This is a genomic window from Devosia sp. (genome assembly GCF_039927955.1).
GTDB lineage: Bacteria > Pseudomonadota > Alphaproteobacteria > Rhizobiales > Devosiaceae > Devosia.
This window is the reverse complement of sequence record NZ_JBDSUA010000024.1, coordinates 57,672-115,342: the sequence shown is the minus strand read 5'-3', so window position 1 is coordinate 115,342 and position 57,671 is coordinate 57,672. Positions and strand designations below refer to the sequence as shown.

The following is a 57,671-nucleotide window of genomic DNA, read 5'->3' as shown; positions in this document are numbered from 1 at the left end:
CCAAAAATCCAGGGAGCACCGGGTTGCCGGAGGTTGCCGAGAACAGGCCATCGCCTGTGGAAACCGCGTCAGCGTAGCTGAACCGCAGCCACTGCTTGAGCTCGGCAAGATAGGCTTGGTCGTTCATCTGGGCAGTGTTGCCTTGGATCACCAATGCCCCAACCGCATCCATTGCCGAACGCTCGGTGAGTGTGATCACCGCAACACTGTCAGAAGCGGCAGCCAGCTCGATCATCCGCAGGTCGGCCGGTGGAACAGCCCGCGCTTCGTAAAGGGACCGCGTCACCTGGCGTCGCGGAATGGCCTGAGCCAGAGTAGAATTGGCGGTGACTGACGGCGTCAGCGAGATGATCACTCGGCCATCGCCTGCGGGATCAAAGCGTGCACCCGCCGAAAAACCCAGAAGCGGCGCTGCTTGCACGATGTTTTCCACTGCCGCGCCGATACTGGCGAACAGATGGTGATCGTCCGGATCGACATTGGGTGTGCGTCTGAAAAAATCCGGTTCGACGATGATTGCGTCGTTGCCAAGAATAAATCGCCACGCCTGGGTGTTGTGGCTGTTGGCAGCCAGGACGCCATAGCGCACAAGTTCTGAGGCGTGATCAGTGCCCGTGGGACTTTGCTCGATCGACTTGCGGATGGCGGTTACGTCATTATGCCAGGCCCGGTTTGCGCTGTTGGTCAAGGCGAGATAGCCACCGGTGCCCACTACTGCCAAGGTGCTGGCGGCGCCGATCAAGACAGTTCTGCGGTTCATGATTTACCTGGGCATGAGGGGAGCCGGACCGCAACGCGGCGGCCCGGCGCGTTACGATCAGACGATGGCGATGTGATTTTCCACGGCTGTCGCGCCAGGCGCAGCCCAGGCAGTCAGTTCAGCTTCTTCGCGATCATGCCAGGAATGGACGGTTCCGCTCAGGCTGATCTTGCCGCCGTCAGCGCGCACCGTGATAGTCTTGGGATCGTACCAGGAGCGATGCAGGGCGTGAGTGATATCATGACCGATGGTTTCGACATCCACACGCGGCTTGATGGTGACGAGATCGGACACGCCCACAACACCGGAAAGCTCGCGCACATCGCGCACCGCAGCTTCCTTCTGGAAGTGCCAATCCACCTCGCCCGATAGGGTGACCCAGCCTTTTTCGACCTTGACCTTGATCATATCGCTGGGAATCGACACCGACCACGAAAAGCGCTCCAGCGCGGCAGCAGCAATGGCTTCATCGCCGACCTTCAAGTGACCTGGCAATTTCACTTCGAGCTTTTCGACGATCGCCTTAACGCCCCTGACGCGGCCGGCAGCGGCTTCAGCGGCGTACTTGCCCGCGTAGTTATCGACATGGCCCGTCAGCGTGACAATGCCACTGTTGGCTTCAACGCCGATATGGGCAGCAATGACGCTGGGTTCCCAATTCAGTTCAGCCAGGACAGACTTCTTCAGTTCGCTATCGTTCAACATGAAATTCCCCAGTACGTCACCGCTGCACAGGATGTGCTGCAGATCAGGCCGGCAGGAACAGAAAGTAAGGGCAATTGGGCTGCGCCCCGACTATGTCCCGCGGTCCGCGCAATCTGCCCGGTCATGCCCTCTGGCAACAGCATCGGAAATCACCCACCTCGGCGCCGCAGCCATGCAAGCCTTAGGTACATTCCGAATCTGACCGGGCCGACGGGCAAACGACTAGGCTGTCGGGCCGGCCGAATTGGGCGAGCGATGCGCTTCAGTGGAGCTGATTACGATGAGCAAAGTGACCATTCTTGCCCACAATGGCCGGCCCGGACCGGAGGAGGCACTGATGGGTGGTGGCGAGAACTGGCACACACGATCCGGTGCGGAGGCTTTGCTAGCACTGCATAGTGTCACCGACGGATTGTCCACGTCGGAAGCGGCCCGCAGACTTGAAATCGAGGGCGAAAACAAGATCGCTGGCGGCAACGGTCCAAACCCATTTGGCATTTTTTTGGCGCAGTTCACCTCGTTGATGATCTGGGTATTGATCGCGGCGGGAGCCTTATCGGGCATCATGGGGCAATTGACCGATGCCCTGGCCATCATGGCTGTCGTGCTGCTGCACGCGCTGGTGGGATTTTATCAGGAGTACTCGGCAGAAAATTCGATTGCCGCATTGAAAAAACTGACTTCGCCGCAAGCCAAGGTAAAGCGCGGCGGCGTGGTTTTGGCGATCCCGGCCAGTGCGGTTGTAAGCGGCGACATTTTGGTTCTGGAGGCAGGTGACCTGGTTGCGGCAGACGCCAGATTGCTGTCTGCGAGTTCCATTACCTGCAGTGAAGCAGCGCTGACCGGTGAATCCGGGGTCGTTGAGAAGCACGCAGCAAAGCTTGAGCGGTCCGGCATCCCCTTGGCTGAGCGCAGCAATATGATCTTCATGGGCACCGCAATTGCGTCGGGGTCAGGTCGTGCCGTGGTCGTTGGCACGGCCATGAACACGCAGTTGGGGCGCATCGCCGCGCTGATTCAAAGGGCAGATGCGCGGGCAGCAACGCCTCTGCAGAAAAAGCTCGATGCGGTGGGGCGGATGCTGGTGTGGGCGACCCTGGGAATTGTCGTCACACTGTTCCTGCTTGGCCTATGGCGCGGCACCCCCTTGCTGGAACTGGTGCTGACTTCGGTCAGCCTGGCAGTTGCAGCGGTTCCCGAGGGGTTGCCTGCAGTGGTCACGGTAGCGCTTTCCATTGGCGTTACGCGCATGGCCCGTCGTGGCGCGCTGGTACGCAGGCTCTCCGCCGTCGAAACCCTGGGCTCGACAAACGTAATTTGCACCGACAAGACTGGAACGCTAACCGTCGGCGAGATGACGGTTAAAGCGCTCTATGTTGCCGGGCAGGCGTATGAGGTGACTGGGGAAGGCTACGGCTCGGACGGGAGGGTGCTGCTGGCCGGCTCGGACCCCGCACGCGGTCAACGGGCAGCATTGTTGATGCTGGGAACAGCACTGGTCGGCTGCAACAATGCCCACATTGCAAGCCATTCCGGCTTATCGACGCTTGTCGGCGATCCGACCGAGGGGGCGTTGCTGGCGGCGGGGATTAAGGCCGGAGCGGATCGAGCCAACATTGACGTCACCATGCCGCAATTGCGCGAGCTGCCGTTTGACTCCGATCGAAAGCGTAGCGCCGTTGTTCGCAAGGTATCAGACGATTTGTGCCGCGTGCTGATCAACGGCGCACCGGGTCCATTGTTGGCACTCTCTACCCACATTTTCGGACGGAACGGTGTGCAAGCGCTCTCCGACGAGGATCGGGTTGCGATCAGGTCCGAAATCTCAGGTATGGCTAAACAAGGCCTGCGAGTTCTGGGCTCGGCCTATCGTGACGTCACGCTTATCTTGGCCGAGACGGGCAATGTTGCAGCCTTGGAACGTGAACTGGTATTTGTCGGCCTTGCCGGCATGTATGATCCACCTAGGACTGAAGCCAAGCTGTCCATAGCCAAATGTCGTGACGCCGGTATTCGCGTCATCATGATTACCGGGGATCATCCCGAAACGGCCAGCGCTATCGCATCCGAGGTCGGGATCGTCTCGGCAACGGCGCCGATGACTGGTGAAAATCTGGATGGAATGTCCGACGAAAAACTGGCCGTGATCGCGCCGGAAATTGCCGTTTATGCGCGCGTTACGGCGGAGCACAAATTCCGTATCGTTCGTGCTTTGCAAGTGGGCGGGAAAAATGTCGTGGCGATGACCGGCGACGGCGTCAACGACGCCCCCGCCATCAAGGGCGCCGATATTGGCATTGCCATGGGCAAGTCCGGTACCGAGGTGACGCGGCAGGCCGCTGACGTCATTCTGGTGGACGACAATTTCCAGACCATAGTCGCCGCAGTCGAACAGGGACGTGGCATCTACGACAACATCCGCAAGACCTTGCAGTATCTTCTAGCGGGGAACGCCGGCGAACTGATGCTGATGGGGGTCTGCGTTTTTGCAGGGCTACCGGCGCCACTGCTGCCCATTCATCTGCTTTGGATAAACCTGGTCACCGACGGTCTGCCGGCACTGTGCCTAGCGGGCGATCCGATCGACAAGGATGTCATGAAGCGCGGTCCGCGGCCAAACTCTGAAAACATCATGGATGCCAGTTTCCTGATCGGCATGATGATCACCGGGATGCTGACCGGGGGGGTGGCCCTGGCGGTCTATGTCGTAACTCTGCAATCTCACCCCGTGGCGGTCGCCAGGACTTATGCCTTTACTGTTCTGGTTTTTGCCGAACTGTTGCGGGCGTTTGGCGCCCGCAGTACCATCAGGCCCGTCTGGCAGATCGCATTATTCACCAATCGAAACCTGGTGTTCGTGGTTGCCCTGTCGGTTGGCTTGCAAGTTTGGAGCCAACACAACGATATTCTGGGCACATTCCTGAAATCGACTTCAGTGCCAGCGGCAGACTGCCTGGGATTGCTGCTCGCCGGCTGCGTTCCCCTTGCCGCTATCGAACTCATCAAGGTGGTGAGGGGTTGGCCTCGGAGAGGCAAGCCACTCGTATCCTAGCTGCGCCGGCGCATTGTGCCTGTCAGAGTGGTGGCCGCCGCAATCGTGTTGGAGATCGTGCCGTACTTGCGAACATTGGTATGCAGCAGAGCCAACCGATGATCATTCTCTTCCGTTTCGACGATGATCTCGCAGACGACGTCGATCAGTTTGGGCGGGCTGTCTTGCCTGTTCGCAGAAATCGTGATTTCCACGCCGTGAAGCGCGAAAGCGAGCATCGGCGCGGCCCACTCCATGCTCTTGAGCATGTACGCCGCTAGGGCCGCCAGCAGCAGTTCTGCAGGATTGAAAGAGTCGTCGCGCCCGGCGGGATCGGTATCGAGAGCAATCTCGGCCTGCTTGGCCCGGGCAAGGCCGCCATGGCGTCCCGGCGGCTGGCAGTGACTTGGTAGTGCAGCATGACAGCAAATCCCGGTTGATCGCGGATGGAGTTTGTCGGCTACTGGCGATACGCAGCGACTTCGAGCATCGTGCCAGTCACTCGGCGGCGAGTGTGCCAGGACTGCGCCTCCTCCAGCAGATGCGGTGTGTGTCCGCCGCGAGCGGTGGCGCGCTCGAAACAGTCCGCCATCTGGGCGCGATAGCTTGGGTGGACGCAGTTGGCGATGATGACGGCGGCGCGTTCCCGCGGGCCGATTCGCGCAGATCGGCCAATCCGACCTCGGTCACCAGTACATCGACATCGTGCTCGGTGTGATCGACATGGGAGACCATGGGCACGACCGACGAGATGGCGCACCCTTGGCAAGGGACTTGGTGACGAAGATCGAGATATAGGCGCTGCGCGCGGCAAGGCGAATGCGATCTTTTGGCAATTTGCCTGCCTCTGCGATGCCGATGGGAAAGCGCCACAGCTGTCAAAGCATGGTCACCTTGACCGAGATCAACTCGCCTCCAGCATGCTCAGGTTATCCTTGGCGGCAGGCCGAGCATCTGCGCTTTGATCGGTGTTCCTAGCCTCGGAATCTACCCAGAGCGAAGTTCGGCACCGCCCCGCCGGCAACCTCTGAGTAATTTCCGACGCTCCCGGGCTGCAGGCTTGCTCGGTAGGTTTCATCAAACACCTGGCGAAGCCAGATGCGCTGGTCTGCCCCGATATCACGCAAGGAGCTCTTCATGCTTACCGATATTTTTGTGCCATTGCTGACCTATCCCGACGTCGCGTCCGACGATGCCATCGGTTCAGCACTGCGGTTCACCAATGGTTTTGCGGCCGGTGTGGAATTTTGCGCCTTTGAGATCGACATACCGAAAATATCGTACTCGTTTGGCGCCGACATGATCGACTTCAGCGGGATGATCGCCGATGCCGAGCAGCAAAGTCACAAGCATGCCACCAGGCTCCTCGAACTGGCAGCCACCGCAAAGAGCGCCGTTGCGATGACAACGTCACGAGTACGGCTTCATGAGGTAAACGTGGGTCATGCGGCATCGACCATGGCGCAGTTGCGCGACCTGTCGATCGTGCAACTGCCGCACAACTCGGAATCCCAGCGCGATCTGGCAGAAAGCTTGATCTTTGGGTCAGGGCGGCCGGTCGTAGTGCTGCCGAAACCCGGCGAGCGTTCCTGGACGAATGATCACATCGCCATAGCTTGGGATGGCAGCAAAGCGGCGAGCAGCGCGGTGCATGATGCCATGGGCCTTCTGTTAAAAGCCCGCACCGTCAAAATGCTCACCGCCTTTGACGACAAGGCCATCGGCGAAAAGTCAGTCGCGGGATTGCATGACTACCTATCGCGCCACGGGATCGAAGCCGAACATCGTGACTTGAACTCAGCTGGGATTTCAATCGGCACCTGCCTGCAAGATGGTGCGATCGATAACGGTGCCGGATTGCTGGTGATGGGCGCCTTTGGTCATAGCCGTGTTCGAGAATTCATCCTTGGCGGTGCCACCCGTGCTGTCCTGCTAGACGTTCGGCTACCGGTTTTCTTCTCGCACTGATCCGTCCAACCCAATCATCAATGGAGATATGAAGTGGCCCCATCAATAAAGCCTGGCTACGCCTCGACGCAGATTGGCCTGCATTGGCTGATTGCCGCCCTGGTAGTGTTCCAACTGGTGTTCGGCGAAAGCATTGTAGCAGCGACCGAAGCTGCGGAGGAGGGCGGCACCCTCTCGGCCGCCGACGCGGTTCTGGCAAGCGCTCACTACTGGGTAGGGATTTCCATTTTGATGCTGGTGGCTGTCCGGCTTGCCATGCGCCTGCGTTTGGGAGCCCCGGCGCTTTTGGAGCCTAACCCGATCCTGGCCCTTTTGGCCAAGCTCACCCATTGGGCCTTCTATGCGCTGTTGGTCATAGTACCGGTCACTGGGTTGTTGACCGTCTACGTCAATCCCGAAATTGGGGAGATCCACCAATTGGCCAAGCCGGTGTTTATTGCGCTGATAGGCCTGCATGCGGCTGCGGCGCTCTTTCATCAATTCGTACTGCGTGACGGCACGTTGATGCGCATGCTGGTGCCCACAAAAAGGTAGCTTTGGGTGGCAACAGTGGGAGCGAGTGTCATGGCCAACTGCAACTGGCGTGGCGGCCGGTCACCTGCTGAGGTGGTGTCGCATGACACGTCTCGTCACCCAGTTCCTAGTATCTACTGAGTAGGGCAGGTCCGTCGCAGTCGCAAGCATATGAGCGACTGGCGCTTGTTGTTGAGAGCGAAGGGCGACGCCTGCGCTATGCCGCGGACCACTGCGCCCGCATCGGCATGCGCCGAACGAACGCCCTAAAGGCTGACTCCGAAAATCCGACCTACAACTGCAGTAGTTGCCATGGCGGCGGCGCCCCAAAACAATACACGCGCGGTGGGGAGCAATTTTGGAGCACCGCCAGCCTGGGCGCCAAGGGCGCCGAGCCCAGCCAGGCAAATCAAAGTTGTAATGACCACGACCGGGATGGTTTTGTCAGAGGGGGCAAGAACGGCGGCGATCAGTGGCAGAGCCGCCGCGACAGTAAACGTCAGGCCTGAGGCAAATGCAGCTTGTAGCGGATTGGCCGTGTGAACTTCGGACAAACCCAGTTCGTCCCGCACGTGTGAGCCCAAGGCATCGTGTTCGGTCATCTCTCTGGCGACCAGTGCCGCTGTGGCGGGCGATAGTCCGCGAGCCTGGTAAATTGAGGCAAGCTCGGCTTCCTCTTCCGCCGGGGTGTCTATCAGCGCCTGCTTTTCGCGCGAGATGTCTGCGCGTTCGATATCGGATTGCGAGCTAACGGAGACATACTCCCCGGCCGCCATGGACATAGCCCCTGCGGCAAGGCCCGCAATGCCAGCCACCAAAATGGCTCCGGGACCGGGGTTGGCCGCTGCGACACCAACGATCAGAGACGACACCGAAACGATGCCATCATTGGCACCCAGCACGGCAGCCCGCAGCCAGCCGGCGCGGTTGATAAAGTGGACTTCTTCGTGGGCCGATTGATAGGGAGGGTTCATCTTGTTTCCAGTTAATGCGGGAACGGATTTGAGGCATTTCCACACCTCTATTTCGGCCACCTGACGCTAACCTTAAGCCGGCAGGACATAGTCACGGCACGCGCCGACACAGCAGCTCCGGTGATGAATGTGCCACACAGCCGCAACCGCGCCATTACGTCAGACCACTGCGATGTTGTTTTCAACCGCTGTGGCGCCGGGGGCCGCCCAGGCGGTCAATTCGGCCTCGTGACGGTCGATCCACGAATGGGTGGTGCCGCTGAGCTTGATGGTGCCGCCGACCGCAGAAACGGTGATGGTCCTGGGTTCGAACCAGGCGCGGTGAAGGGCGTGAGTAATGTCATTGCTCACATCGCCAACGTTGACCCCTGGCTTGATGGTCATGTTGTCATTGACTCCCAATACCCCCGACAGGTCACGCACCTCACGGGTGGCCGCTTCCTTCTGAAAATACCAGTCGACCTGGCCAGTGAGCGTCACCCAGCCTTTTTCAACCTTGACCTTGATGGCGTCGTCGGGAACCGAAACAGCCCAAGCGAAGCGATCGAGCGCCGCGGCGGCTATCTCGTCGTCGTGCTTCTTGACGAAGCCTGGCAGGCGCACCTCGAGCTCTTCAACAATCGCTTTGACGCCTCTAACCCGCCCTGCAGCCATTTCTGCATGCTTCTTGGCCGCATAGTTTTCCACGTGTCCGGAAAGGGTAACGACCCCCGAATTTGCCGTTACCCCGATATGGGCCGACGTGACACTGGGTTCCCAGTCCAGTTCCGCCAAAACTGCCTGCTTTAGATCATTATCGTTGGACATCAATTTCTCCATAAGAGGGCCGTCAGCTGGCCGCCCAATGCGCCCTACCGCTAGTCCGCTCAGGCAGCTTTTGGTGTCTCGGTCTTCTGTTGCCGCACCCTAGTCCCTACAGATCTGCCCGAAAGCATCGGAAATTACCCAAGGGTGGCTTGGAGTCTGCTCGATTCTGCAATCTCGGCGGCCTGAGTAAATCCCGATCCTGCTCCATCGACACGCGGCCGCGTAAGGTGTCGGCGTATGCACGTTCCAAGGTATTCGTACCCATCGTTGAGCGACTACTTTAGGGATGAATCCGACATGCTGGCGCCGAGCCCCGAAATCAACGACCTGCTCGAGACTGATATGGTCCCCAACTGGTGGACCCGGTACCGCACCTTTCTGATTTGGAGCGCCGCTTGTGTCGCGCTGATCGCCGGCGTCGTGGTGTGGTGGTCGTGGTCCAGCAACAGGGCGGCCGCCATCTCGTACCAGACCACAGCGGCCAAAACCGGTGACTTGACGATCTCCGTTGCCGCCATGGGAACCATGGAGCCAATCAGGCAGGTTGAAGTTGGCAGCGAGATTGCGGGGACCATCGAGGCGGTCAGCGCCAACTACAATGACGTAGTAACAAGCGGCCAGATCCTTGCCCAGATCAGCACCGACCAACTTACGGACCAGACCAATCGCACGCGCTCGCTGCTCGACGCTGCAAAGGCCACGGTTATCGACAAACAGGCCGGCTTGGCGCAGGCCGACCGGGACCTTTCGCGTGTCGCACCGCTGGCTCTGCACGATCTAATGTCCAAACAGGACCTGGAAGCAGCCCAGACTGCGCAACTAAGAGCGCAGGCCGCACTGGCGAGCGCCGCCGCTCAGGTCGAAGTTGCCCAGGCGGACCTTGCGTCAAACTTGACGCAGCTTGGCAAGGCAGTGATCCGATCGCCCATTGACGGGATCATCCTCGATCGCAATCTCGAGATCGGTCAGACTGTCCCAGTTGCCCAGCAATCCGTGCTCTTTACGATCGCTGACGACCTCCGTCGCATCCATCTGCTCGTGGATGTCGATGAGGCCGATATTGGGTCCGTGAAGCAGGGGCAGCAGGCAAGTTTCACAGTCGAAGCCTATCCAGACCGGTCCTTCAACGCCAAGGTCGAGCAGGTACGATTTGCGCCGATCGCCGTCAGCGGCGTCGTCAGCTATAAATCGGTCCTGTCGGTCGACAATGCGGAGCTTTTACTGCGTCCGGGAATGACCGCGTCGGCGGAGATCGTGACTAAGCAGATCAGTAACGCGCTTCTTATCCCTAATGCTGCGCTGCGCTATGCGCCCTCCCAAGCAGCTGCCAAAACTGGCGGAGGCATGTTTGGCGGGGCGACGACGCCGAAGTCTCTTGCCACGACTGGCGCTGTGGACATGGCCTCAGACCACAAGCAGATCTGGCTACTCGAGGGCACAGTCGCAACGCCGGTCACCATTACGATTGGCATGACCGACGGCACCTGGACGCAGGTTCTGGCCGGCGACCTTGCAGCGGCCGATCTTGTGATAATCGACTCTGCGGCGGCGAACTGAATGGCCGCGGAACTGATTGTCAGATTGCAGGGACTGACCAAGGTCTTCGGCGAGGGAGCGGGCCGGGTCGAGGCGCTGCGCGGCGTCTCGCTCGATATTGATGCCGGCGATTTTGTCGCCATCATGGGGCCCAGTGGATCGGGAAAATCCACCTGCATGAACATCGTCGGGTGCCTCGATGCACCGACCGGCGGGCACTACCTATTTCGTGACGTTGACGTAGGAGCCTTGTCGCAGGACCAGAGCGCTCTACTACGGCGGCACTATTTGGGCTTTATCTTCCAGGGCTATAATTTGTTGCCCCGAACCTCGGCCGTCGAAAACGTAGAACTGCCGCTGATCTATCGTCAGGTGGGCGCCAAGGACCGGCGCGACCTGGCGATGAAGGCGCTTTTTGATGTTGGCCTCAAGGGCTGGGAGCACCACAAGCCCAATGAACTGTCCGGTGGGCAACAGCAGCGCGTGGCAACGGCCCGTGCCATCGTCACCGAGCCGGCGCTGCTTTTGGCCGATGAGCCGACAGGCAATCTCGATACCGCTCGCAGTCACGAAATCATGGAACTTTTAACCGGCCTGAACCGTACCAAGGGCATCACCATCGTCATGGTGACCCATGAGCCAGACATGGCCCGCTATGCCCGCCGGATTGTGCAGTTCAAGGATGGGCTGATCGAAGCCAACGACATCGTTGAAAAGGCCGCTTGATGTTTTGGGAAACCGTCCTGCTGGCCCTGCGAGCCATTCGCCGCAACGCCCTGCGATCCGGATTGACCGCCCTTGGTATCATTATTGGGGTGGCCGCAGTGATTGCTTTGGTGACTATCGGCAACGGGACGACCGCCAGCGTCGTGGCGGGGGTATCTGAGCTGGGCGGAAATGTTTTGACTGTTCGGCCCGGCGAAGCGGCAACAGGGCCGGGCGGCACCCAGTCCAGCGCCAAGCCTTTTACCGTCGCTGACGCCACGGCGATCGCCGATCAGATATCCGGCGCCAGGGATGTGGCCCCGATTGCCTCCAGCCGTATCACCGTGATTGCGGGCAGTGACAATTGGACCTCGACGCTAACCGGCTCGGACAACGCCTATTTTGACGCGGGGCAGTGGGAACTTGCGGCCGGTCGGCTGTTCACTGACAGCGAACTACGCAGCGGGAGCACGGTCTGCATCATCGGGGAAACTGTCCGCGAAAATCTGCTCGGCAACCAGAATCCGCTTGGACAGAAGCTGCGGCTGCAGCGCATGCCCTGTGAAGTGGTCGGCCTGCTGGCGGCCAAGGGCAATAGTGGGTTCGGCACGGACCAGGACGATATTATCATGACGCCGCTGCGCACCTTTCAGCGGCGCATCGCTGGAAACACCGATGTGGCCTCGATCACCGTCACGGCGCGAGCAGACAGCACGACGGCCAAGGTTAAGCGGGATGTCGAAATCCTGTTGCGCGAGCGTCGCCGGATCAAGATCGGTGACGCCAATGATTTTAACGTCTTTGACATGACCCAAGTCACCGCAGTCTTGTCTACCATCACGACAGTTCTGACCGGATTGCTCGCCGCCGTGGCGGGCATCAGCCTGCTCGTCGGTGGCATCGGGATCATGAATATCATGTTGGTTTCAGTCACCGAACGGACTCGCGAGATCGGTATTCGGCTGGCCATCGGTGCGTTGCGCGGCCAGGTCCTGCAGCAATTTCTGATGGAGGCCGTTGTGCTGTCACTATTGGGTGGACTGGTCGGCATCGTGCTTGGCCTGGCGCTGGCGTTCTTGGGCGTCAGCCTACTGAAGGTCCCCTTTGCTTTCGACCCCGTCATTGTTGCCCTGGCCTTCGGCTTTTCGGGCGTTATCGGGGTGATATTCGGCTATTTCCCTGCCCGGCGTGCCGCAAGTCTCAATCCGATCGAGGCCCTGCGGCACGAGTAGCGTTAGCTGTGTTGCCCTGAGTAATTTCCGAGGGTGATGACTTGGGTTCAAGTCATCTAGCGTGAGCAGGGACGGGGCGGCAATCGCCCGCGGACCAGTTCGTTACCAGGGCGACACGATGAGGTGAGTGACTTGGACGACCCTTACGTTACGCTGGGCGTGCTCCGAGGCGCCAGCCAGGACGAGATCCGAATCGCCTATCGCAAGCTTGCCAAGCAGCATCATCCCGATCTCAATCCGGGCAACACAGCAGCTGAAGAACGGTTCAAGTCCGTCGCGGCCGCCAATGAACTATTGTCAGATACTGCCAAGCGCAGCCGGTTTGATCGCGGCGAGATCGACGCCAGCGGCCAGGAGAGACCCGCCCAGCCCAAGTACCGGGACCATGCCGATGGCCCGTCGGGTCAACGCTACAGCCGGGCGGGGCCGCAAGCGGCCGATTGGGGCAATGCGGATTTCAGCGACTTGTTTGGCTCGATGTTCAATCAGGGCGGGCGCGGGAACGCCCGCGCACCGCAGAGGGCGCCCGACGAACGCTACAGTTTGGCGGCGGACTTCCTGGACGCCATCAACGGCGCCACGCGGCGCCTGACATTGCCAGATGGTCGAACACTGGATGTCAAAATTCCGGTCGGCACCACCAGCGGACAGGTGCTGCGATTGCGCGGCCAGGCAGCCGCTGTCGCCAATGGCGGAACAGCAGGCGACGCTTTGATCGAGATCACAGTTGCGGCTCATCGCTTTTTCGAGCGCACCGGCAACGATATTCGGCTCATCCTGCCCATTACCGTCAGCGAAGCGGTCCTGGGTAGCCAGGTGCAAATCCCCACCCCGGGCGGTCCGGTCATGATGCGCATCCCGCCCCACTCGGACAGCGGCAACGAACTGCGGCTGCGGGGCCGCGGCGTGCCCAAACACGGTGGCCACCCAGCCGGCGATCTTTACGCAACGTTGCGCGTGATGATCGGGGCCACGGATGCGGCATTGGAAACATTTTTGGGTAGTTGGAAACCCGTCAATCCACTCAATCCGAGAAAGTCGATGGAGGAAGGGACATGATCACCATCGACGTCTTGGTCACCCACAGTACAGGACTGACCCGGCAGGACCTGGAACGCTGGATCGGCAATGATTGGGTCCGGCCGGATAGTCGCAGTGGCACGTTCGTTTTTGCCGAAATCGATATCGCACGGGTCAGGCTCATCCAGGAGCTGCGCGATGAGTTGGAGGTCAATGAAGCGGCGTTGCCCATCGTGTTGTCACTGCTCGATCAACTCTACGATCTGCGTCGCCAGATCCGGCGGGCCATGCTTGAGGCGGATGCCACAGAAATTGATCCACCCGCAGTGAAATGAGATCCCATGTGCTTTTCCGCGTCGGTCAGTTTTACCACTGGTACCCTGATCTCGATTGTTGGTCTGCTGGCTCTAAGCAAGGCTCGGCCGCGCATGCGGCTGTTTGCGGCTCTGCCGCTGTTGTTTGGCATCCAGCAACTGACTGAAGGCGCCATCTGGAGTGCTATGCCTACGGCACCCTCTGGCCCGGCGATCCATTGGCTGACCCAGGCCTACGCTTTTTTCATTGGCGTGCTGTGGCCAGTATTGTTTCCACTCAGCCTTTATCTGATCGAGCCGAGCCAGCGGCGGCGGCGATTGATCCTCATACTTCTCGCGCTCGGCGGGGTGGTTGCGATTTATACCCTGGTGGTCATGGGCCTCTTCGGATTTTCAGTGCGCGTTGCTCACCAATGCCTGGTCTACGAAAATCCAGCGGGAATCTGGCCGGGGATGGAACTGGTCTATCTGCTGGCCACCAGCGGCGCATTCTTCATTGCCAGCGATGATCGCATCCACTGGCTGGGCGTGGCAAACTTGGCCGGCTTCGGCATTGCCGCGAGTTTTTTTAGTTTGAACCTGCCCTCGGTGTGGTGCTTCTGTGCCGCGATCATCAGCAGTCTGATTTGCTGGTATGTGTGGTCACGCAACCCTGCCGCTTCAACTGGGAGCAGCAGCGGACCTTGAGTATATTCCGGCCCTGCCACGGCCGGACCAGCACCACTACGCTTCCATCACCAAGATGACCGGCACGGTGGAGCGATCGATGACAGCCAAAGGCGAGCACGCGAAAGCAGAATTTGACACGGACGCTCGCCGGGAGCAGGAGCTGAACCGCTTCGAACCCAAGGCCGAAGCTCAGCCCTCCGATGTGCTGGCAGTTGCCACCTTAACCGCCGAACTCGCCGACATGCGTGACCGCTGGGTACGCTCCGAGGCCGAGATCGCCAATGTCCGCTCCCGCGCCAAGCGCGACATCGACGAAACCCGCAGCTTTGCTGTCCAGAAGTTTGCCGGGGACGTGGTGGAGGCGGCAGAGAATCTGCGCCGAGGCCTAACCAATCTGCCCCCGGCGATGCCGGGAGAGCCGGAAAGCATGATCGGTTTGCGTGCCGGTCTGGTCGAAATCGAACGTGGTTTTGTCGGACTGCTGGAGCGCAACGGAATCAGACGTGAAGACCCCACCGGATCGGCCTTTTCGCCGGACCTGCATCAGGCCATCGGCGAACGTGAGGCAGATAACCAGCCATCGGGCTCTGTTCTGCAGTCTCTGTCGCCGGTCTGGACCCTCAACGGCCGGCTGCTGAGGCCGGCAATGGTTATTGTCGCCAGGTCGCCGATTGGTGGGCAGACGGACGATCCTTCCATTTTCAACCGGGGCGAATAATGGCCCCGCGCCCCAATCCACCCCTTCGCCAAGCCTGCTAGCAGACTTCTGCTTGTTCGTCCGCCTCAGCCAATTCAACAGGAGCTTCGTCATGAGCAAAGTCATCGGTATCGATCTTGGCACCACCAATTCCTGCGTCGCCATCATGGACGGACAGGATCCGCGCGTCATCGAGAATGCGGAAGGCGCGCGCACCACGCCCAGCATCGTTGCCTTCGCTAACAATGGGGAGCGGTTGGTGGGTCAGGCGGCAAAACGCCAGTCGGTGACTAATCCGAGCAACACCATCTATGCGGTCAAGCGACTGATTGGCCGGCGCTACGATGATCCGCTGGTGGGCAAGGACAAGGCACTGGTGCCCTATGCCATCGTGCGTGGTGAAAACGGCGATGCGTGGGTTGAGGCTCAGAACAAGACTTATCCGCCATCTCAGATCAGCGCCTTTATTCTCGGCAAGATGAAGGAGACGGCAGAAGCGTTCCTGGGCGAACCCGTTACCCAGGCCGTCATCACCGTTCCCGCTTATTTCAACGACGCACAGCGACAGGCCACCAAGGACGCCGGACGCATTGCGGGGCTGGAAGTTCTGCGCATCATCAACGAGCCAACCGCCGCCGCTTTGGCCTATGGCATGGACAAGAAAAAGAGCGGCCGCATCGCAGTCTACGATCTGGGTGGCGGTACGTTCGACATCTCGGTTCTTGAAATCGGCGACGGCGTGTTCGAGGTCAAAAGCACCAACGGCGATACCTTTTTGGGTGGCGAAGATTTCGATGCCCGCGTCATCGATTTCCTGGCCGCGGAATTCAAGCGCGAGCAGGGGATCGACCTGCGCACCGATAAGCTCGCCCTGCAGCGCCTGAAGGAGGCCGCAGAAAAGGCCAAGATCGAACTGTCGTCGGCCAAGGAAACCGAAATCAACCTGCCGTTCATTACCGCCGATGCATCCGGGCCCAAGCATCTGCTGGTCAAGATCACGCGGGCCAAGCTCGAAAGCCTGGTCGAAGACCTGATCCAGCGCACCATGGACCCGTGCAAGGCGGCGCTGAAGGACGCCAGGGTCAGCGCCGATCAGATCGATGAGGTGATCTTGGTGGGCGGCATGACACGCATGCCCAAGGTGATCGATATGGTCAAAACCTTTTTCGGCAAAGAGCCCGCGCGAAACGTCAATCCAGACGAGGTCGTCGCCATCGGCGCAGCCGTGCAGGGCGCTGTGCTCAAGGGCGACGTCAAGGATGTGTTGTTGCTCGACGTCACCCCACTCAGCCTGGGTATCGAAACGTTGGGCGGCGTTTTTACCCGCCTGATCGAACGCAACACCACCATCCCATCCAAGAAAAGCCAGACCTTTTCCACCGCCGAGGACAACCAGAACGCCGTCAACATCAAGGTCTTGCAAGGCGAGCGCGAGATGGCTGCGGACAACAAGACCCTTGGTCGCTTCGATCTGACCGGTATCGCGCCAGCACCGCGCGGCTTGCCCCAGATTGAGGTCACCTTCGATATCGATGCCAACGGCATCGTCTCGGTGCAGGCCAAGGACAAGGCGACGGGCAAGGAGCAGCAGATCAAGATCCAAGCCAATGGCGGTCTGAACGACGCCGATATCAAACGCATGGTGGAAGAAGCCGCAACAAATGCCGAATCGGACAAGGGGCGCCGGGCCTTTGTCGATGCCAAGAACCATGCCGACGCCATGGTCCATCGGGTGGAAACCGGCCTGGCCAAGCATGGGGCGGTCATTTCGATCGCCAACCGTGAAGATGCACAGGCCGCGTTGGCCGGGATGCGGTCTGCTGCGTCCGGCGATGACCTTGCTGCGCTTACCAAGGCTACCGATCGCCTGTCGGTAATCGAGCAAATGGTCACAACCGAGGGCGCCAGGGGCGAGGCCGCCGGACCATCTGGCTCAAGCGGTCATACGCAGCCGGGCGCCGCAACCGGCGAGGACATTGTCGATGTCGAATTCGAGGATGTGAGCGGCGCCGGCAAGGCGGCCTGAACGCGTAGCCTGATTCAGATCAAGGCCCCTTCACTAACGTCGGGGTAACCACAGTCAACCATCCGCGCTTTTGCTCTTCAACGGGCGATAGGTTCCAACCCAAGGACTTCAAAATGGCCAATGATTTCTTCAACAAAGTCGCCTTGGTAACGGGCGCGGCTTCCGGCATCGGTGCTGCTATCGCCAACCAACTGGCAAGGGAAGGCGCCAAGGTCATCGTAGCCGATATGGACGCAGCGGGCGCGGCGGCAGTGGTTCACACCATCGAGCAGGCCGGGGGCGTTGCTGCGGCGTTCGAGATCAACGTCGCTGACGCGGGCGAGGTGGAGGCCATGGTGGCATTCGCGGAAAAGACCTATGGCGCGCTGCACCTGGCGGTCAACAATGCCGGCATCGGCGGCCCCAGCGCGCCAACGGCGGACTATTCGCTCGAAGGCTGGCAGAAGGTCATCGACGTCAACCTCACAAGCGTCTTTGTCTGCATGAAATACGAGCTTGCGGCGATGCAGCGGGCAGGGGGCGGCGCGATCGTCAACATGGCGTCCATCCTGGGTTCGGTCGGGTTTGCAGGTTCGGTCGCCTATGTTGCGGCCAAGCATGGTGTGCTCGGCCTGACGCAGGCCGCAGCGCTCGAATATGCCGCCCATAACATCCGGATCACCGCCGTTGGCCCGGGCTTCATCGACACGCCGCTGCTGTCCAAAAATCTCGATGCTGCAACGCTCAAGCACATTGCCGGCCTGCATCCGATCCAGCGGCTGGGTAAGTCCGAAGAAGTTTCGGCGCTGACCTGCTTCCTGCTCTCGGACCAGGCCTCGTTCATCACCGGCAGCTATCACCTCGTCGATGGCGGCTACGTCGCCCAATAGCGTTCACGCCGGAAAAGCCAACATTGAGGGTGCTAGACCATGACCAACTGGAGCCGCGACCTGACCACCTATACCGGGTTTACCTTTCATGTCCGTCCGGTGCGTCCCGACGATGAGCCTGCGCTTGCCCGATTTTTCGAGCACGTCACGCCCGATGATTTGCGGTTTCGCTTTCTCAGCACGATCCGGTCGGTAGGGCATGATCGTCTAGTCACCATGACTCAGGTCGATCATCACCAGACGGAAAGTTTTGTCGCCCAGCTTGCCGATGACGGTCCGATCATCGCCACGGCTTTGCTGGCCTGCGATGCCAAGCTCGACGTTGGCGAAGTCGCCATTTCGATCGTGGCCGAGCACAAGCACAAGGGCATCGGTTGGGAATTGCTGGGCCATGTGACGCGCTATGCGCGGGCGCGTGGAGTCAAGAGCCTGCAATCGGTGGAGAGCCGGTCCAACCACGTGGCAATCGATCTCGAAAAAGAGCTCGGCTTCACCGCAGAAAGCTATGCCGGAGACGCCTCGCTGGTGGTTTTGCGTAAGGTCTTACAGATTGCGCCCATCGGTTCGGCGACTGTGTCGCCCGCGTAATATCCATAACTGTAACGACATATGGAGATCCGATGAATAGGAAATTGGGACTTTTGTCTGCGGCGGCGGTCACAGTACTCGTAGTGCTCTTTGCACTGCTGATGCTAGTACGACTGGACTACGGAGCCTACGGAGCAAGTCTTCTGATTTCATGGGCCTATCTCGTGCTGGCTTGCAGTTTTGCTGTTATGGCAGGCGAAGGTGAGCAAGTAGCAGCGCAAGCGGGTATAGCTTTTGCCGTCCTTTACGCAGGCTTTGTCACTTCTGTCTATTTTGTGCAGCTCACCACCATTCTGCACCAGTCGGCCCCAGTCGATATTCTGAATGCGCTAAACTACCAGACACTAGGTAGCCTGATGTTCAATCTTGATCTCCTTGGCTATGCGTTAATGTCAATTTCGACGCTGTTCACGGGGCTAACGGTAACTCGAGCGGGCCGAGCCAATAAATGGCTGAGGTACCTGTTGATCTGCCATGGTGTTTTTGCTCCAATTTGCATCGCACTGCCGATCATTGACGTCTTCGGGACGATGCCCAAGCAAGGGGGTGATGCCGTCGGTACCGCGGTATTATTGTTGTGGTGCGCTTACTTTCTTCCGGTGGGGATTTTGGCGGTATTTCATTTTAGTGCTCCGCAGGCATTCCCGCAAAGGCGTCAACTGCCTTCAACTCTAGCCGATGCAGCCTAACGGCACATTTTTGGGGGTCATTTGTCCGCGATCGGGTTCCACCGAAGCGAACTCAAGCCGCCGCAATGAGGCGTGTGGCCGACGTCGCCCTTTTGGATGGATGGCTGCTTTTGGAAGATTCCTACTTGATCGGGAACGGCCGAGATGGGTCGGCTGCTGCCGGATCGCGCTCGTGACTCCGGAGTGACCGTTGTGGGGTGGTTTGCGGACAGGCAGCGTTTGGGAGCGCGTCACGGAAAAGCGGACATCGACCAAACGGCAGTTTTGGCCCCGTAGGCGGACTGACAGCTTGTAGACAAGGCTAACAGGAAGCGGACGCGTCGGCGAGTTGAGCTTCGGTCTGGTCTCGGTCAGAAGTGGGCGCCGAAGGGCCTCGCCAATACGCGCGCTGCGAAGCATTCAAAGGAGCCTAATCAGAATTTTCTCGTGCTTGATCTGGATCAATGACGCGGCGAGGCAGCGGCTGTTGGCTGGTGGTCAACTCAAGAGGCCGCTCATGCAAAACGACACTTGGATCCCGATCGCCGCTATGGTGTTTCTGTTTGGCGGTTTCATGTTAGGGCTAGCCGGGGCTATCTGGAGCGCCAATCGCTCGACGAAACATTAAGGTCGAAGCGGGTGACGTAGCAGTACAGCTCCTCGTCTCCCGGAATCGTTCTGACGCCGGCCGATGCGAACAGCGTAATGGGGCCGTTAGCGAGTCTTTGTCGGCTTTCGGGATTATGGCGCCGACATTGGACGTTGGGCTTGAAATTTATAGCCGCGCCTTGATCGCTTAAGTTGCAGGTAGATACTCGGGGCTTACCCATCCCCCAAGATCGACGCACTGCGCCCCAGGAATGGGACGCGAGCAACTGAGGCCGCTGGTGTTTAAGGCAACGCAAAAAAGCGGGTACAGCGGCGCCCATTTTGAGAGGTCGCATCTTGAGGCAATGGACAATAAGCGAGACCCTATCAGGACCCGTATAAACTGACCTGCCTTGCCGGGTTGTTTCTAATGCGACGAACGGTCAGCGTATCAACCTTGGCGGCATCGGCCACCGCGGTTAGTGCAATACCTCGTCCCAACAAGGTATTGATGATGTCGAATGTGGCCCGATCGCAAGTGGGCTTCCGGCTTTTTCGCTCGTTCGACGCCAGACCAAGGTTAGTTCCCTGTGCCAGGCGACGGCTATCGGACTGCTTCTGCGCCATGGCGCCACAGGCTGTCATGGCCTCCCGAATAGTCATCCCAGTAAGTTCGCCGCCACGATAGGATGCGCCGTCAATAACCGACCGGATGGTGACCCCCATTTTGAGGAACTCGAGCATTGTCCGGGTTACCTCAGCTTCGTCACGGCCCAGTCTGGCTAAGCATCGAACTAACAGCTCATCGCCCCACTGAAGGAGATCAAATAAACGTCTCCCTTGCCGGCGTTGATGCAACGTTGTCTGGGCTCCAAGGTCGACATAGTCGCAGATGACGCGGTCAAAAGAGTAGCCAGCGGCGAGCACTTCGCCGCGCTGATGGGCGATAGTCTCTTCTGCCGTCGAAACGTATGCATACAGAAACGTGGCCATGTCATCCGCTTAAAGGAGTGAAATTGACAACGCCTAACCAAACAGGTTCGGCACGCCAGTTGTCAAATGGAACCGCCCGTTGCTGCCTCGGCGCAACAAAGGATCAAATGCGACTAGCTGCCATCTGCTGGCAGCGCCAAAATGTCGAATTGAGCGGAGGAACGGCAGCTTTCGAGAAATTGAAATCAGTGCGTGAACGGCCGAAATGGGTTGGTTGCTGCCTGCGGCGACGGGGTTGGAAACACACTGGCAGCTCCCGGAACGGCAGACGGCAAGAGATGCCGTTCCGGGAGGGTATGTTTCGAGAGCGGTCAGTGCCTTCGATGTATCAAAGAACAGATCGACCCGATCGGCACCTATACGTCGGGATCTATTTTCGAGACTGAGTCACTGCGCAGCAGCATCCAACTTGCCAGGCAGCTTCGACCGAGCCTCGCCTAAAAGCCCGCCACGGCGTGACAGGATCACGACCGTGATCAGAACCAGCATCAGGTCTGCAGTCGGCAAGGCGGCCCATATACCGGTCTCACCCATCAGGAACGGCAGGGCGAAGGTGAGCGGGATTGCGAAGAGGTAGGTTCGCGCCACCGAAAGCAAGGCCGAACGCTTGGCATCGCCTATACTCTGCAGGTACCCGGCAATCATCATCATCGGCCCCAGTGTAAAGTAGAGCGCAGCATAGATGGGCAGGATGCGGCCGACTTCCCCAACCACTGCGGCATCGGATACGAACAGGCCGCCCAGGCTGTCTCTGAACGCCAAGAACGCGACCTCGGCCAAGCCGCAATAGATGAGCGACAACAGCAGCGCCAGCCGGAGGGCGGCGACCGACCGGTCCTTGTAACCAGCGCCGTAGTTGTTCCCGACCACAGCCTGCATGGCAAGGTTCAGCCCCAACAGTGGGAGATAGGCAAAGGTCATGATCCGCGTAACGGCACCATAGGCAGCGATGATCTCATCGTTGCCGGTGGTAACGTGGAGGCCAACGGACGCTATGGTCGCCGTGGCGCCAAGAGCGATCCCAAGAAAACTCAGGCTGCGTGGCGCCCCCAGTGCAAGAATTTCCATCCACCGCTCCCGCCAGTTGCGGTCCGGTGTAGGCACCGGCAGGCGTGCTTTGCCTGCTAGACGAAACACCAGCATCACCGAAAGGGCGACCCCTTGGGCGGCTGCGGTTCCCCAAGCCGATCCGGCGACACCGAGTCCAAATCCGGCAATGAGCAGGATGTTAAAGGCAATGTTCCCGAGAGAGACCATAAGGCCCGCCAGCGCCATGAAGCCGATCTTGCCTTCAACTCTTAGGGCGTCGGAGTGGACGGAAACCAGGAACATGATCGGTGAAGTCAGTACAGAAATCATCAAGAACTGATGTCCCATGGCAGCAAGTGCCGGGTCCGCTGTAACGGCGGCCACCGCGGGTTGACTGAAGGCCAGGAGAGCCACGCCCAGGATGAAGCAGATCAGAATGGACAACCCGTGCGCGCCGGCAAAGGTGGCCTTTGCCTCTGTCAGGTGGCCGGCGCCGAGCTGACGCGCCACGATGCTGGCCATGCCCGACGACACCATGGCGGAGAGCGCCAGCAGTAGCATGGAGACAGGGAACATCAAGGTGACGGCGGCCAGTGCCTCCGGACCGACAAATGCACCAAGCAGCATTGCGTCGACGACCGTCAGGAGGCCGTTGATACTGGTCAAGAAAACAATGGGGAGTGCGGTGCGAAGGAGAACCTTCGCAATCGGGTCATGGGTGAACCCGTGGTTTGCGGGGGGCATGAGTGTAGCCTCGTTAGGGCGGAACATCTCATGGGAGCTCGCGTTGCCATGAACCGCCTTAAGAGGAGCGATCAAGGTCTTCTAGGCTGAACTTCACCATCGGACTATCCGGCGAGCGGCGGGCGTCAGCAACCGCACGCTTGATGCTCCCCAACAACGCGGTTGTCAAGGTACTGTCGGAAACACAAAATCGGAGTGCGATTGCTGGCTATGCGCTGTTCCAGGCCGCCAACAATGCCGGCATCATGAAAGGGGTCGAGACCGGCCAGCGAGGAACCGCTGGTCACTCGCGTGCTACCTGACCTTGAACCGCTGACCTTTTCGATGTGGTTAGTCACCCATCGCGAAGTCAACACCAGCAGGCGGATCCGCGTCGTCTTCGATCTGCTCGCCGAGGAGCTATCAAAGCAGTAAAAAGCCAAGCCCAGCCGCGACTCGTTGGCCCGATAGTGCTATCATTTGGTCAGTTCACCGGGGATTGACACCATGGCCGGCCCGCTGGTTGCGACCAAGCTGTTCATCCCCAAGCTGCGATCCGGTCTGGTCGAACGGCCTCGTCTTAGGGAACACCTGAAACGCGGCGCCGAGGCAAAGCTGACTCTGATCTCTGCACCTGCCGGATTTGGAAAGACCACACTGCTTACTGAATGGCTGGCGGAAGCGTCGTCGGAAACGCAAGCCACGGCGTGGCTAGCGCTTGATAAGGGCGACAACGATCCCGGAACGTTCTGGTCCTATTTGATCACGGCATTGCAGACCGCGGTGCCGAGTGTCGGCGCCGGCCCATTGTCCATTCTGAAGGCCGGTCAGCCGCCAACTGAACTTGTACTGGCGGGCATGGTGAACGAGCTCAGCGCATTGTCCGGCGGGCTCAATCTGGTGCTCGACGACTATCACTTGATCGAGCACCAGGATGTCCATACCGGCATGGCATTCCTGGTCGAGCACATACCAGCCCATGTTCACATCGTGATCAGCACTCGGGTCGATCCTCCATTCCCACTGGCGCGGCTGCGGGCCCGCAACGAACTGGTTGAGGTGCGCTCGGCTGACCTGCGGTTCACCGGCAACGAAACGGCCCGATATTTCAACGGCGCCATGCATCTGGGGCTGTCGGCAAAGGATGTCATAGTTCTTGAGGCACGAACCGAGGGGTGGGTCGCCGCCCTGCAACTGGCGGCTTTGTCGATGCAGGGTCGTCATGACCTGTCTGCTTTCGTTAAAGGCTTTGCCGGCAACGACCGCTTCATTTTTGACTATTTGGTCGAGGAAGTCCTGCAGCGCCAATCCGAAGAGGTTCGCAGCTTCCTACTATCGACCTGTTTCCTTGAAAGGCTGAGCGGCCCGCTTTGCGACGCCGTTACCGGCTCAAACGGCGGCAAGGCAATGCTGGAGGCGCTGGACCGCCAGAACCTGTTCATGGTGCCATTGGATGACCGGCGCCAATGGTACAGGTATCACCACCTGTTCGCCGATGTGCTGCGATCCCACATTGGCGACGAAGGTCGGCGAGACCTGCCGACGCTGCACCGGCGTGCCAGTGACTGGTACGAGCAGTGCGGCGAACGGATCGAAGCGATCCAGCATGCACTTGCTGGCAACGATCTCGAACGGGCAGCAGGGCTGATCGAGCGTGCCTTGCCTGATATGCAACGGAACCGCCAGGAGGCCACCATTCGTCGGTGGGCACATCTGCTTCCCCACGAATTGGTAAGCACCAGACCGGTGCTTGGCATCGGCCTCGTCGGCGGGCTGGTGTCCTTTGGCGAGTTTGCCGGGATCGAGGATCGCCTGCGCGATATCGAGCGGTGCCTCGTCGCTCTTTCAGAAGATGGCAAGACCACTTCGGCACACGGCGTCATAGTCATCGATCAGGTCCAGCTACCGCGCGTCGCTGGGGCCGTCGAACTTTATCGCGCCGCCCTTGCTCAAGTTCGCGGTGACCTGCCCAGCCTGATCCATCACGCGCAAAAAGTGCTGGAGGTGGCCCCCGTTGACGACCATTTGGCTCGCGCAGCGGGGTCCTCCATGCTGGGAATTGCCCTTTGGTCTGCAGGCGATCTGGAGGCCGCTTACTCCGCGTGGCTCGAAGGCAAAAACGGGTTGCAGCGCGCTGGGCATATCGCTGACATGCTCGGCGTTTCTATTGCTCTTGCCGACATCCTGCTTGCTCTGGGTCAACTACGTCAGGCCGAGCAGACCTACCAGCAGGCACTGCAACTCGTCGCAACATCGAGTGGTGCAGTCCTGCGCGGAACGGCCGACATTCATGCCGGGCTCAGCGCGCTGTATCGCGAGCGTAATGATTTCAAGGCGGCCCATGACCACCTATCCAGAAGCCAGGATCTGGGAGAACAGGCCGGTCTGCCGCAACACCCCTATCGTTTGCGCGTGGCTTCGGCCCACCTGTTGCGGGACAAGGGTGATCTTGTTGACGCTGCTGCGCTGATGGGGGAAGCCGTTCGGCTCTATGTCAGTGACTTTTTTCCCCATGTTCGTCCCGTCGCGGCAATGCAGGCCCGCATCTCGATTTTGCAGGGACGACTGGACGAGGCGCAACGCTGGCAGCTCGAAGCCGAGATAGCTGCTGATGACGAACTCAGTTACCTGCACGAATTCGAGCACATTACTTTGGCGCGGTTACTGCTTGCGCAACACAATGGCGAGGACCAAGCAGTTCAGCTCCTTGAGCGCCTTGGCCAGCAAGCACTGCGCGGCAAAAGAACGGGCAGCCTTATCGAGATTTTGCTCCTTCAGGCGCTGGCTTATGGAAGCGTTGCGGATATCCCTGCCGCGCTTGTCGTGCTGGAGCGTGCGCTGACTTTGGCGGAACCGGAGGGTTATGTCCGGGTCTTCCTCGAAGGCGGGGAACGGATGGCCACACTGCTGAAACTGGCGCTCAAACGCGGCGTCACGCCGGTCTACACGCGCAGCCTGCTGGCCGGCTTCGGACCGGTTGAAGCAAAACCGCCTGCGCAGCCGGGCCTGATCGAACCGCTCAGTGATCGCGAGCTGGATGTGCTGCGGCTGTTGCGCAGCGATCTGGGTGGTCCAGAGATCGCGCGCGAATTGATGATTTCGCTGAACACGATGCGAACGCATACCAAGAATATTTTTGAAAAGCTCGGCGTCAACAGTCGCCGTTCCGCCGTGCACCGCGCCGATGAACTAATCTGCTCGTCCGCAGTCAGCAGCGATAAGTCTTCGTCACCCCGCATCGGCACCCGACTCCATAAAACGCATTTTTTCGTCTGGCTCACCAGATGTGGTGAGGCGCCCTCACCACACTGACGTGCACACCGCTCCCAGCGAACACGACGTTCGCCACGGCACGAAGCCGAGGAGCGCATGAACACACCACCCCCAAAGGCATCGGCACACCACGGAGCCGCGACCTTCGAGATTTGCCTCAAGGGCCATCTCGATATGCGCTGGCGCGCGCAACTGGATGTCCCCGAACTCACCCACCAGAGCAATGGCACGACCACGCTCGGCGGCATTGTGGCGGATCAGGCGGCGCTGCACGGTCTGCTCCAGCGCATCCGTGACCTCGGCCTGACCCTTGTTTCGCTCTCATGTATCGAACGCCCCCTTTCGGGATCAACCGAGCTTCGCTCCATCCAGACACCAACCGAGGAAACCAAATGAACATTACCGCCCCCAGCCTGATCCGTTGGTCCGGCCTTGCCGCAGTCATAGCCGGGATCTCCTACGTTCTCGTTGGAGCGTTTCATCCACCCAACGAGTTCCTGGCAGTCTCCTCCCCCGCTTGGGTCGCGGTTCATATCCTTGCCATGGCCATGTCGATCTTCGGCCTGTTCGGTCTGATGGGGCTCTATGCCCGGCAAGCAGAAAAGTCGGGCTGGATCGGCCTGTTCGGGTACATCCTGCTCAGCCTGTGGCTGGCAATCATCCTGGGTTTCACGTTCGTAGAGGTGCTCGTCTTGCCGATGCTGGCGACTGTGGCGCCATCTTTTGTCGCTGGCTGGCTGGGGATGTTCAACGGCACAGCGAGCCCGATTGACCTAGGCGCGCTGCCATCGCTGTGGTTGCTGGCCGGTCCACTTTACATCCTCGGCGGGCTCTTGTTTGGCATCGCCACGTTCCGCGCAAACATCCTGCCGCGTTGGGCTGGTGTCCTGCTCGCCATCGGGACTGCAGCCGGTCCGCTGGCGGCACTGCTTCCGCTAGACCTTCAGCCTAAAGTTGCCCTGCCAGTGGGCCTTTCCCTGATCTGGCTCGGCTACGCGCTGTGGTCGGAACGGCGCAACGCTGCCGCATCGGTGACGGACAGCACGTTAGTTGACCTAGCACCGGCCCTTTGACCTCGAAGATTTAACGCGCGTCGACGGGCGTCCGGACGGACGCCTGTTTCCCCACAACCTTGAACTCAGGACATCAAAATGAACATCACCACTTCAGGTCTAATTCGCTGGTCGGGACTGGCGGCCATAGCAGCAGGGCTCATCTTCGCCGGCATTCAACCAATCCATCCCGCTGACGTGCTTGCCTCGGTCACCACCAGTACGTGGACGATCATCATCGGCCTGAAGTTCGCCATGTGCCTTTTCTTCTTGATCGCCATAACCGGGCTCTACGCTCGACAGGCTGAAAAGGCCGGGTGGCTCGGGTTTGCGGGGTTCGCCTTGCTGGGCGTTTCCTTCTGGTTGCAGACCGCCTTTGTCTTTGTCGAACTCCTGGTGTTACCCGTCATCGCCGGACCATTGCCCGGGTTCATTGACAGCTATCTGGGCGTCGTCAACGGCCATCCCGGCGAAATGAATATAGGCGCTCTCGTGCCGACCTATGCCGTGCTTGGAGTCTGCTACCTGCTGGGTGGCCTGTTGTTCGGGATTGCCACCGTGCGGGCTGGCGTACTGCCCCGCTGGCCGGCAATCCTGCTTGCGGTCGCAGCAGTCATCACGCCGGCGGCTGCACTGCTGCCCCACGCCCTGCAGCGTTACGCAGCTGTACCGATGGGCATTGCCCTGATCTTGCTCGGCTATTCGCTCTGGTCTGAACGGCGCGGAGACGAAGTAGTGGCCTCCCGTGCACATGCCGGCAACCCAGCGCTTGACCAGGCCCAAACCCGATGAGCTCGAGAACCAATTTTGCAGAACGGAAGGTGGCCTCCTGGCCATCTTCTCCTCGGCACAGGAGTTGCTGATGACCACGTACGCAACCACAACAAGGCCCAAAGGCGCATCGAGCGCTGCCGACTGGCTTATCCCGGCAGGACTTATCGCCCTGGCTCTCATCCCGATCCTGGCGGGCAGTGTGCGGCTGACCACATTGGCCACCCACCCAGTCGTCACCCCGCAGAATATTCGCTTCGTTGCTTCGCCCATTCCGGTCGTCGTGCACATCATCAGCGCCACGATCTACAGTCTTCTTGGAGCGCTTCAGTTTTCGCCGGGACTTCGACGCCGCTACCCGGCCTGGCATCGCGCCGCTGGCCGCGTACTCGTCGCCGCCGGTCTGGGTGCAGCATTTGCCGGGCTCTGGATGGCAGAGTTTTATGCGATCGTTCCGGCCGACAGCGCCTTGCTGCACGCCTTCCGGCTATTCTTTGGCTTGGCCATGGTCGTTTCTATCATACTTGGCCTCACCGCCATCCAGCGTCGCAATATCAGCCAACACCAGGACTGGATGCGCCGCGCTTATGCGATCGGATTAGGGGCCGGAACACAGGCATTGATCCAGATTCCTTCAACGATCATCTGGGGCAAGTCGGACCCCAACACATTGGCCCTGCTGATGGGTGGTGCATGGGTGATCAACCTCGTCATCGCGGAATGGCTAATCCGCAGGCGTCGCTGGGATCGGTCCCGCTGACCATTTTCTGAGCATTGCCACCCACTGACCTCAACCGCGCTATTCCGCTGCAATGGCAGCAACAGCCCCTCGTCAGGATCCTCCCATGCAAGATTTTCTCAAAGCGACGAAATTCCTCCTACTCGATCTCGCCTCTTCGCTCCTGTTTTTCATAACTTTTCTGCTGACGCACAACTCCGTCCTGTCTGTCGGGCTGGGGACAGCTTTTGGCCTGATCCAGATTGTCATTCAACTTGGTCGGGGTAGGCCGGTCCACATGATGGAATGGCTGAGCCTGTTTCTAGTGATCATTGCGGGCAGCGCGACCATCTTCACCAATGATCCGCGCTTCGTGCTGCTGAAACCCAGCGTGGTCTATGCAATCGTCGGTGTTGCAATGCTAAAGGCCGGCTGGATGCTGCGTTACTTGCCGGCTCCGGCCAGGACAGTGGCGCCCGATATCGCCATAGCCACCGGTTACGCATGGGCCACCCTGATGTTTGCGACGGCGGTCGTGAATGGCTTAGTGGCAGTCACTTGCGATTTGCCAACATGGGCGCTCGTCATGCTGGTCTTCGGTATCGTCAGTAAGGCGGCTGTGTTCATCGCTGGGTTCGTTGCAATACGGCTCACCACTGTGCGCCGGATCCGCTCAATGCGAGCAGCGGGTGCGCTCCATGTCGCGATCGATTGACACCGTATCGGGCTTGGCCCGGTCATCGGTCGCCGGGGCGGAGATGGCAAATTGCGCATCGCCCAGCGCTTCCAGGATGGCGCTTTGATCGACAAAGCTGCCCGCCGCCTCGGTCAACAGGGTGATCACCCGCGGACCGTCCTGGTTCAGGATGGCAAACGCTTCGGCCAAGGTCTTGTCCACTGCTTCCAGAAGACCCAAAGCGGCTTTGGCCTTCCGCTCGAGCTGGCCGACCTGGCGGGCGGCGTCGCCGCTGGAGGTCGCGCCGGATGCAACCTTGCTGACAATAGCCCCAATTATTTGCCAAGCCGGATCGACTGTCGTCGATGACAAGTACCGGCAATCTCCGCCGCCCCAGAGTCGCCAACACCCCTGCAATCGATAGAAAAGGGTTTGTACGCAGACCAGCTAAATGTATTGCCAGGGCGATCTTGTCTGCCACGCCCACGCCAGGGGTCGAAGCGGCGGCTTGTGCGTCGGGCTGCTTCGGGTAAAACAACGGTTGCGGGCAAATCTGCATTGCCCGAATATTTGCCCGATTTGGCAGGGAGCTGACATGGCAGTTCGGCACGAGACTTCGGCGACGCGGCTGGATGACGCGGCGCGGGCCGGCTGGCTGTATTATGTGGCAGGCAATAATCAGGAACAGATTGCGCAAAAGCTCGGCGTGTCGCGGCAGACGGCACAGCGGCTGGTGTCGCTGTCGGTGTCAGAGGGGCTGATCAAGGTTCGGCTCGACCATCCGATTGCCCAATGCATGGAACTGGCCGAGCGGTTGCGGCAGCGCTATTCGCTGGATCTGGTAGAAGTGGTGCCATCCGATCCAGGTTCGGATTCCACCACCGTTGGCGTGGCTCAGGCGGCGGCGGCGGAGATCGAGCGGCGGTTGCGTTCGCCGGAGCCGATCATTATGGCGATCGGCACCGGGCGCACGCTGAAGGCGGCGATCGAGCAATTACCGCCAATGGATTGTCCGCAGCACAAGATCGTGTCGCTCACCGGCTCGATCGCACCCGACGGGTCGGCGGCGTTCTACAACGTCATTTTCAATCTCGCCGACTCGGTCAAGGCGCGCAGCTTTCCTATGCCGCTGCCGGTGATTGCCTCATCGGCGCGCGAGCGGGAACTGCTGCTGGGCCAGCCGATGATCCGCGATACGCTGGAACTGGCGGCGCGGGCCAATGTCACATTTATCGGCATCGGCGATCTGGGACCGCAGGCGCCTTTGTATCTCGATGGCTTCATCACCGAGACGGAATTGAAGGCCCTGCAAAAGGCCGGTGCGGTGGGCGAAATTGTCGGCTGGTGCTTTGATGCCAATGGCAAGATGATCGATGGACTGACCAATGATCGGGTCGCCAGCGCACCGATGCCGTCGCGTGAATCCTCCACCGTCATAGCAATCGCTCAGGGCAAGAAAAAATTGCCCGGCATTCGCGCGGCGCTGAACCGGCGTCTCGTCAATGGATTGTTAACAGATGAGCAGACCGCGGCTGACCTGCTTAAGCCCCTGTAAGCGCTGATTTCTTCCAAAATCGCTACCGTTTTCGGCCATCCCTGTGAGGGGCGTACCTCAACGCGTCCATGCGAATGGCGCTTGACAGCTATGCAAATGTTGTGAGTATTTGCCCAAGACCGAGGCAAATGCCCGTCTGACTTGGGAGGACTACCATGAAACTGACACCACTGTTCGTGGGCGCGCTGTCGCTCGCGCTCATCGGCACGGCTTCCGCCGAAACGCTGACCATCGCCACCGTGAACAACGGCGACATGATCCGCATGCAGAAGCTCACCGACGATTTCACTGCCGCCAATCCCGACATCAAGCTCGAATGGGTGACGATGGAAGAAAACGTGCTGCGCCAGAAAGTCACCACCGATATCGCCACCAAGGGCGGTCAGTATGACGTGTTGACTATCGGCACCTACGAAGCCCCGATCTGGGCCAAGCAGGGCTGGCTGGTGCCACTGGACAACCTGGGCGCCGATTACGACGTGGACGATCTGCTGCCCGCCATCCGCGGCGGCCTGACCGTTGACGGCAAGCTCTATGCAGCCCCGTTCTACGGCGAATCTTCGATGGTGATGTACCGCAAGGACCTGATGGAAAAGGCTGGCCTGACCATGCCGGACGCACCGACCTGGGATTTCATCCGGGAAGCTGCCGACAAGATGACCGACCGCGCCAATGACATCAACGGCATCTGCCTGCGCGGCAAGGCCGGCTGGGGCGAAAACATGGCGTTCCTGACGGCCATGTCCAATTCGTTCGGCGCGCGTTGGTTCGATGAGAAATGGGCACCCCAGTTCGATCAGCCTGAGTGGAAAGATACGCTCAACTTCTACGTCGACATGATGAAGGCAGACGGCCCGGCCGGCGCTTCCTCGAACGGCTTCAACGAAAACCTGGCGCTGTTCCAGACCGGCAAGTGCGGCATGTGGATCGACGCCACTGTTGCCGCATCGTTCGTGACCGGCGCTGACTCGACCGTTGCCGACAAGGTCGGTTTCGCTCAGGCCCCCGATAAGGGCCTTGGCAAGCGCGGGAACTGGCTGTGGGCCTGGAACCTGGCCATTCCGGCTGGTTCGACCAAGGTAGAAGCTGCCGAGAAGTTCATCTCCTGGGCAACCTCCAAGCACTACACCGAACTGGTGGCGAGCAAGGAAGGCTGGGCCAACGTTCCCCCGGGCACCCGCGCTTCGCTCTACGCCAATCCGGAATACCAGAAGGCGGCTCCATTCGCTGCCATGACCCTGGCCTCGATCAATTCGGCCGACCCGACCAAGCCGACCGTCAAGCCCGTGCCCTATACCGGCGTGCAGTTCGTCGCCATCCCCGAGTTCCAGGGCCTGGGCACCACTGTTGGCCAGATCTTCTCGGCAGCGCTTGCCGGCCAGACCTCGGTTGATGATGCTCTGAAGCAGGCCCAGGACACGGCGGTCCGCGAAATGACCAAGGCTGGCTACATCCAGTAACCTCCCGGGAAGGACTGTCGGGCGGCTGTCCGGCAGTCCAGCTCGTGAACAGGGTTTCTCGAGATCTAACAGTCGGGTCACCCTCCCCCTTGTGGGGAGGGAAGCGAGATAGGACTTAGCTTGCTAAGTCCGTGATCGAGCAGGGTGGGGGTATGCTTCCGCACATGCAGTGCCCGGACAAACCCCCACCCTTGATCCCTCCCCACAAGGGGGAGGGCGTCGACTGAAGCATCGCGCTTCAAATTCCGACCAACACGTTGGTCCGTTCTGCCGTCTGTATCGAGGGGTAAAAATGGCAACTCAACAAACGCGCGGCCTCGCCCGCACCATGCTCGCGCCTTCGGTCTTCGTCCTGCTGGTCTGGATGGTGGTGCCGCTGGTTTTGACGCTGTGGTTCTCGTTTCAGAACTACAAGCTGCTGTCCGCCGCGCCGGTGCGCTTCAACGGGCTGACCAACTACTATTACTTCCTCACCGATCCGGTGTTTCTGGGCGCGCTGATCAATACGCTGGTGCTGGTGCTGAGCGTGCTCGCCATCACCGTGATCGGGGGCATCCTTCTGGCGCTGCTGATCGATCAGCCGATGTTCGGGCAGGGGATTGTCCGTATCCTCGTGATCTCGCCCTTCTTCATCATGCCGACTGTTTCGGGCCTGGTGTGGAAGAACATGCTGCTCGATCCGGTCAACGGCATTTTCTCCCATATCTGGCGCTTCTTCGGCGCGACGCCGGTCGCCTGGCTGCAGACCTATCCGCTGTTTTCGGTGATCGTCATCGTTGCCTGGCAGTGGCTCCCCTTTGCCACGCTGATCCTGCTGACAGCGCTGCAATCGCTGAGCGAGGACCAGAAGGAAGCTGCCGAAATGGACGGCGCCAATGCCATCCGCCGCTTCGCCTACATCACGCTGCCGCATATCTCGCGCGCCATCACCGTGGTGATCCTGATCCAGACCATCTTCCTGCTCTCGGTGTTCGCGGAAATTCTCGTCGCCACGCAGGGCGGACCGGGCTTTGCCTCAACCAACCTGGCCTTCCTCGTCTATAAAATAGCGCTGGGGGATTTCGACGTTGGCGGTGCAGCGGCGGGCGGCGTGATTGCCGTGATCCTCGCCAATATCGTGGCCTTCTTCCTGATGCGCTTCATCGGCAAGAACCTGGACGCTTGAGGGAATTTGGAAAATGGCACGCACACCAACAACTACCGTCAAAATCGGTTGGACGATCGCCGCCTGGTTCATCGCCTTCCTGATCGTGTTTCCGATCCTATGGACCATCATCACCAGCTTCAAACCGGAAGCCGAGGCCATCGCCTCGCCGATGATGTGGCCACACTGGACGCTGGATAACTACTTCGAGGTGCAGAGCCGTTCGGATTATTTCCGGCATTTCCTCAACTCGGTGATCATCTCGGTCGGCTCGACATTCCTGGCCTTGCTGATCGCCATTCCGGCGGCCTGGTCGATGGCCTTTGCACCAACGCCCAAGACCAAGGACATCTTGATGTGGATGCTTTCCACCAAGATGATGCCGGCGGTTGGCGTGCTGGTGCCGATGTATCTGATCTTCAAGACGCTGGGCCTGCTCGACAATGTCTGGGGCCTGACCGTGGTGCTGATGCTGATCAACCTGCCGATCGTGATCTGGATGCTCTACACCTACTTCAAGGAAATCCCGATCGACATCCTGGAAGCCGCCCGCATGGATGGGGCGTTGCTGTGGAAGGAGCTGGTCTACGTGCTGGTGCCGATGGCGGTGCCGGGCATTGCCTCGACGCTGCTGCTCAACATCATCCTGGCCTGGAACGAGGCGTTCTGGACCCTGAACCTGACCGCCGCCAAGGCCGCGCCGCTGACCGCATTCATCGCATCCTATTCAAGCCCGGAAGGCTTGTTCTGGGCCAAGCTATCTGCCGCATCGACACTCGCCATCGCTCCGATCCTGCTGCTGGGCTGGTTCAGCCAGAAGCAACTGGTTCGTGGCCTGACGTTTGGCGCAGTGAAATAACAGGGGACATCAAATGGGCAGCATCACACTCGAACACGTCAACAAGAGCTTCGGCACCCACGCCGTCATTCCCGACATCAGCCTCGACATCAAGGACGGCGAATTCATCGTCTTTGTCGGCCCCTCGGGTTGTGGCAAGTCCACGCTGCTGCGGCTGATCGCCGGCCTCGAAGACACCACCTCGGGCGTCATCAAGCTCGATGGCAAGGACATGACCGACGCAGCCCCGGCGCACCGGCAGCTGTCGATGGTGTTCCAGTCCTATGCGCTTTATCCGCATATGACGGTTTACGGGAACATTGCCTTTCCGCTGAAAATGGCCAACCAGCCCAAGGACGTGATCGACAAGAAGGTCAAGGACGCCGCCCGCGTCCTCAACCTCACCGATTATCTCGAACGCAAGCCGCGTAACCTCTCCGGCGGCCAGCGTCAGCGCGTCGCCATCGGCCGCGCCATCGTGCGCCAGCCCAAGGCCTTCCTGTTCGACGAACCTTTGTCGAACCTTGATGCCGCCCTGCGCGTCAACATGCGCCTCGAAATCACCGAACTGCATCAGCAACTCAAGACCACGATGATCTACGTCACCCACGATCAGGTTGAAGCCATGACCATGGCCGACAAGATCGTGGTGCTGAACGCAGGGCGGGTCGAACAGTTCGGTTCGCCCCTCGAGCTCTACCGTTCGCCCGCCAACCGCTTCGTTGCCGGCTTTATCGGCTCGCCCAAAATGAACTTCGTCGATGGCGCGGAGGCCGCCAAATACAATGCGCATTCGATCGGCGTGCGTCCCGAGCATTTCACCATTTCGCGCACCAGCATGCCGGGGTCGTGGAAGGGTACCATCGGGGTGGCCGAGCAGCTCGGCTCCGACACTTTCCTGCACGTCCATGTCGACAGCTTTGGCCTGATGACCATCCGCACCCAGGGCGAACAGGAATTCCACCATGGCGAGACGGTCTATCTTGTGCCCGATGCCACGCGCATCTATCGCTTTGATAAAGACGCGCAATCGCTGAAATAATGCGCAAGGACTAAGCTATGCCCACGACCCTGAACGCCGCCGCCCTTGCCGAAATTTCCGCCCGCGCCGCCGTGCCTGCCTATGCGGCAAGCGATCTGACTGCCGGCATCGTGCATTTCGGCGTGGGCAACTTTCACCGCGCCCACCAGGCCGTCTATCTCGATGATCTGTTCAATGCCGGGCTCGACCGGGATTGGGCCATCGTCGGGGCCGGGGTGCGCGATGCCGATGAGGCGATGCGCCAAAAGCTCAAGGCGCAGGACTGGCTGACCACGGTGGTGGAGCAGGAGGCCGATCATTCCTCGGCCCGCGTCACCAATGCGATGATCGACTACCTGCAGCCGGGCCAGACCGAGGCGATCCTCCTCAAACTCGCCGATCCGGCGATCCGCATCGTTTCACTGACGATCACCGAGGGTGGTTATTTCATCGATCCCGCCTCGCAGAAGTTCGATCCGTCCCATCCCGATATCGCCTATGACGCCAGGAACATCGCAGCGCCCAAGACCGCATTCGGGCTGATTCTTGCCGGATTGATGCGTCGCCGCGACGCGGGCGTTGCGGCCTTCACCGTCATGTCGTGCGACAATATTCCGGGCAATGGCCATGTGACGCAGAATGCCGTGGTCGGTCTGGCCGAACTGGTCAGCGCCGAACTGGCCGGTTGGGTGCGCAGCAATGTGGCGTTCCCCAATTCGATGGTCGATCGCATCACGCCCGCCACTTCGGATCGTGAAAAGCAGATGCTGGCCGATGATTTCGGCATTGCCGATAACTGGCCAGTGTTCTGCGAGACCTTCAAGCAGTGGGTGGTCGAAGACCATTTCCCGGCCGGGCGGCCGAAGCTGGAACAGGTCGGCGTGCAGTTCGTGCCCGATGTGGCGCCGTATGAGCTGATGAAAATCCGCATTCTCAACGGCGGTCACGCCACCATCGCTTATCCCGCGGCGCTGCTGGATATCCATTTCGTCCATGAGGCGATGGAAGAGCCGCTGGTGCGCAAATTCCTCGAAAAACTGGAACGCGAGGAGATTATCCCCTCGGTGCCGCCCGTGCCGGATACGGATCTGGGCGAGTACTACAAACTGATCGAAAGCCGCTTCGCCAATCCCAAGATCGGCGACACCATCACCCGGCTGTGCCTGGATGGTTCAAACCGCCAGCCCAAGTTCATCCTGCCGACGGCGCTGGACCGGATCAATGCCGGCCAGAACGTGATCGGCCTGGCCTTGGTCTCGGCGCTGTGGTGCCGCTACTGCTATGGCGAAACCGATAGCGGCAAGCCGATTGCGCCCAACGATCCGATCTGGGACCGCCTCACCACCCAGGCCAAACGCGCCAAGGAAGCCCCGTCGGCCTGGCTGGAAATGAGCGACATTTTCGGCGAACTGGCCACCAATGCGGCCTATTTCGCGGCGTTCAATCACACATTGAAGACCCTGTGGGTACAGGGCACAAGAGCGACACTGACGCGGTATATCGAGGGCTCGTTGTAGAACCTCAGGTTACCGCCGACGCTTCAGTCGACACCCTCCCCCTTGTGGGGAGGGATCAAGGGTGGGGGTTGTAAGCCCCGATATTCGGGCTTTCCACACCCCTCCCATCCTCCCCCTTCAAGGGGAGGTGCCGTCCTGTGGATGTAAAATTCCGCAGCCGACGACTGGAACAAGCACTTTCCGTTGCAGCTGTGTGTGCTAGCCTTTGGGCGGAGGACTTCGCTCGTATGCTGACATCACGCCGCAACAGTGTGCCGGTATCGCCCGCTCATGGCTGAAATCAAACTGGTGATTTTCGATTGTGACGGGGTGCTGGTCGATAGCGAGCCGCTGGCCATGCGCGTGCTGCTGCAGGTCATCGCCGCGGCGGGGTTGCAGATCGACCCTGCGGTTGGATTTCGAGACTTTCTGGGCAAAAGCCTGCAGAGCATTACCGCGCATCTGCATGAGACACACGGATTGCAGCTCAGCGATGGTGCGCTGGAATCGATGCGCGGGGATCTCTACGAGCTGTTCGCCAAAGAATTGAAGCCGACGCGCTGGCTCAAGGACACGCTCGGCGCAATCGACCTGCCGATCTGCGTTGCCTCCTCCAGCCAGTTGGAGCGGATCAGGCTGAGCCTGACGCTGACCGGGCTGCTGGAGCGGTTCGAACCCAATATCTTTTCCGCCTCGATGGTGGCGCGCGGCAAGCCGGATCCGGACCTGTTCATCCATGCGGCGGCGACAATGGGCGTAGCGCCCGAGCATTGCCTGGTGATCGAGGACAGCCCCGCCGGTATCAAGGCGGCGCAGGCGGCGGGGATGCTTGTGTTCGCCTTCACCGGCGGCACCCACATTGTCGACAACGGGCTGCGCGGCGAGATTGCCGCCCTGGGCGCCGATGCGGTGATCGACGACATGCGGGCATTGCCGGGGCTGATCGCGCTGCATCAGCAGCGGGCGCGCGGCGAGAGCAAGCTGCTGGTGGCGGTCGACGTCGGCACGGCGAGTGCGCGGGCTGCGGTGGTGGCGCCATCGGGGGCCATGCTGGCGCGCGCCGAGCATCCGCTGGAACTGCAGCGGCACGATGCCAGCCACGCCGAGTATTCGTCGGAGCAGGTTTGGGAGGCGGTGTGCCTCGCCGTGCGCAGCGCCATGGCGGCGGCGGGTGGCTTGCCCGATGAGGTAATCGGCATCAGTTTTGATGCGACCTGTTCGCTGGTGGTGCGGGATAGCGCAGGGGCGCCACTGACGGTGTCGCAGCAGGGCGGCGCGCAGTGGGACACCATTGCGTGGTTTGATCATCGTGCCTTGCTGGAAGCAGAGGAATGCACCGGCACCGGCCATGCCGTGCTCGATTATGTCGGCGGGGTGATGTCGCCGGAGATGGAAGTGCCCAAGCTGATGTGGCTGAAGCGGCATCTGCCGCAGAGCTGGGCACGTGCCGGCTATTTCTTTGATCTCGCCGATTTTCTAACTTGGAAAGCGTCGGGTTCGGCGGCGCGGTCACAATGTACGCTGACCTGTAAATGGACGTATCTGGGGCATCTGGAGCAGGGCTGGCAGCCCGACTTCCTGGCCCAGGTCGGGCTTGAGGACATGTTGGAGCGCGGTAATCTGCCGGCGCAAGCCAGCCCGATCGGCACCGATCTGGGGCCGCTGTCGGCAGTGGCGGCCGCGCAACTTGGATTAGCTGCCAAGTGTCGCGTCGGGCTGGGGCTGATCGATGCCCATGCCGGGGCGCTGGGAACGCTGGGGCAGTTCGCCACCGATGTATCGACCATCGACCGGCATCTGGCGCTTATTGCGGGCACATCGAGCTGCGTTATGGCGCTGTCGAGCGAAGCGCGGCCAGCGGCGGGCGTCTGGGGGCCATATTCGGGCGCGGTGCTGCCCGATGCCTGGCTCAATGAGGCTGGGCAATCGGCGACGGGAGCGCTGCTTGATCATGTCATTCGCTGGCATGGGGCCGGCGGGGAACCGACGGCAGCGCGACACACTGCGATCATCGAGCGGGTGATGCTGTTGCGCCAGACCGAGGGGCTGGCGCTGGGATCTCGCCTGCATGTACTGCCGGATTTTCACGGCAATCGTTCGCCGCTGGCTGATCCCAATGCCCTGGGGGTGATTTCCGGGCTGACGCTGGACGCCGATTTCAACAGCCTCTGCCGCCTCTATTGGCGCACCGCGGTCTCTATCGCTTTAGGGGTGCGGCATATTCTGGAGGCGCTGAACCAGAAGGGCTATGCCATCGACACCCTGCACGTCACCGGCGGGCATACGCGCAATCCGCTGCTGATGGAGCTCTATGCCAACGCCACGCGCTGCACGGTAGTGGAGCCATCAACGCTGGATGCGACGCTGCTCGGCACGGCCATCGTTGCGGCGACGGCGGCGGGACTTTATCCCGATCTGGCTTCGGCGGCCGCTGCCATGCACCAGGGCGGCACTGAGCGAAAGCCAGAGCCGGAAGCCCGGGGCCAGTTCGACAAGGACTACAAGATCTTCCTTGAAATGCTCAAACAGAGGGCACTGATCGACACCATCGCCTGAGCATGGTCAGATCGCCATCCCCGTCACTCTATCGAACAGGCGCACCTGTTCCCGATCGACCGTCAGCGTAATGGTTTCGCCCGGCTTGGGATCGACGCGTTCACGAAACAGGCAGGTCAGATCCAGCGTGCCGAGCTTGGCGACGAGCTGGGTTTCCGATCCCATCGGCTCCACCACCTGGACGCGGACCGGCTGGCCGGCGGGATCGATACGGAAATGTTCCGGGCGAATGCCGTAGGTTATGAGGGTGCCCTCAGTGACCTTGGCAGATTGCGGTAGCGGCAGCGTACTACCTTCTGCGGTCTGGAACTGGCCGTTATTGACGGTGCCCTGGATGAAATTCATCGCCGGACTGCCGATGAAGCCGGCGACAAACAGGTTGGCGGGATGGTCATAGAGGTCGAGTGGGCGGCCGATCTGCTCGACCTTGCCGTCATGCATCACCACGATGCGGTCGGCCATGGTCATGGCTTCGACCTGATCGTGGGTGACATAGATGATGGTGGTCTTCAGGCGCTGGTGCAGTTCCTTGATTTCGGCGCGCATCTGCACGCGCAGCTTGGCATCGAGGTTGCTCAGCGGTTCATCGAACAGGAACACCTTGGGGTCGCGCACGATGGCGCGGCCCATGGCGACGCGCTGGCGCTGGCCGCCGGAGAGTTGCTTGGGGAAACGTTCCAGCAGCGGTTCGAGCGCCAGAATACGGGCAGCTTCCTGCACGGCCTTGGCGGTTTCTTCCTTGCTGGCGCGGCGCAGCTTCATCGAGTAGCCCATGTTCTGGGCCACCGTCATATGCGGATAGAGCGCGTAGTTCTGGAACACCATGGCGATGTCGCGGTCTTTTGGCGCCAGTTCGTTCACCCGTTGGCCACCGATCTCGATGTCACCGCTGCTGATCTCTTCGAGCCCGGCAATCATCCGAAGCAGCGTGGACTTGCCGCAGCCGGAGGGGCCGACCAGGGTGACGAATTCGCCATCGACCACGTCGATATCGATGCCATGCAGCACCTGGGCCGAACCATAGGCTTTGCGCACGTCCCGGATTGTTACCGAAGCCATGTTGTAGTCACTCCTTGGAAATGAGCACGCACAACATCACCCCTTTACCGCTCCGGCGGTCATCCCCGCCACGATCTGGCGGTTGAAGAACAGGAAGACCAGCAGCGGCGGAATGGTGATGAGCAGGATATTGGTGAACAGCAGATTGTACGAGGTGTTGAACTGGCTCTGGAAGTTGAACAGCGTCAGTTGCAGCGTCACGTTCTTGGTGCCGGGCAGGTAGTAGAGCGGGTTGGTGAAATCGTTGAAGATCGCCACCGATTGCACCACGATCACCGTGACGACGACGGGCTTGAGCAGTGGCAAGATCACCTCGAAGAACAGCCGTAGCGGCCCGGCGCCATCGATGATTGCCGCCTCATCCAGCTCGCGCGGAATGGTGGCGATGAAGGCGCGAAACAGCAGCACGCAGAACGACAGGCCATAGGCCACTTCGATAAAGACCAGCCCATGCAGGGTCTTGAAGATGCCCAGCAGCTGCAGCACCCAGATGGTGGGCACGACGGCAGGCGGAATGATCAGGCCGGCCAGGATCAGGAAATTGACCGGACCGGTCCAGACCGATGGCTTGCGCTGCAACACGAAGCCGACCATGGCGGCAAAGATCACCAGCAGGGTGACGCTGCACACGGTCAGGATGGCACTGTTCACGAAAGCGGTGAGCAGCATGTAATTGCGGGTCTGGATCACCTCGACCAGATTGTCCCACAGGTGGAACTGGCTGGGCAGCGAGAAGGAGCGGAGCGAGGACTCCTTCTGGTTCTTCATTGCCGTCAGGATGATGAAGGCAAACGGCACCAGGAAGACGATGCCGGAGACGAGGATCGCCAGCAGGCCGACCCAGTTCTTGCGGATGTAGCTCATTGCTCGCCACCCTGCCGGTTAAGAAAGCCGGAGAGAGGAATGATGATGATGGCGACGAGAATGAACAGCACCACATTGCCCGCCGTCGACAGGCCATAAAAACCGGCCTGATATTGCTTGTAGATCACCGAAGCGACGACGTCCGAGGTGAACCCCGGCCCGCCCCTGGTCATGGCCCAGATCAGGTCGAACGAGCGCAGGCCACCGATCAGGCTGAGGATGATGACGGTCACTGTTGCGGGTTTGGCCAGCGGCAGGGTGATGTTCCAGAAATTGTCCCAGGCGCCGGCGCCATCGATGCGCGAGGCTTCATAATATTCCTGCGGAATGGAGACGATGCCGGCGATGTAGATGACGGTGGCGAGGCCAACACCCTTCCACACATCGACCAAAGCCACCGAGATCAGCGCCAGCGATGGATCGGTAAGCCAGCCGGGGCCACGAATGCCGAACAATGCCAGGGTTTCGTTGATGACGCCGGTGGTGGGGTGCATCATCACGGTGAAGGTGATGCCGACGCCGACCGTGGAGACCAGTACCGGAAAGAACAGCACCGAGCGCAAATAGGTGCGGGCGATGATCTGGCTGGTCAGCAGTACGCCGAGCAGGAAGCCGAGGACCACTTTGAGGCCTGAGGTGACCACGGCATAGACCAGGGTGTTGATCAGCCCCTTGATCAGGAACGGTTCCTTGAAGAACTGCGCGAAATTGGCGAGGCCGATGAATTCTGCGTCGAACAGGGTCCAGCGCGTCAGGCTGAAAAACAGCGATGCAAAGGTCGGGAAGAGGAACAGCACGCCAAAGACGATGGCGGCAGGGAGGTAGAACCAGCTTGGATAGGCGGATACAGGCCGCCGCCTTGGCCGCTTGACTGCGCTGGTATTGGTCGACTCGTTCATGACTGCCGTTCCTCCCCGGTCGACGAAACCCGGCCCCATATCACCACGGGGTCGGGCCTCGATCGCGTCAGGCCAATGTTACCAGCTTACCAGCCGGCAAGGCCAAGTTGCTGGGCCTGCTTCTTGACGTCTTCGTCATAGAGCGCAGCGCCATCGGCAGCGGAGCGGATGCCCGAACCGACTTCAACGGTGATCTGTTCCAATGCGGGGCCCTTGATCGGGGAGAGGAATTCAAGAGCCGGGGCGGTGCCGCCATCCTTCTGGAAGTAGGGAAGCAGATCGGCAACCACAGACGGAACGTCGGCGGGCAGGGTGCAATCCTTGATCAGGTACGGACCGGTGGCGCCAACGGCGGCGGTCTGTGCATCACAGCCCGCAGTGCTGGCGACGAAGGCGAGGAATTCCTTGGCTTCGGCCTGATGTTCGGAACTCTTGGGGATATAAAGGCTCGACGGCATCCATGCGGTCAGGCCGTTCTTGGCAGCGTCGTCACCGGGGATGGCGAAGAAGCCGACGTCCTTCTGGTTTTCCGGATAGTTGGTGACCACGTTGCCGGCGGCAAAGCTCAGCATCGGGTAATGCGCGCCTTCGCCGGTTGCCAGCATGCGGATGGCGTCGTCGAACTTGGCAGCAGCAAAGTCCGGGTTCAGATAGCCGGCCTTGAACACGGCTTCCTGGCGTTCGAAGCCCTTGATGGCGGCCTTGTCGGTGGCGTACTTGGCCTGGTTGCCGGTGTACTTGGCAGGAAAATCCGGTTCGGCGGCCAGCACGTTGTAGAAGTCACCAAGCACGAACAGCTGGCTGGTCCAGGTGTCGGCAAACGACTGGATGACGGCGACCTTGCCGGCAGCCTTGATCTTTTCGTTATTGGCCATGAACTCGTCCCAGGTCTTGGGAACCGAGAGGCCGAGATCGGCATAGATTTTCTTATTATACATGATGCCGCCGCCCATGGCGGTAGCGAAGGGTACGCCATAGACATCAGAGCCGACCGAAACGGTCTTCTTGAAGGTGTCGATGACATTGGCTTCGAACGGTTCGGCAGTCAGTGGCGACAGGTTCTGGGCCGGGTTGATGGCCTGGAACAACGAGCCGGCATTGTAGAGAAACACGTCGGTCATTTCGCCGGTGGCGAGGCGGGTCTTGATGATGTTGTCGCCGTCGCCGCCGCCCGGGCGGGTTTCGATTTCGATGGCGATAGTCGGGTTCTTGGCAACGAATGCATCAACCAGCGCCTGGGCGACCTTGACGGTGGAAGCGTCGGTATTATCGACCAGGAACGACAGCGTCACATCGGCTGCCATGGCAGTACCGACAAAGCTGGCCGACAGCAGCAGGCTGGCGGCCAGGCCGCCGAGCACGGTTCGCGTGAATTTAGAGCTCATTAGTTTCTCTCCCATTTGGCCCGCTTGCTGCGGGCATTTCAATTGCTCCGCACATTTATGGCGTGCGTGAGTGCCCCATCGCTCCGCCGTGAACCTCCCGCGGCGGCACCGAATATGTGAAATCGACGATGTGTTGGCCGGGGCCGGCGCTGATGTCCTGCCCCGACGCGACAGACCCTCCGTCGAGTACCGCGTCGCGATAATCCTGGCGGAGACGCAGCGTGGCGGTGGCGCCCTCCGGTACGGTGAAGGTGTAGCGGACGCGGTCGCCGTCGATGGTCCAGCCCGCCTCAATGCGGCCCCGAGGGCTGTCATGATGGGCGGCGACCGGCGACAGTCCGTCCAGGATTGTCGGCTCGAAGATGATGTGGGCAAAGCCCGGCCTGGCAGGGTCGGGGCTGAAACCGGCGACGCCTTCCAGCAGCCATTGGCATACGGCGCCATAGGCATAGTGGTTGTAGGAGTTCATCTGCGGATTGTAGATCGAGCCATCTTCCGCGATGGCGTCCCAGCGTTCCCAGATGGTGGTCGCGCCCTTGCGCACCTGATAGAGCCAGCCCGGTACATTTTCCTGCAGGAAGACTTCGGCGGCGAGGCCAATCTCACCCACCTGCACCAGTGCCGGCAGCAGGGCCGGCGTGCCGATGAAGCCGGTGCCGATGCGTCCATCGGTGCGAGCGATGGCGTTCTTGAAGTAGGCCTTGGCGGCGTCGCGACGCTCGGGGGGGATCAGCCCGTGCAGAAATGCCAGCGCGTAGGAGGTCTGATCGTCGCCGGCGACACGGCCGTTCGGGGTGATGAATTCGCCGGCAAAGGCCGCCTTCACCTGATCGGCAATGCTGGTCATGCGGACCGAGGTAGCGTCGTCACCGACGATGGCGGCGATCTGCGCGACCATGGTCGAGGTCTTGAACAGGTAGATGGTCGCTGCCGCATCATCGCTGATGGTGGGCAATGGCTTGGCGGATGGACCGCTGGGCTGCAACCAATCGCCGAAGGTGAAGCCGCGGCCCCCCCAGGTCCGCGGCGGCTTGACGATCGGGCCGTTGCTGATCGACCAGACGAAATCGACCCATTTGACCATGGCCGGCAGCGTTTCGGCGAGGAAAGCGGTGTCACCGTAATGCAGGTAAACCTGCCATGGCACCACGGCGATGGCATCGCCCCAGCCGGTGCTACCATAAAAGCCGGGATAGTCCTTGGGCTTGAGCCGGGTGGGATCGGGCACGACATGGGGCACGGCGCCATCGTCGCGCTGATCGGCCATGACGTCGCGGATCCACTTGCGAAAGAACCCCTGCACTTCGCCGAGATAGCAGGCGGTGCCAGCAAAGACCTGGGCATCGCCGGTCCAGCCCAGGCGTTCGTCGCGCTGCGGGCAATCGGTGGGCACTTCGATGAAATTGGCGCGCTGCGACCAAACCGTGTTGAGGAACAGCCGGTTGACCAGCGCATTGCCGGAGGTGAAGCCGGCCTGGAGTTCGCGCACCGAGCTGATCGGCACCGAAACGATATCGAGCAGTTTTGCCTCGCCTTCGATGGTCACCCGGGCATAACGGAAGCCCTGGAAGGTGAACATGGGGCGGTAGTGCTCGTCGCCGTTGCCGCTCAGGGTATATTCGATGCGGGCCGCGGCGGTGCGCAGGTTGCCATTATAGAACTGGCCGTCTTGGTCGAGAATTTCGGCGTGCTCGATGATGACGCGTGCTCCGGCCTGGCCACGGACGGTGAAGGCGACATAGCCGCCGCTGTTCTGGCCGAAATCGTACACGGTGCGGCCAGCCTGATCGGTATGACTGCTGACGGATTGCAGGGCGGCCAGCTCACGGACCGGCGGCGCCTCATAGGCAACGAGCCGAGCAGTGTCGAAGGGGATGAGAGCGCTGCCGGCGGTGACGACAGGCTTGAACCCGGCATCATAGATTTCGCCAAAATAGATGCCGGATTTGCGAACCGGCAATTCGCCGCTTTCCCATGAGGCATCGGTTGCAAGCACAACAGCGCCGCCGGGGCCGGTGCGCAGTTCGGCAAAGGCGGCAATTTCGCTGCCCCAGGTGTTGAAGATCGGGGCTTCGCCCCACATCATCTGCGAGCGCAGCCAGCCATCCGCCAGCCAAATCTCGATGCGGTTGTCGCCGCTAACGAGAAGGTCACCAACAGGGTAGGTTTGATAGCTCAGGCGAACGTCATAAGCGGTCCAGCCCGGCGTCAGCAGGTCATTGCCGACGCGCTTGCCGTTGATGAAGCAGCGGTAGAGGCCGAGCGCGGAAATATCGAGCACTTCGGCGCCGCTGACATTTTGCAACGTGAAAGTCTTGGCCAGAAAACTAGCTGGCGTTTCAACGCCTTGGTCAGCCAGAGGCCGCACCATCTGTGCCGCCCATTGCCGTGCAGCATCATGCTTCACCGATGAAGCAGCCGGTACCAATGCGTCGTTCACGCCGATTCTCCCAAGTCCCCGCGGATTTTCGGACAGCGTCCAATCCGTCTGTAGAATGTTCTACGTGTATCGTTCTACAATATGCTGTACTTGGCAATAGGCTTTTTTTTAGCGCTGTGGGATAAGGCTCCAATTGGTCGCCGCTCTGGCATCTGGGACAGCAAATATGGACAAGCCAACGTCCCGCCGCTTGGGCGGACGGGTAACGATCCGGGAGGTGGCGGAGGACGCGGGCGTCTCGGTGGCGGCGGTGTCCAAGGTGCTGCGCGATGCCTATGGCGTCAGCGAGGCCATGCGGCTCAAGGTGCGCGAATCCATGGCCAAGCTGAGCTACCGCCCGCACTCAGCGGCGCGCGGCATGCGGGGGCAGACCTACACTGTCGGCGTGCTGATGGCCGACATGAAAAACCCGTTCTTTCCCGAGCTGATCGATGGCATCGACGATGGCCTGGCAGGAACCCAGTACCTGCCGCTGTTCGGTATCGGCCATGGCTCATCATCGGTGGAAACCGCCATTGTCCATGCCATGGTCGATAGGCAGATCGACGGGCTGATCATGATCGGCCAGCGCCTTGCCACCTCCGATCTCGAAGCCATCGCCAGCGAAGTACCGGTGGTGGTAATAGGCCATCATGCGCCCGATGCGGCGACATTCGACTCCGCCAATAATGACGACGAACGCGGCGGGGCGTTGGTGGTGGAACACCTCCTGGCGCAGGGATATCGGCGCCCGGCGATGATCACGCTGGGGCGCAATGACCTGGGCCATGCGGACGTGTCGCAAAAGCGCGAAGTGGGCTTTATCGATGCCATGCGTCGCGCCGGGTTTGCCGATGACCAGATCCGCATTGCCCCCGCCGATGATGGGCTCGACGACGTCACCGCGACAGTGCGCGCGCTGCTGGAAGGTCCGGAGCCGCCGGATGCGATCTTTGGCTGGGCGGACTATTATGCGCTCGAGGTGCTCAGCGCGGTGCGGGCCCTGGGCTTCCGGGTGCCCGACGATATCGGACTGATCGGCTACGATAACGCGGCGCCCTGCGCATTCACCCAGAACGGTTTGACCAGTGTCGACCAGTTCGGCCGGGAGATCGGGCGGCAGGCGACGCGGCTGCTGATCGAACGGATCAAAGGACGGACGCAGGCCGAGCATTTCCTGGTGCAGCCGAAGGTGGTGTTGCGCAGCAGCTCGGCAGCCAGGGTTACGCAGCCAGACGCCTGACGCGGCCCAGGATCGCCCAGCGCAAAGCGGTTTCGCTGCTTGGCCGGGCCGAAAGCTGGACGCTGGAGATAATGGTGGTCGGGCACGTACCGATCATCGCCCTCGCATCAAAACTCAATACCATGGTGCGGACGTCGAACTCGGCCCGCGCAATTGAAACTAATCCCATCTCTGCCTCCGCTGATCAGCAACGGAGGCAATCGTCTGCAAGGTTCAGCACGCGGGCAGTTTTAATGCACAATGCTGTCAAATTTTTGCGAGCGGCGCAGGTCAGTCAAGACCGTTGAACGGATCGCGCCAGGCGTCGATCTGCATCAGCCGGTCGTGCCATTTGCGGAGGTTTTCGAGGCCCTCGACAGGCATTCGGGCTTTCTCGGCAAAGGGAAGGGTGGTAGCGACGCGGAAGTCGGCATAGCTGAGCTTGTCGCCGACCAGCCAGGTGCGGGTCGCCAGCGTGTCATCAAGGATCCTGGCGAACTGGCGATAGTTGTCGAGCGCCTCATCCATGACCTTTGGGTCCGGCCGCTCGGTGGTAAATTGCGGTGCCACGATGTTCCAGAAATAGATTGTGCCGCCAGCCAGGGTCAGGTGGTGGGCACTCCAGCTCAGCCAGCGGATCAGCTCTTCCAGTTCATCCATGGGCCAGATGTCGCTGTTGGCGAGGCGGGCGAGGCGGCAGACTACGGCGTCGGTTTCCCAGAGGCTGCGGTGGTTCTCGACCAGGATCGGCGCCAGCGTATTGGGATTGATGGCGCGCATGGCTTCCTTGTCGACACCCATCGGGTCGGCGCGGATGAATTCGACCGGTGAATTGAGATACCTGGCCATGGCGACGCAGACGCGGGGCTGCAGATTGTGGGTGTAATAGAGCTGCATGGCACGATCCTCGAACTGGTGTTGATGCATCTGGTCGAGCGGCGTGCACCGGATTCGACAGCTCCTGATCGGTTAAATTTGGCTGCCGATCAGGCTTGCAGCCTTGGAGCCGATGGCCATGGCCGGGGCGTTGGTGTTGCCGGAGGGAATGAAGGGGATGATCGAGCAGTCGATCACGCGCAGACCGTCAATGCCACGCACCTTGAGATTGCCATCGACCACCGACATCGGATCGCTGTCGGGCCCCATGCGCAGGCTGCCGGAGGGATGGTAATTGGTCTTGACAGTCTGGCCGGCAAACCGGGTCAGTTCGGCTTCATCCTGCAGTGCCTTGCCGGGGAGTAGCTCTTCGCGAATTTTGGCTTTGAATGGCGCGGTATCGAGCAATTGGCGGGCGACCTTGAGCGAGGCCAGCGTCAGGCGCAGATCGTCGGGGTGACCAAAGAAATTGCAGTCGACCAATGGTTGATCGGCGGGGCTGGCCGAGCGCAGCTTGACGCTGCCGCGCGCTTTGGGGCGGAGCAGGCAGGAGGTGAAGGTGACACCATAGGTGGGTTCGGCCGAGGACACATCGCGGTCGAGATAGACGATGGGCGCGCAATAGAGCTGGATGGTGGGGCGCTCGCCGCCATCGGGATCATAGAACAGGCAGCTTTCAATGCCCGTGGTGGTCACTGGGCCGGAATTGAACAGCAGATATTGCAAGCCGTTGCGGATCATCGGCCAGCCCTTGTCCTGGCCGAAATAGCCGGACTTGTCTTTGGTGGTGGCGATGACCGGGACTTCATGGTGATCCTGCAGATTGGCGCCAACGCCCGGGACATCAGCGGTGACAGTAATGCCATGTTCGCGCAGGTGGTCGGCTGCGCCGATGCCGGAGAGCATCAACAGCTTGGCGCTATTGTAGGTACCCGAGGCGACCAGCACTTCGCGACCGGCATGGACGGTGTGGTTCTCGCCGTTTTGCGTATAGGCGACGCCGATGGCACGCCCGTTTTCAATGATGATCCGGTCAACGCGGGCCTCGGTGATGATGGCCAGACGGTCATCGCCCTCCAGTGGGTCGAGAAAAGCCTTCTTGGCGTCGGAGCGCTCCTTGTAGCGCCCCCACTGGCCATAGGTATGCTGCATGATGCCGACGCCATTCTGGCGGGCGCCATTGAAGTCTGGATTAAATTTATGGCCGAGGCCTTGCGCGGCGAGGATGAAATCCTCGGTGGTGCCGGAAATATAGCCGGGTTCGGAGACACGCAGATTGCCGGAAATGCTGTGGAATTCGTCGTTGAACTTGGTGTTGGCCTCAATGCCGGTGAAGTGCGGCAGCATGTCGGCATAGCTCCATTCGGCGCCGTTGCCGAGATGGGCCGCCCAGCCATCATAGTCTTCGCGCTGGCCGCGCATATAGACCATGGCGTTGACGGCGCTGCCGCCGCCGAGCGCCTTGGCGACTGGGACGATGGGACCGCGACCGCCCAGATGGGCCTGCGGTACGGTGTGGTGCATTTCGAGGAAATCGTCGCGGCCGAGATATTTCATGTAGCCGGCGGGCATGGCCATCAGACGGGCTGTCCTCGCAGGGCCACGTTCGATGATCAACACCGAAAGGCCGAAATCGCGCACCAGCCGCATGGCCGCCACCGACGCCGCCGAACCGCCACCGGCGATGATGAAATCATAAGTCTTCCTGGCCACGGCGTTCCCTCCCGCTTTGGTGCAGAGCTAGAGCGTTCGGGCCGTGGCTGTCCAGTGCGCCTTCCGGGAAGCCGGCAAAATCTTGGAAAACCGGAATTAGCCGGGGGCAACCTCATTGCGGATTTCGCGCGGCGTGGTGCCATAGGCCTTGCGGAAATGTTCATAGAACTGGCTGAGCGAGCTGAAGCCGGACTGGAAGGCGACATTGGTGATCGACAGATTGCCCTCGAACAGCAGCGTGCGGGCACGGATCAGCCGCATGCGGACGACAAATTTCTGCACCGGGATCTGCATCACCTTGGTGAACAGGTTGAGCGCGTAATTGGGATGCAGGCCGACCACGTCGGCGATATCCTTGGCGGTGAGCGGGTCCGAGAGGTTCTCCACGATGTGGCGTACCATGGCCACCACATAGCGGACCGGGGAAGAGGTGCGGTGGCGCTCGCCACCTGACTCGATCCAGGCCGGCAGCAGCATGTCCCAACCGGTCAACGCGGCGCGGCGGAACATGGCGCCGATTTCGACCTTGACCACATCGGTGCGCAGCGCATTGCCGCTGCGATAGTCCTGATGCCAGCGGTCCAGCATATCGACGCTGACGGCATCGGGGGCAAGGCACACCACGCCACCACCCATCATGGTTTCGGGCAGGCGGCCAAGCTGGGGCATCAGCAGGAACGCATCGACCGGGAGGTAGATATTGATCTGCCGGCCGCGTGCCTTGCAGTCATCGTCAAGCCTCAAGGTCTGGTGTGACAGGCCGGCCCAGAAGGCCACCAGACGGCGCTGCGGCACGGTCGTGCGCTTGCCGTCAAAGTCGTATTCCATGGCGCCATCGGTGACCCAGTTCATCTCGATATGCCCATGACGATGCGGTACGGGCATCAATTGAGGGGTGAAGGAGCGAATGCCAAAACGGCCAAAAGCCCGGTTGGACGAATAGAAGCTGCGGTCGGGTCGGGGCGTGGGTTTTGGAGCCGCGCCATAACGCATTTGCCGGGCGGTAGGCGGGCTAATAACGTTGTCCACTGGTCGAATCCATATCTTTGAAACCCGGAATAACTCTATGAATATCCGGATTGCGCTTCGCCGCACAAGGCGTAGTTTTACGCCAGCACGGGCTTAATTGGCCTGGAGGAAGCATCCGTATACGCGGAGCTTGCAGCCGGCCCGGTGCACAGGAGGAAGAATGCGTAAACATCTATTTGCCCTTGGCGGGGCAAGCCTGATGCTGAGCGTGGCGATGCTCGGCACGATGGCACAGGAAGTGGCACCGACCACCCCACCAGATCCACCCAAGTTCGACGCCCAGGGTTTCCCAACCTTTGTCGGCGCCAAGGACATCCTTGAATACAAGGCTCTGCCCGCCTATCACGAACCCGCTTGGGTGACCAAGAATTTCGTCGACACCGGCAAGCTGCCGCCTGTCGCCGAACGTCTCCCTAAAGAGCCAATGGTCTACCTCGCGTCCAACATGCCTGATGGCGTTGGCGTGTACGGCGACGTGATGCGTCACGTCATCGGCGGTCGTCCGCAGGGCTGGAACTATGCAGCCGGACAGGTCCAGGGCTGGGGCGGCATCGATATCGGCATGTACGAATGCCTGACCCGCACCGGGCCGCTGTTCGAAATCAAGGCCGATGAACTCGAGCCATTGCCGAACCTGGCCAAGAGCTGGGATTGGTCGGCCGATGGCCATGAACTGACCATGCATCTGATCGAAGGTGCGAAGTGGTCCGATGGCGTGGCATTCAATGCCGACGACGTCATGTTCTACTGGGACGACAATATCAACGATCCCAACGTCAAGCCGCTCAACAGCAATGGTCCGGACAGCTTCGGCGCTGGCACCACGCTGACCAAGGTTGACGACAACACCGTCAAGTGGACGTTCAAGGAAGCCTTCCCCAAGCAGTACCTCTACACCATGGCTTATGGTGGGTTCTGTCCGTTGCCGGCTCACCTGCTCAAGCCACAGCATCCGAAGTATTCCAAGAATACCTATGAGCAGTACCAGAACGCCTTCCCGGCAAACTACCTGAACTTCCCGGTGATGGGCGCCTGGACTCCGGTCGAATACCGTCCTGACGACATCGTCGTGCTGCGTCGTAACCCCTACTACTGGAAGGTCGACTCTGAAGGTAACCAGCTGCCCTACCTGGACGAGCTTGAATACAAGCTGTCGACCTGGGCTGACCGCGACGTGCAGGCCGTGGCCGGCACGGGCGACTTCTCCAACCTCGAACAGGCTGAAAGCTATGTCGAAGCGCTGAAGAAGTCGGCTGATCCCGCAGCGCCGGCTCGTCTGGCCTTTGGTGCCCGCACCATCGGCTATTCGATCGTGCCGAACCTGTCCGGTAATGGCTGGGGTGAACCCGATGCTCGCGGCCAGGCTGTGCGCGAACTCAACCGCAACCTCGACTTCCGCAAGGCCATCACCTACGCGATCGATCGTCAGCATCTGGGCGAAGCCCTGGTCAAGGGTCCGTTCACCGCGATCTATCCCGGCGGCCTCTATGCCGGTACTGCCTATTATGACAAGGCTTCGACCGTTTACTACCCATACTCGGTGGAAAGCGCCAAGGCCGAGCTTGAAAAGGCTGGGCTAAAGGACACCGACGGCGATGGCGTTGTCAACTTCCCGGCCGATCAGGCTGGTGGAGCCAACGTTGAAATCACCCTGTTGGCCAATGCCGACTACCAGACCGACAAGTCGCTGGCCGAAGGCGTCATCGCCTCGATGCAGGCCATCGGCATCCGCGTGATCATCAACACCGTGCCTGGCTCGGCGATGACCGATACGCAGAACAGCGGCAAGTGGGACTGGCAGGTCCTGCGCAATGGTTCGGAACTGATCTCGGTGGTGCAGGGCACCTCCTCGCTGGCCCCGACCGGCCCGCAGACCAGCCCGTTCCACCGCGCGGGTACCGACAAGACTGTCGATCTGCTCCCCTACGAGCAGGAGATGGTCGATGTGGTGAACAAGTTCATCGCCACGCAGGAACCTGCAGCCCGCGTCGACCTGATGAAGCAGTACCAGAAGCTCTATACCGAGAACGTCAATGCCATCGGCCTGACGCAGTATCCGGGCGCCCTGATCATCAACAAGCGTTTCGCCAATATCCCGGCTGGTGCCCCGATCTTCATGTTCAACTGGGCTGAAGACAACATCATCCGTGAACGCGTGTTCGTGCCAGCAGACAAGCAGTCCGATTTCGAACTGCACAAGGACACCCTGCCGGGTGAGCCTGGCCTCGATAAGGGCCCGGTCTCCTAAGACCTGGGCTGACAATCGCGGACAAGGGGGCACGCCCCCTTGTCTGTCCAAGCGCCAGCGCCTGTGCGATGCTGGCCTTGTGAAGAGAGCGGGCCAGAATCCGCCGTATAGAAATTGTCCAGTTGCTGCGCTGAGCTAAGCGCCTTTCAGCAGCGGGCGGGGGAGTGCGCTACATGTTCAGGTTTATTCTAGGCCGCATCCTGTCGGCGATCCCGATCCTATTTCTGCTCAGCATCGTCACCTTCTTCATCATCCAGGCGCCGCCGGGCGACTATGGTGATTTCATCAAATCCCAGTTGATGGCGCAGGGCGGCGCGACCGACGAGCAGGCGCAGGTCCAGGCCGATGCGTATCGCGTGGCCCATGGTTTGAACGATCCGCTGCCGCTGCAATACGTCAACTGGCTGACCGGCATCGTCACTCGCTTCGATTTTGGCGACTCGCTGTATTACAACCGTCCGGTGCGCGATGTGGTGGCGGAGCGCCTGCCGCGAACCATCCTTTTGGCGCTGACCTGTCACATTCTGGCGTCGGTGTTCGGCATCAGCCTGGGCATCGTGGCGGCCACAAGACAATATAGCTGGATCGATACTGCGCTCGGCTTTGTCTCATTTCTGGGAATGACTATCCCGCGATTCCTGATGGCCCTGATCATCGTCTATGTCCTGGTGTTCAAATTGAACGTCCAGGAGATCGGCAGCTTCTTCTCGGCCAAGTACGGCGGGGCGCCGTGGTCCTTTGCCAAGTTCTGGGACCTGATCAACCATGTGTGGCCGGTGATCTTCATCGCTACATTCGGCGGGCTGGCCTATAATATGCGCGTCATGCGGGCGAACCTTTTGGACGTGCTAAACTCGCAATATGTCGAGACGGCGCGGGCCAAGGGACTGCCCGAAAGCGCCGTGATCCTGAAACATGCGGTGCCCAACGCCTTGCATCCGCTGATCGCTTATCAGGGGGTGATCCTGCCTTACATGATGACCGGTGAAGTGGAAGTGGCCATCGTGTTCGGCCTGGCCACCGTCGGTCCGGCCATCGTGGGGTCGCTCGGTGTCGGTGACGTGTGGGTGACGGCAACATTCATGCTGGTGCTGGCTTCCACGCTGATCATCGGCAACATCATTTCGGACATCCTGCTGGCGCTGCTCGATCCGCGCGTTCGTCTCGGAGGCAATGCAGAATGACCAACGGCACTCATATCGGTTCGTCGATTCCACTGCCGCCCGATGCGGGCGGTCCAATGCCGACGCCGGCCCAGGATGCGCCGATTGCACCGCAGCCGGTGATCTCATCGCGGTTCGCGGGTGGCGACGAGGGTTACTTTACTCTGGTATGGCGGCGGTTCCGCCGCTCGGTCATGGGCATGATCGGCCTGGTACTGGTCGTGTTGATGCTGGTCATTGCGATCTTTGGCGACTTCTTTGCGCCGATGGATCCCAACGAGGCCAATATCGGCTTTGCCCCGCCGGATTCGATCAGCTTCATGAACCCGGACGGCAGCTTCAGCCTGCGGCCCGAAGTCTATCCGATTGTCGAAACCGGGGAGTTTGACGCCGTCACGTTCCAGCCGTTGACCGGGCCGGACCTGACCAATCCAACGCCCCTTGGATTCTTTGTCTCGGGCTATAGCTACAAGGTTTTGTGGCTGATCCCGTCCAATATCCACTTCTTCGGTGCGGCAAGCCCGGGACATCCGTTCCACCTGCTGGGCACGGACAAGTTTGGCCGTGATATCCTGTCGCGTGGCATTATCGGATCGCGCATTTCACTGACCATCGCCTTGGTGGTGGTGATGCTGACCACCACGGTGGGAACCCTGGTGGGTATCTCGTCAGGTTATCTCGGTGGCCGGATCGATGCCTGGACGCAGCGGTTCGTAGAGTTCGTACTCGCCTTCCCGCAATTGCCGCTCTATCTGGCGCTGACCACGCTGATCCCGATCACGGCGCCGTCCAACGTCTTCATTGCCTTCGTCATCGGGGTGATGGCGGTGTTGGGATGGGCGCAGCTCAGCCGCGAAGTACGCTCCAAAACCCTGTCATTGGCGCGCATCGAATATGTGCGGGCCGCAATTGCTGTGGGTTCGGGCGATTTCCGGATTATCACCCGCCATATCCTGCCCAACGTGCTCAGCCATATCATCGTGGCCGTGACGTTGGCGGTGCCATCGGTGGTGCTGCTGGAAAGCTTCCTGGGCTTCCTCGGTTTTGCCGTGAAGCCGCCCCTGATCTCGTGGGGCCTGATGCTGCAGGATACCGGGTCCTATTCGGTTATCGGTTCCTATCCCTGGATTTTGTCACCGGTCGTGTTCGTGCTGATCACTGTGTTTGCGTTCAACGCACTCGGTGACGGACTACGCGACGCGATTGATCCGTATTGAGCGAAGAGTAAAGTACCATGTCACCTTCTCCATTCGCTCCCGAAGAACGCCACGACCTTGGTGAGCACGGTCGTGAGCTGATCCTGGACGCCCGTCACGTTGCCGTCGACTTCAAGGTCGAAGGCGGGGTGGTGCATGCGGTGCAGGATGTCTCCTTCCAGCTCCACAAGGGCGAGACTATTGCCATCGTTGGCGAAAGCGGGTCCGGCAAGTCGGTGACCGCCCGCACGCTGATGAAGCTATTGACCAAGCGCGCCACGATCGGCCCGCAGACCCGCATCACGCTGGCCGGCAAGGACATCGTGGCGATGACCAGCAGGCAGATGCAGAAGCTGCGTGGCAACGATCTGTCGATGATCTTCCAGGAGCCGATGAGTTCGCTGAACCCGGTCTATACGATCGGCCAGCAGCTGTGCGAAGTCCTGCACCTGCACAACAAGATCAGCCGCAAGGAAGCGATGGCACGGGCCAAGGTGCTGCTTGAGGAAGTGCAGATTCCCGATCCGGGCGCGCGCCTGTTACAGTTTCCGCACCAGATGTCTGGTGGACAACGCCAGCGCGTGATGATCGCCATGGCGCTGGCCAACCGGCCCGACGTTTTGATTGCCGACGAGCCGACCACGGCGCTCGACGTGACCGTGCAGGCGCAGATATTGAACCTGATCAAGGACCTCAAGGCCAAGTACGGCATGGCGGTGATCCTGATCACCCATGACCTGACCATCGTCCGGCAGTTTTCCGACTACGTCTATGTGATGCAGAATGGCGCGGTGCAGGAGCACAACAAGACCGAAGCGCTGTTCCAGAATCCGCAGCATGGCTACACCAAGCACCTGCTGGCATCCGAGCCGAAGGGCGTGGCCAATCCGCTTGGCGACATGAGCGAAACCATCCTTGAGGGCAAGGACGTCAAGGTCAGTTTTACGCTGAAGCGCGGCGGTTTCTTCAAACCGGACTTCTTCGAGCTGGTGGCTGTCGATAGCCTCAGCCTGAAACTGCAAAAGCATGAAACGCTGGGCCTGGTGGGCGAAAGCGGCTCGGGCAAGACCACGTTCGGGCAGGCGATGATCCGCCTGATCAGCAATCAGGGCGGCGAAATCTTCTTTGATGATCAACCGATCCACGACAAGGATCGCGGCGCAATGCGTCCGCTGCGCAGCCGCATGCAGATCGTGTTCCAGGACCCGTTCTCATCGCTCAATCCGCGCATGTCGATCCGCCAGATCGTTGAGGAAGGGCTGATCGTCAACAATATCGGCGCCAATAGCCGCGAGCGCGTCGACCGGGTCCGGCAGGCGCTGCAGGATTCTGGTCTGCCCACCACCATTCTCTCCCGCTTCCCGCACGAGTTTTCGGGCGGACAGCGGCAGCGTATCGCCATTGCCCGCGCCATTGCGCTGGAGCCGGAATTCATCCTGCTGGATGAGCCGACCTCGGCGCTAGACCTCAGCGTGCAGGCGCAAATCATCGACCTGCTGCGTAAACTGCAGGACGAAAAAGGCCTCAGTTACCTGTTCATTTCGCACGATCTCAAGGTCGTGCGCGCCCTCTGCCATCGCGTCATGGTGATGCAGAACGGCAAGATCGTGGAGCAGGGGCCGGTCAGCGAAGTGCTGGTCAATCCGCAAACCGAATATACGAAGCGGCTCGTTCGTGCCGCTTTCGAAATAGCCGCCTAGCGCCGCACGGCCCCGCACCAAGACGGGGCCGGCTCTGGTCAATCATCACCGCTGCACGTGGAATTCCCCCTTTTCCGCATGCTGCTCATTGCCTCTCGGGAGTTACTTATATGGCACAACCAAAAATCACCTTTATCGGCGCTGGTTCCGCCGTTTTCATGAAGAATATTGTCGGCGACATTCTGCAGCGTCCGGCTTTGGCAGGTGCCACCATCCGGCTGATGGACATCAATCCCACCCGGCTGGAAGAAAGCGAAATCATCGCCAAGAAGTTGATTTCGACATTGGGCGTTTCGGCCAAGGTGGAAACCTTCTCCAACCAGCGCCAGGCGCTGGACGGCACCAATTTTGTCGTCGTCTGCTTCCAGATCGGCGGCTATGAGCCTTCCACCGTCGTCGATTTCGACGTGCCGAAGAAGTACAACCTGCGCCAGACCATTGCCGATACGCTCGGCGTTGGCGGCATCATGCGCGGGCTGCGCACCGTGCCGCATCTGTGGAGCATCTGCGAAGACATGCTGCAGGTCGCTCCTGACGCGATCATGCTGCAATATGTGAACCCGATGGCGATCAACACCTGGGCGATTTCGGAAAAGTACCCGACGATCAAGCAGGTTGGTCTGTGCCATTCGGTGCAGGGCACGGCGATGGAACTGGCCCACGATCTGGACATTCCCTACGAGGAAATCCGGTATCGCTCCGCCGGCATCAACCACATGGCGTTCTATCTCAAGTTCGAGCACCGCCAGGCCGACGGTTCGTATCGCGATCTTTATCCAGACCTGCTGCGCGCCTATGCCGAAGGCCGCGCGCCCAAGCCGACCTGGAACCCGCGCTGCCCGAACAAGGTGCGTTACGAAATGCTCACCCGCCTGGGCTATTTTGTGACCGAAAGCTCGGAGCACTTTGCCGAATACACCCCG

The 57,671-nt window shown here is 60.4% G+C and carries 50 protein-coding genes and 2 pseudogenes (2 of these 52 cut by a window edge); 34 read left to right on the top strand and 18 right to left on the bottom strand.

The window, feature by feature from the left end; genetic code table 11:
• Together ABIT12_RS07240 and ABIT12_RS07235 are read right to left on the bottom strand one after the other, a co-directional pair.
• On the bottom strand, nt 1–742 hold the 5' portion of the coding sequence (locus tag ABIT12_RS07240) for an Acg family FMN-binding oxidoreductase (protein WP_348042507.1). 344 nt of this gene lie to the left of the window's left edge; 742 of the gene's 1,086 nt are visible here — the first part of the coding sequence; its start codon is at nt 740–742; its stop codon lies beyond the left edge, outside the window.
• Nucleotides 743–817: 75 nt separating this feature from the next.
• Entirely contained in the window at nt 818–1,465 is a 648-nt protein-coding gene (locus ABIT12_RS07235; RefSeq protein ID WP_348042506.1) for a BON domain-containing protein, read from the bottom strand.
• A gap of 280 nt (nt 1,466–1,745) precedes the next feature.
• Here ABIT12_RS07235 and ABIT12_RS07230 point away from each other — a divergent pair, with 280 nt between their 5' ends.
• Nucleotides 1,746–4,517 carry a cation-translocating P-type ATPase gene (locus ABIT12_RS07230; protein WP_348042505.1) on the top strand — a complete coding sequence of 924 codons (2,772 nt, stop codon included), beginning with the start codon at nt 1,746–1,748 and terminating at the stop codon, nt 4,515–4,517.
• Here ABIT12_RS07230 and ABIT12_RS07225 read toward each other — a convergent pair.
• Together ABIT12_RS07225 and ABIT12_RS07220 are read right to left on the bottom strand one after the other, a co-directional pair.
• The gene (locus ABIT12_RS07225) at nt 4,514–4,765 is read right to left on the bottom strand and encodes a hypothetical protein (protein ID WP_348042504.1); all 252 of its coding nucleotides are present in this window, start codon (nt 4,763–4,765) and stop codon (nt 4,514–4,516) included. The two genes, ABIT12_RS07230 and ABIT12_RS07225, sit on opposite strands and share 4 nt — an antisense overlap.
• A gap of 191 nt (nt 4,766–4,956) precedes the next feature.
• Nucleotides 4,957–5,305: pseudogene (locus tag ABIT12_RS07220) on the bottom strand (acetyl-CoA hydrolase/transferase C-terminal domain-containing protein); the annotation flags it as partial.
• A gap of 328 nt (nt 5,306–5,633) precedes the next feature.
• On the opposite strand from ABIT12_RS07220, the gene ABIT12_RS07215 reads away from it, so the two are divergent.
• Both ABIT12_RS07215 and ABIT12_RS07210 read left to right on the top strand, forming a co-directional pair.
• Entirely contained in the window at nt 5,634–6,464 is an 831-nt protein-coding gene (locus ABIT12_RS07215) for a universal stress protein (RefSeq protein ID WP_348042503.1), read from the top strand.
• Nucleotides 6,465–6,497: 33 nt separating this feature from the next.
• On the top strand, nt 6,498–6,998 hold the full coding sequence (locus ABIT12_RS07210; RefSeq protein ID WP_348042502.1) for a cytochrome b/b6 domain-containing protein: 501 nt from the start codon (nt 6,498–6,500) through the stop codon (nt 6,996–6,998).
• Between the two features lie 245 nt (nt 6,999–7,243).
• On the opposite strand, the gene ABIT12_RS07205 is transcribed toward ABIT12_RS07210, so the two are convergent.
• Nucleotides 7,244–7,951 (bottom strand): VIT family protein, encoded by a 708-nt coding sequence (locus ABIT12_RS07205; protein ID WP_348042526.1) that lies wholly within the window; start codon nt 7,949–7,951, stop codon nt 7,244–7,246.
• A 159-nt stretch (nt 7,952–8,110) separates the two neighbouring features.
• Complete coding sequence (locus ABIT12_RS07200) at nt 8,111–8,758, bottom strand: BON domain-containing protein (RefSeq protein ID WP_348042501.1); 648 nt, start codon at nt 8,756–8,758, stop codon at nt 8,111–8,113.
• A 297-nt stretch (nt 8,759–9,055) separates the two neighbouring features.
• Here ABIT12_RS07200 and ABIT12_RS07195 point away from each other — a divergent pair, with 297 nt between their 5' ends.
• The 11 genes from ABIT12_RS07195 to ABIT12_RS07145 all read left to right on the top strand — a co-directional run bounded on the left by ABIT12_RS07195 (nt 9,056) and on the right by ABIT12_RS07145 (nt 19,103).
• Nucleotides 9,056–10,315 carry an efflux RND transporter periplasmic adaptor subunit gene (locus tag ABIT12_RS07195; protein WP_348042500.1) on the top strand — a complete coding sequence of 420 codons (1,260 nt, stop codon included), beginning with the start codon at nt 9,056–9,058 and terminating at the stop codon, nt 10,313–10,315.
• Entirely contained in the window at nt 10,316–11,020 is a 705-nt protein-coding gene (locus tag ABIT12_RS07190; RefSeq protein ID WP_348042499.1) for an ABC transporter ATP-binding protein, read from the top strand. It abuts the gene before it with no gap.
• The gene (locus tag ABIT12_RS07185) at nt 11,020–12,231 is read left to right on the top strand and encodes an ABC transporter permease (protein ID WP_348042498.1); all 1,212 of its coding nucleotides are present in this window, start codon (nt 11,020–11,022) and stop codon (nt 12,229–12,231) included. Before ABIT12_RS07190 ends, ABIT12_RS07185 begins: the two co-directional genes overlap by 1 nt.
• Nucleotides 12,232–12,363: 132 nt before the next feature.
• Nucleotides 12,364–13,290, top strand: coding sequence for a J domain-containing protein (locus tag ABIT12_RS07180; protein WP_348042497.1), 927 nt, complete (start codon nt 12,364–12,366; stop codon nt 13,288–13,290).
• On the top strand, nt 13,287–13,586 hold the full coding sequence (locus tag ABIT12_RS07175) for a chaperone modulator CbpM (RefSeq protein ID WP_348042496.1): 300 nt from the start codon (nt 13,287–13,289) through the stop codon (nt 13,584–13,586). The genes ABIT12_RS07180 and ABIT12_RS07175 overlap by 4 nt, the downstream gene beginning before the upstream one ends.
• A 6-nt stretch (nt 13,587–13,592) precedes the next feature.
• A complete protein-coding gene (locus tag ABIT12_RS07170) occupies nt 13,593–14,252 on the top strand; it encodes a DUF6629 family protein (RefSeq protein WP_348042495.1) in 660 nt (219 codons plus the stop codon).
• A gap of 79 nt (nt 14,253–14,331) precedes the next feature.
• Entirely contained in the window at nt 14,332–14,952 is a 621-nt protein-coding gene (locus tag ABIT12_RS07165; protein ID WP_348042494.1) for a nucleotide exchange factor GrpE, read from the top strand.
• 91 nt (nt 14,953–15,043) lie between these two features.
• A complete protein-coding gene (gene dnaK / locus ABIT12_RS07160; RefSeq protein WP_348042493.1) occupies nt 15,044–16,957 on the top strand; it encodes a molecular chaperone DnaK in 1,914 nt (637 codons plus the stop codon).
• 113 nt (nt 16,958–17,070) lie between these two features.
• Nucleotides 17,071–17,826 (top strand): 3-oxoacyl-ACP reductase FabG, encoded by a 756-nt coding sequence (locus tag ABIT12_RS07155; protein WP_348042492.1) that lies wholly within the window; start codon nt 17,071–17,073, stop codon nt 17,824–17,826.
• 39 nt (nt 17,827–17,865) lie between these two features.
• Nucleotides 17,866–18,414 carry a GNAT family N-acetyltransferase gene (locus tag ABIT12_RS07150; RefSeq protein ID WP_348042491.1) on the top strand — a complete coding sequence of 183 codons (549 nt, stop codon included), beginning with the start codon at nt 17,866–17,868 and terminating at the stop codon, nt 18,412–18,414.
• A gap of 32 nt (nt 18,415–18,446) precedes the next feature.
• The gene (locus ABIT12_RS07145; protein ID WP_348042490.1) at nt 18,447–19,103 is read left to right on the top strand and encodes a hypothetical protein; all 657 of its coding nucleotides are present in this window, start codon (nt 18,447–18,449) and stop codon (nt 19,101–19,103) included.
• Between the two features lie 954 nt (nt 19,104–20,057).
• Here the strand turns inward: ABIT12_RS07145 and ABIT12_RS07140 are convergent.
• Together ABIT12_RS07140 and ABIT12_RS07135 are read right to left on the bottom strand one after the other, a co-directional pair.
• Nucleotides 20,058–20,663 carry a recombinase family protein gene (locus ABIT12_RS07140; RefSeq protein WP_348042489.1) on the bottom strand — a complete coding sequence of 202 codons (606 nt, stop codon included), beginning with the start codon at nt 20,661–20,663 and terminating at the stop codon, nt 20,058–20,060.
• A gap of 387 nt (nt 20,664–21,050) precedes the next feature.
• Nucleotides 21,051–22,358 (bottom strand): MATE family efflux transporter, encoded by a 1,308-nt coding sequence (locus tag ABIT12_RS07135; RefSeq protein ID WP_348042488.1) that lies wholly within the window; start codon nt 22,356–22,358, stop codon nt 21,051–21,053.
• A 564-nt stretch (nt 22,359–22,922) separates the two neighbouring features.
• Between ABIT12_RS07135 and ABIT12_RS07130 the strand changes: the two genes are divergently transcribed.
• The 6 genes from ABIT12_RS07130 (at nt 22,923) to ABIT12_RS07105 (ending at nt 28,944) form a co-directional block, all read left to right on the top strand.
• Nucleotides 22,923–25,727 carry a LuxR C-terminal-related transcriptional regulator gene (locus ABIT12_RS07130; protein WP_348042487.1) on the top strand — a complete coding sequence of 935 codons (2,805 nt, stop codon included), beginning with the start codon at nt 22,923–22,925 and terminating at the stop codon, nt 25,725–25,727.
• A gap of 57 nt (nt 25,728–25,784) precedes the next feature.
• Complete coding sequence (locus ABIT12_RS07125; RefSeq protein ID WP_348042486.1) at nt 25,785–26,084, top strand: hypothetical protein; 300 nt, start codon at nt 25,785–25,787, stop codon at nt 26,082–26,084.
• Nucleotides 26,081–26,761, top strand: coding sequence for a hypothetical protein (locus ABIT12_RS07120; protein ID WP_348042485.1), 681 nt, complete (start codon nt 26,081–26,083; stop codon nt 26,759–26,761). The genes ABIT12_RS07125 and ABIT12_RS07120 overlap by 4 nt, the downstream gene beginning before the upstream one ends.
• Before the next feature lie 78 nt (nt 26,762–26,839).
• Nucleotides 26,840–27,532 carry a hypothetical protein gene (locus ABIT12_RS07115; protein WP_348042484.1) on the top strand — a complete coding sequence of 231 codons (693 nt, stop codon included), beginning with the start codon at nt 26,840–26,842 and terminating at the stop codon, nt 27,530–27,532.
• 70 nt (nt 27,533–27,602) lie between these two features.
• Nucleotides 27,603–28,271, top strand: coding sequence for a DUF2306 domain-containing protein (locus ABIT12_RS07110; RefSeq protein WP_348042483.1), 669 nt, complete (start codon nt 27,603–27,605; stop codon nt 28,269–28,271).
• Nucleotides 28,272–28,356: 85 nt separating this feature from the next.
• Nucleotides 28,357–28,944 (top strand): septation protein IspZ, encoded by a 588-nt coding sequence (locus ABIT12_RS07105; protein WP_348042482.1) that lies wholly within the window; start codon nt 28,357–28,359, stop codon nt 28,942–28,944.
• On the opposite strand, the gene ABIT12_RS07100 is transcribed toward ABIT12_RS07105, so the two are convergent.
• Nucleotides 28,903–29,277 carry a hypothetical protein gene (locus ABIT12_RS07100; protein WP_348042481.1) on the bottom strand — a complete coding sequence of 125 codons (375 nt, stop codon included), beginning with the start codon at nt 29,275–29,277 and terminating at the stop codon, nt 28,903–28,905. The genes ABIT12_RS07105 and ABIT12_RS07100 overlap by 42 nt on opposite strands.
• A 223-nt stretch (nt 29,278–29,500) precedes the next feature.
• Here ABIT12_RS07100 and ABIT12_RS07095 point away from each other — a divergent pair, with 223 nt between their 5' ends.
• The 8 genes and pseudogenes from ABIT12_RS07095 (at nt 29,501) to ABIT12_RS07060 (ending at nt 38,975) form a co-directional block, all read left to right on the top strand.
• Nucleotides 29,501–30,460, top strand: a complete 960-nt coding sequence (locus ABIT12_RS07095; protein ID WP_348042480.1) for a sugar-binding transcriptional regulator — start codon at nt 29,501–29,503, stop codon at nt 30,458–30,460.
• Nucleotides 30,461–30,615: 155 nt separating this feature from the next.
• Complete coding sequence (locus ABIT12_RS07090) at nt 30,616–31,920, top strand: sugar ABC transporter substrate-binding protein (protein ID WP_348042479.1); 1,305 nt, start codon at nt 30,616–30,618, stop codon at nt 31,918–31,920.
• A 292-nt stretch (nt 31,921–32,212) separates the two neighbouring features.
• A complete protein-coding gene (locus ABIT12_RS07085) occupies nt 32,213–33,085 on the top strand; it encodes a sugar ABC transporter permease (protein ID WP_348042478.1) in 873 nt (290 codons plus the stop codon).
• A 13-nt stretch (nt 33,086–33,098) separates the two neighbouring features.
• Nucleotides 33,099–33,923 carry a carbohydrate ABC transporter permease gene (locus ABIT12_RS07080; protein WP_348042477.1) on the top strand — a complete coding sequence of 275 codons (825 nt, stop codon included), beginning with the start codon at nt 33,099–33,101 and terminating at the stop codon, nt 33,921–33,923.
• 13 nt (nt 33,924–33,936) lie between these two features.
• A complete protein-coding gene (locus tag ABIT12_RS07075) occupies nt 33,937–34,944 on the top strand; it encodes an ABC transporter ATP-binding protein (RefSeq protein WP_348042476.1) in 1,008 nt (335 codons plus the stop codon).
• Between the two features lie 17 nt (nt 34,945–34,961).
• Nucleotides 34,962–36,440 carry a mannitol dehydrogenase family protein gene (locus ABIT12_RS07070; RefSeq protein ID WP_348042475.1) on the top strand — a complete coding sequence of 493 codons (1,479 nt, stop codon included), beginning with the start codon at nt 34,962–34,964 and terminating at the stop codon, nt 36,438–36,440.
• A 270-nt stretch (nt 36,441–36,710) separates the two neighbouring features.
• A pseudogene (locus tag ABIT12_RS07065) lies at nt 36,711–37,334 on the top strand (HAD family hydrolase); the annotation flags it as partial.
• A gap of 6 nt (nt 37,335–37,340) precedes the next feature.
• Nucleotides 37,341–38,975, top strand: coding sequence for an FGGY-family carbohydrate kinase (locus ABIT12_RS07060; RefSeq protein ID WP_348042525.1), 1,635 nt, complete (start codon nt 37,341–37,343; stop codon nt 38,973–38,975).
• Between the two features lie 6 nt (nt 38,976–38,981).
• Here ABIT12_RS07060 and ABIT12_RS07055 read toward each other — a convergent pair whose 3' ends face one another.
• From ABIT12_RS07055 to ABIT12_RS07035, 5 genes are all read right to left on the bottom strand, one after another.
• The gene (locus ABIT12_RS07055; RefSeq protein ID WP_348042474.1) at nt 38,982–40,034 is read right to left on the bottom strand and encodes a sn-glycerol-3-phosphate ABC transporter ATP-binding protein UgpC; all 1,053 of its coding nucleotides are present in this window, start codon (nt 40,032–40,034) and stop codon (nt 38,982–38,984) included.
• A gap of 36 nt (nt 40,035–40,070) precedes the next feature.
• On the bottom strand, nt 40,071–40,898 hold the full coding sequence (locus ABIT12_RS07050; RefSeq protein ID WP_348042473.1) for a carbohydrate ABC transporter permease: 828 nt from the start codon (nt 40,896–40,898) through the stop codon (nt 40,071–40,073).
• Entirely contained in the window at nt 40,895–41,797 is a 903-nt protein-coding gene (locus tag ABIT12_RS07045; protein ID WP_348042472.1) for a sugar ABC transporter permease, read from the bottom strand. The genes ABIT12_RS07050 and ABIT12_RS07045 overlap by 4 nt, the downstream gene beginning before the upstream one ends.
• Nucleotides 41,798–41,883: 86 nt before the next feature.
• Nucleotides 41,884–43,182 (bottom strand): extracellular solute-binding protein, encoded by a 1,299-nt coding sequence (locus ABIT12_RS07040; RefSeq protein ID WP_348042471.1) that lies wholly within the window; start codon nt 43,180–43,182, stop codon nt 41,884–41,886.
• A gap of 55 nt (nt 43,183–43,237) precedes the next feature.
• Entirely contained in the window at nt 43,238–45,553 is a 2,316-nt protein-coding gene (locus tag ABIT12_RS07035; RefSeq protein WP_407065600.1) for a family 78 glycoside hydrolase catalytic domain, read from the bottom strand.
• A gap of 235 nt (nt 45,554–45,788) precedes the next feature.
• On the opposite strand from ABIT12_RS07035, the gene ABIT12_RS07030 reads away from it, so the two are divergent.
• On the top strand, nt 45,789–46,844 hold the full coding sequence (locus ABIT12_RS07030; protein ID WP_348042469.1) for a LacI family DNA-binding transcriptional regulator: 1,056 nt from the start codon (nt 45,789–45,791) through the stop codon (nt 46,842–46,844).
• On the opposite strand, the gene ABIT12_RS07025 is transcribed toward ABIT12_RS07030, so the two are convergent.
• The 4 genes from ABIT12_RS07025 to ABIT12_RS07010 all read right to left on the bottom strand — a co-directional run bounded on the left by ABIT12_RS07025 (nt 46,825) and on the right by ABIT12_RS07010 (nt 50,441).
• Nucleotides 46,825–47,013 (bottom strand): hypothetical protein, encoded by a 189-nt coding sequence (locus tag ABIT12_RS07025; protein WP_348042468.1) that lies wholly within the window; start codon nt 47,011–47,013, stop codon nt 46,825–46,827. The two genes, ABIT12_RS07030 and ABIT12_RS07025, sit on opposite strands and share 20 nt — an antisense overlap.
• Before the next feature lie 101 nt (nt 47,014–47,114).
• Entirely contained in the window at nt 47,115–47,720 is a 606-nt protein-coding gene (locus ABIT12_RS07020; protein WP_348042467.1) for a glutathione S-transferase family protein, read from the bottom strand.
• A 72-nt stretch (nt 47,721–47,792) separates the two neighbouring features.
• Nucleotides 47,793–49,412 carry a GMC family oxidoreductase N-terminal domain-containing protein gene (locus tag ABIT12_RS07015; RefSeq protein WP_348042466.1) on the bottom strand — a complete coding sequence of 540 codons (1,620 nt, stop codon included), beginning with the start codon at nt 49,410–49,412 and terminating at the stop codon, nt 47,793–47,795.
• Nucleotides 49,413–49,508: 96 nt separating this feature from the next.
• Complete coding sequence (locus ABIT12_RS07010) at nt 49,509–50,441, bottom strand: helix-turn-helix domain-containing protein (RefSeq protein WP_348042465.1); 933 nt, start codon at nt 50,439–50,441, stop codon at nt 49,509–49,511.
• Between the two features lie 160 nt (nt 50,442–50,601).
• On the opposite strand from ABIT12_RS07010, the gene ABIT12_RS07005 reads away from it, so the two are divergent.
• From ABIT12_RS07005 to ABIT12_RS06985, 5 genes are all read left to right on the top strand, one after another.
• The gene (locus ABIT12_RS07005; protein ID WP_348042464.1) at nt 50,602–52,689 is read left to right on the top strand and encodes an ABC transporter substrate-binding protein; all 2,088 of its coding nucleotides are present in this window, start codon (nt 50,602–50,604) and stop codon (nt 52,687–52,689) included.
• A 173-nt stretch (nt 52,690–52,862) separates the two neighbouring features.
• Nucleotides 52,863–53,873, top strand: a complete 1,011-nt coding sequence (locus ABIT12_RS07000; RefSeq protein ID WP_348042463.1) for an ABC transporter permease — start codon at nt 52,863–52,865, stop codon at nt 53,871–53,873.
• 56 nt (nt 53,874–53,929) lie between these two features.
• Complete coding sequence (locus ABIT12_RS06995; RefSeq protein WP_348042524.1) at nt 53,930–55,069, top strand: ABC transporter permease; 1,140 nt, start codon at nt 53,930–53,932, stop codon at nt 55,067–55,069.
• Between the two features lie 17 nt (nt 55,070–55,086).
• A complete protein-coding gene (locus tag ABIT12_RS06990) occupies nt 55,087–56,748 on the top strand; it encodes an ABC transporter ATP-binding protein (RefSeq protein WP_348042462.1) in 1,662 nt (553 codons plus the stop codon).
• A 110-nt stretch (nt 56,749–56,858) separates the two neighbouring features.
• A protein-coding gene (locus ABIT12_RS06985; protein WP_348042461.1) for an alpha-glucosidase/alpha-galactosidase crosses the window boundary here: on the top strand, nt 56,859–57,671 show its 5' portion. Its footprint extends 555 nt past the window's final position; only the first 813 of its 1,368 coding nucleotides appear in the window; it begins with the start codon at nt 56,859–56,861; its stop codon lies off the right edge, out of view.

Coding starts and splice junctions, on each gene's coding strand:
- ABIT12_RS07085 (WP_348042478.1), top strand. CDS start 32,213: ATGGCAACTCAACAAACGCGCGGCCTCGCCCGCACCATGCTCGCGCCT.
- ABIT12_RS06995 (WP_348042524.1), top strand. CDS start 53,930: ATGCCGACGCCGGCCCAGGATGCGCCGATTGCACCGCAGCCGGTGATC.
- ABIT12_RS07190 (WP_348042499.1), top strand. CDS start 10,316: ATGGCCGCGGAACTGATTGTCAGATTGCAGGGACTGACCAAGGTCTTC.
- ABIT12_RS07215 (WP_348042503.1), top strand. CDS start 5,634: ATGCTTACCGATATTTTTGTGCCATTGCTGACCTATCCCGACGTCGCG.
- ABIT12_RS07035 (WP_407065600.1), bottom strand. CDS start 45,553: ATGGTGCGGCCTCTGGCTGACCAAGGCGTTGAAACGCCAGCTAGTTTT.
- ABIT12_RS07225 (WP_348042504.1), bottom strand. CDS start 4,765: ATGCTCAAGAGCATGGAGTGGGCCGCGCCGATGCTCGCTTTCGCGCTT.
- ABIT12_RS07115 (WP_348042484.1), top strand. CDS start 26,840: ATGAACATCACCACTTCAGGTCTAATTCGCTGGTCGGGACTGGCGGCC.
- ABIT12_RS07055 (WP_348042474.1), bottom strand. CDS start 40,034: ATGGCTTCGGTAACAATCCGGGACGTGCGCAAAGCCTATGGTTCGGCC.
- ABIT12_RS07040 (WP_348042471.1), bottom strand. CDS start 43,182: ATGAGCTCTAAATTCACGCGAACCGTGCTCGGCGGCCTGGCCGCCAGC.
- ABIT12_RS07045 (WP_348042472.1), bottom strand. CDS start 41,797: ATGAACGAGTCGACCAATACCAGCGCAGTCAAGCGGCCAAGGCGGCGG.
- ABIT12_RS07235 (WP_348042506.1), bottom strand. CDS start 1,465: ATGTTGAACGATAGCGAACTGAAGAAGTCTGTCCTGGCTGAACTGAAT.
- ABIT12_RS07090 (WP_348042479.1), top strand. CDS start 30,616: ATGAAACTGACACCACTGTTCGTGGGCGCGCTGTCGCTCGCGCTCATC.
- ABIT12_RS07060 (WP_348042525.1), top strand. CDS start 37,341: ATGCGGGCATTGCCGGGGCTGATCGCGCTGCATCAGCAGCGGGCGCGC.
- ABIT12_RS07195 (WP_348042500.1), top strand. CDS start 9,056: ATGCTGGCGCCGAGCCCCGAAATCAACGACCTGCTCGAGACTGATATG.
- ABIT12_RS07030 (WP_348042469.1), top strand. CDS start 45,789: ATGGACAAGCCAACGTCCCGCCGCTTGGGCGGACGGGTAACGATCCGG.
- ABIT12_RS07145 (WP_348042490.1), top strand. CDS start 18,447: ATGAATAGGAAATTGGGACTTTTGTCTGCGGCGGCGGTCACAGTACTC.
- ABIT12_RS07150 (WP_348042491.1), top strand. CDS start 17,866: ATGACCAACTGGAGCCGCGACCTGACCACCTATACCGGGTTTACCTTT.
- ABIT12_RS07080 (WP_348042477.1), top strand. CDS start 33,099: ATGGCACGCACACCAACAACTACCGTCAAAATCGGTTGGACGATCGCC.
- ABIT12_RS07175 (WP_348042496.1), top strand. CDS start 13,287: ATGATCACCATCGACGTCTTGGTCACCCACAGTACAGGACTGACCCGG.
- ABIT12_RS07110 (WP_348042483.1), top strand. CDS start 27,603: ATGACCACGTACGCAACCACAACAAGGCCCAAAGGCGCATCGAGCGCT.
- ABIT12_RS07120 (WP_348042485.1), top strand. CDS start 26,081: ATGAACATTACCGCCCCCAGCCTGATCCGTTGGTCCGGCCTTGCCGCA.
- ABIT12_RS07000 (WP_348042463.1), top strand. CDS start 52,863: ATGTTCAGGTTTATTCTAGGCCGCATCCTGTCGGCGATCCCGATCCTA.
- ABIT12_RS07155 (WP_348042492.1), top strand. CDS start 17,071: ATGGCCAATGATTTCTTCAACAAAGTCGCCTTGGTAACGGGCGCGGCT.
- ABIT12_RS07185 (WP_348042498.1), top strand. CDS start 11,020: ATGTTTTGGGAAACCGTCCTGCTGGCCCTGCGAGCCATTCGCCGCAAC.
- ABIT12_RS07075 (WP_348042476.1), top strand. CDS start 33,937: ATGGGCAGCATCACACTCGAACACGTCAACAAGAGCTTCGGCACCCAC.
- ABIT12_RS07205 (WP_348042526.1), bottom strand. CDS start 7,951: ATGAACCCTCCCTATCAATCGGCCCACGAAGAAGTCCACTTTATCAAC.
- dnaK (WP_348042493.1), top strand. CDS start 15,044: ATGAGCAAAGTCATCGGTATCGATCTTGGCACCACCAATTCCTGCGTC.
- ABIT12_RS07105 (WP_348042482.1), top strand. CDS start 28,357: ATGCAAGATTTTCTCAAAGCGACGAAATTCCTCCTACTCGATCTCGCC.
- ABIT12_RS07050 (WP_348042473.1), bottom strand. CDS start 40,898: ATGAGCTACATCCGCAAGAACTGGGTCGGCCTGCTGGCGATCCTCGTC.
- ABIT12_RS07165 (WP_348042494.1), top strand. CDS start 14,332: ATGACAGCCAAAGGCGAGCACGCGAAAGCAGAATTTGACACGGACGCT.
- ABIT12_RS07200 (WP_348042501.1), bottom strand. CDS start 8,758: ATGTCCAACGATAATGATCTAAAGCAGGCAGTTTTGGCGGAACTGGAC.
- ABIT12_RS07125 (WP_348042486.1), top strand. CDS start 25,785: ATGAACACACCACCCCCAAAGGCATCGGCACACCACGGAGCCGCGACC.
- ABIT12_RS07070 (WP_348042475.1), top strand. CDS start 34,962: ATGCCCACGACCCTGAACGCCGCCGCCCTTGCCGAAATTTCCGCCCGC.
- ABIT12_RS06990 (WP_348042462.1), top strand. CDS start 55,087: ATGTCACCTTCTCCATTCGCTCCCGAAGAACGCCACGACCTTGGTGAG.
- ABIT12_RS07005 (WP_348042464.1), top strand. CDS start 50,602: ATGCGTAAACATCTATTTGCCCTTGGCGGGGCAAGCCTGATGCTGAGC.
- ABIT12_RS07095 (WP_348042480.1), top strand. CDS start 29,501: ATGGCAGTTCGGCACGAGACTTCGGCGACGCGGCTGGATGACGCGGCG.
- ABIT12_RS07130 (WP_348042487.1), top strand. CDS start 22,923: ATGGCCGGCCCGCTGGTTGCGACCAAGCTGTTCATCCCCAAGCTGCGA.
- ABIT12_RS07140 (WP_348042489.1), bottom strand. CDS start 20,663: ATGGCCACGTTTCTGTATGCATACGTTTCGACGGCAGAAGAGACTATC.
- ABIT12_RS07170 (WP_348042495.1), top strand. CDS start 13,593: ATGTGCTTTTCCGCGTCGGTCAGTTTTACCACTGGTACCCTGATCTCG.
- ABIT12_RS07025 (WP_348042468.1), bottom strand. CDS start 47,013: ATGGGATTAGTTTCAATTGCGCGGGCCGAGTTCGACGTCCGCACCATG.
- ABIT12_RS07020 (WP_348042467.1), bottom strand. CDS start 47,720: ATGCAGCTCTATTACACCCACAATCTGCAGCCCCGCGTCTGCGTCGCC.
- ABIT12_RS07230 (WP_348042505.1), top strand. CDS start 1,746: ATGAGCAAAGTGACCATTCTTGCCCACAATGGCCGGCCCGGACCGGAG.